At 57.9% G+C, this 56449-nt stretch carries 53 protein-coding genes and 2 tRNA genes (2 of these 55 only partly in view); 26 read left to right on the top strand and 29 right to left on the bottom strand.

The genetic code is table 11. The features are described from left to right. Positions 1-716, top strand: partial view of a carbohydrate kinase family protein gene (locus tag ACR0NW_RS05955; protein ID WP_480448395.1) — the 3' portion only. It extends 190 nt beyond the left edge of the window; the window shows 716 of its 906 coding nt (coding positions 191-906); the start codon falls outside the window, past its left edge; it ends in the stop codon at positions 714-716. A gap of 691 nt (positions 717-1407) precedes the next feature. On the opposite strand, the gene ACR0NW_RS05950 is transcribed toward ACR0NW_RS05955, so the two are convergent. Beyond that, the gene (locus ACR0NW_RS05950; RefSeq protein ID WP_480448396.1) at positions 1408-4827 is read right to left on the bottom strand and encodes a hypothetical protein; all 3420 of its coding nucleotides are present in this window, start codon (positions 4825-4827) and stop codon (positions 1408-1410) included. A gap of 63 nt (positions 4828-4890) precedes the next feature. On the opposite strand from ACR0NW_RS05950, the gene ACR0NW_RS05945 reads away from it, so the two are divergent. Together ACR0NW_RS05945 and ACR0NW_RS05940 are read left to right on the top strand one after the other, a co-directional pair. Beyond that, positions 4891-5094, top strand: coding sequence for a hypothetical protein (locus ACR0NW_RS05945; protein ID WP_480448397.1), 204 nt, complete (start codon positions 4891-4893; stop codon positions 5092-5094). Positions 5095-5366: 272 nt separating this feature from the next. Then, complete coding sequence (locus tag ACR0NW_RS05940; RefSeq protein ID WP_480448398.1) at positions 5367-7487, top strand: adenylate/guanylate cyclase domain-containing protein; 2121 nt, start codon at positions 5367-5369, stop codon at positions 7485-7487. A 446-nt stretch (positions 7488-7933) separates the two neighbouring features. Here the strand turns inward: ACR0NW_RS05940 and ACR0NW_RS05935 are convergent. The 7 genes from ACR0NW_RS05935 to ACR0NW_RS05905 form a co-directional block, all read right to left on the bottom strand. Then, positions 7934-8008: transfer RNA gene (locus tag ACR0NW_RS05935), tRNA-Phe, on the bottom strand. Between the two features lie 79 nt (positions 8009-8087). Beyond that, positions 8088-8270: a DNA gyrase inhibitor YacG gene (locus tag ACR0NW_RS05930; protein ID WP_480448399.1), complete on the bottom strand. Its 183-nt coding sequence runs from the start codon at positions 8268-8270 to the stop codon at positions 8088-8090. After that, the gene (locus tag ACR0NW_RS05925) at positions 8267-9289 is read right to left on the bottom strand and encodes a ribonuclease E/G (RefSeq protein ID WP_480448400.1); all 1023 of its coding nucleotides are present in this window, start codon (positions 9287-9289) and stop codon (positions 8267-8269) included. The genes ACR0NW_RS05930 and ACR0NW_RS05925 overlap by 4 nt, the downstream gene beginning before the upstream one ends. Next, on the bottom strand, positions 9286-9864 hold the full coding sequence (locus ACR0NW_RS05920) for a Maf family protein (protein ID WP_480448401.1): 579 nt from the start codon (positions 9862-9864) through the stop codon (positions 9286-9288). Before ACR0NW_RS05920 ends, ACR0NW_RS05925 begins: the two co-directional genes overlap by 4 nt. Positions 9865-9874: 10 nt before the next feature. Continuing rightward, positions 9875-10093, bottom strand: coding sequence for a translation initiation factor IF-1 (gene infA / locus ACR0NW_RS05915; RefSeq protein ID WP_005978431.1), 219 nt, complete (start codon positions 10091-10093; stop codon positions 9875-9877). Between the two features lie 90 nt (positions 10094-10183). Continuing rightward, positions 10184-11059, bottom strand: coding sequence for a carbon-nitrogen hydrolase family protein (locus ACR0NW_RS05910; protein ID WP_480448402.1), 876 nt, complete (start codon positions 11057-11059; stop codon positions 10184-10186). 126 nt (positions 11060-11185) lie between these two features. Continuing rightward, entirely contained in the window at positions 11186-12130 is a 945-nt protein-coding gene (locus ACR0NW_RS05905) for a LysR substrate-binding domain-containing protein (RefSeq protein ID WP_480791512.1), read from the bottom strand. Between the two features lie 127 nt (positions 12131-12257). Between ACR0NW_RS05905 and ACR0NW_RS05900 the strand changes: the two genes are divergently transcribed. The 7 genes from ACR0NW_RS05900 to ACR0NW_RS05870 all read left to right on the top strand — a co-directional run bounded on the left by ACR0NW_RS05900 (position 12258) and on the right by ACR0NW_RS05870 (position 20257). Continuing rightward, positions 12258-13073, top strand: coding sequence for an enoyl-CoA hydratase-related protein (locus ACR0NW_RS05900; RefSeq protein WP_480448404.1), 816 nt, complete (start codon positions 12258-12260; stop codon positions 13071-13073). A 4-nt stretch (positions 13074-13077) separates the two neighbouring features. Further along, positions 13078-15156 carry an acetate--CoA ligase family protein gene (locus tag ACR0NW_RS05895; RefSeq protein WP_480448405.1) on the top strand — a complete coding sequence of 693 codons (2079 nt, stop codon included), beginning with the start codon at positions 13078-13080 and terminating at the stop codon, positions 15154-15156. Then, positions 15153-16595: a carnitine 3-dehydrogenase gene (locus ACR0NW_RS05890; RefSeq protein ID WP_480448406.1), complete on the top strand. Its 1443-nt coding sequence runs from the start codon at positions 15153-15155 to the stop codon at positions 16593-16595. Before ACR0NW_RS05895 ends, ACR0NW_RS05890 begins: the two co-directional genes overlap by 4 nt. Before the next feature lie 9 nt (positions 16596-16604). Next, on the top strand, positions 16605-18581 hold the full coding sequence (locus ACR0NW_RS05885; protein ID WP_480448407.1) for an oxidoreductase: 1977 nt from the start codon (positions 16605-16607) through the stop codon (positions 18579-18581). 169 nt (positions 18582-18750) lie between these two features. Beyond that, complete coding sequence (locus ACR0NW_RS05880) at positions 18751-18969, top strand: hypothetical protein (RefSeq protein WP_480448408.1); 219 nt, start codon at positions 18751-18753, stop codon at positions 18967-18969. 281 nt (positions 18970-19250) lie between these two features. Beyond that, positions 19251-19844 carry a hypothetical protein gene (locus ACR0NW_RS05875; protein WP_480448409.1) on the top strand — a complete coding sequence of 198 codons (594 nt, stop codon included), beginning with the start codon at positions 19251-19253 and terminating at the stop codon, positions 19842-19844. Between the two features lie 59 nt (positions 19845-19903). After that, a complete protein-coding gene (locus ACR0NW_RS05870; protein ID WP_480448410.1) occupies positions 19904-20257 on the top strand; it encodes an MmcQ/YjbR family DNA-binding protein in 354 nt (117 codons plus the stop codon). On the opposite strand, the gene ACR0NW_RS05865 is transcribed toward ACR0NW_RS05870, so the two are convergent. Further along, positions 20254-20961: an ORF6N domain-containing protein gene (locus tag ACR0NW_RS05865; protein WP_480448411.1), complete on the bottom strand. Its 708-nt coding sequence runs from the start codon at positions 20959-20961 to the stop codon at positions 20254-20256. The two genes, ACR0NW_RS05870 and ACR0NW_RS05865, sit on opposite strands and share 4 nt — an antisense overlap. A gap of 475 nt (positions 20962-21436) precedes the next feature. On the opposite strand from ACR0NW_RS05865, the gene ACR0NW_RS05860 reads away from it, so the two are divergent. Continuing rightward, positions 21437-21985 (top strand): NYN domain-containing protein, encoded by a 549-nt coding sequence (locus ACR0NW_RS05860; protein ID WP_480448412.1) that lies wholly within the window; start codon positions 21437-21439, stop codon positions 21983-21985. Between the two features lie 3 nt (positions 21986-21988). On the opposite strand, the gene uvrB is transcribed toward ACR0NW_RS05860, so the two are convergent. Then, positions 21989-24175 (bottom strand): excinuclease ABC subunit UvrB, encoded by a 2187-nt coding sequence (gene uvrB / locus ACR0NW_RS05855; RefSeq protein ID WP_480448413.1) that lies wholly within the window; start codon positions 24173-24175, stop codon positions 21989-21991. Between the two features lie 331 nt (positions 24176-24506). Between uvrB and ACR0NW_RS05850 the strand changes: the two genes are divergently transcribed. The 3 genes from ACR0NW_RS05850 (at position 24507) to ACR0NW_RS05840 (ending at position 25393) form a co-directional block, all read left to right on the top strand. Then, positions 24507-24818, top strand: a complete 312-nt coding sequence (locus ACR0NW_RS05850) for an ETC complex I subunit (RefSeq protein WP_170651228.1) — start codon at positions 24507-24509, stop codon at positions 24816-24818. Next, positions 24819-25295, top strand: a complete 477-nt coding sequence (locus tag ACR0NW_RS05845) for a GNAT family N-acetyltransferase (RefSeq protein WP_480448414.1) — start codon at positions 24819-24821, stop codon at positions 25293-25295. It abuts the gene before it with no gap. Between the two features lie 21 nt (positions 25296-25316). After that, positions 25317-25393: transfer RNA gene (locus ACR0NW_RS05840), tRNA-Arg, on the top strand. 138 nt (positions 25394-25531) lie between these two features. Here the strand turns inward: ACR0NW_RS05840 and ACR0NW_RS05835 are convergent. Next, positions 25532-25954 carry a tellurite resistance TerB family protein gene (locus tag ACR0NW_RS05835; protein ID WP_170651226.1) on the bottom strand — a complete coding sequence of 141 codons (423 nt, stop codon included), beginning with the start codon at positions 25952-25954 and terminating at the stop codon, positions 25532-25534. 224 nt (positions 25955-26178) lie between these two features. Between ACR0NW_RS05835 and ACR0NW_RS05830 the strand changes: the two genes are divergently transcribed. From ACR0NW_RS05830 to ACR0NW_RS05820, 3 genes are all read left to right on the top strand, one after another. After that, positions 26179-27753, top strand: a complete 1575-nt coding sequence (locus ACR0NW_RS05830) for a lysine--tRNA ligase (RefSeq protein ID WP_480448415.1) — start codon at positions 26179-26181, stop codon at positions 27751-27753. Between the two features lie 48 nt (positions 27754-27801). Next, positions 27802-28203 (top strand): DUF4864 domain-containing protein, encoded by a 402-nt coding sequence (locus ACR0NW_RS05825; protein WP_480448416.1) that lies wholly within the window; start codon positions 27802-27804, stop codon positions 28201-28203. A 140-nt stretch (positions 28204-28343) separates the two neighbouring features. After that, positions 28344-30629, top strand: coding sequence for a glycosyl hydrolase family 28-related protein (locus ACR0NW_RS05820; protein WP_480448417.1), 2286 nt, complete (start codon positions 28344-28346; stop codon positions 30627-30629). Positions 30630-30680: 51 nt separating this feature from the next. Here ACR0NW_RS05820 and ACR0NW_RS05815 read toward each other — a convergent pair whose 3' ends face one another. Further along, entirely contained in the window at positions 30681-31340 is a 660-nt protein-coding gene (locus tag ACR0NW_RS05815; protein ID WP_480448418.1) for a hypothetical protein, read from the bottom strand. A gap of 164 nt (positions 31341-31504) precedes the next feature. Between ACR0NW_RS05815 and ACR0NW_RS05810 the strand changes: the two genes are divergently transcribed. Both ACR0NW_RS05810 and ACR0NW_RS05805 read left to right on the top strand, forming a co-directional pair. After that, the gene (locus ACR0NW_RS05810; protein ID WP_170651221.1) at positions 31505-31825 is read left to right on the top strand and encodes an antibiotic biosynthesis monooxygenase family protein; all 321 of its coding nucleotides are present in this window, start codon (positions 31505-31507) and stop codon (positions 31823-31825) included. Positions 31826-31897: 72 nt separating this feature from the next. Beyond that, complete coding sequence (locus ACR0NW_RS05805; RefSeq protein WP_170651220.1) at positions 31898-32305, top strand: universal stress protein; 408 nt, start codon at positions 31898-31900, stop codon at positions 32303-32305. Positions 32306-32349: 44 nt separating this feature from the next. Here the strand turns inward: ACR0NW_RS05805 and ACR0NW_RS05800 are convergent, their stop codons facing one another. Then, complete coding sequence (locus ACR0NW_RS05800) at positions 32350-32820, bottom strand: aminoacyl-tRNA deacylase (RefSeq protein WP_480448419.1); 471 nt, start codon at positions 32818-32820, stop codon at positions 32350-32352. A 114-nt stretch (positions 32821-32934) separates the two neighbouring features. Then, positions 32935-33417: a HugZ family pyridoxamine 5'-phosphate oxidase gene (locus tag ACR0NW_RS05795; RefSeq protein WP_480448420.1), complete on the bottom strand. Its 483-nt coding sequence runs from the start codon at positions 33415-33417 to the stop codon at positions 32935-32937. 100 nt (positions 33418-33517) lie between these two features. On the opposite strand from ACR0NW_RS05795, the gene ACR0NW_RS05790 reads away from it, so the two are divergent. Then, complete coding sequence (locus ACR0NW_RS05790; RefSeq protein ID WP_480448421.1) at positions 33518-34168, top strand: NADPH-dependent FMN reductase; 651 nt, start codon at positions 33518-33520, stop codon at positions 34166-34168. Positions 34169-34349: 181 nt separating this feature from the next. Further along, positions 34350-34676 (top strand): excalibur calcium-binding domain-containing protein, encoded by a 327-nt coding sequence (locus ACR0NW_RS05785; RefSeq protein WP_480764680.1) that lies wholly within the window; start codon positions 34350-34352, stop codon positions 34674-34676. 33 nt (positions 34677-34709) lie between these two features. On the opposite strand, the gene gph is transcribed toward ACR0NW_RS05785, so the two are convergent. Then, positions 34710-35393 (bottom strand): phosphoglycolate phosphatase, encoded by a 684-nt coding sequence (gene gph, locus ACR0NW_RS05780; RefSeq protein WP_480448422.1) that lies wholly within the window; start codon positions 35391-35393, stop codon positions 34710-34712. A 287-nt stretch (positions 35394-35680) separates the two neighbouring features. Here gph and hemP point away from each other — a divergent pair, with 287 nt between their 5' ends. Both hemP and ACR0NW_RS05770 read left to right on the top strand, forming a co-directional pair. Next, complete coding sequence (gene hemP / locus ACR0NW_RS05775) at positions 35681-35848, top strand: hemin uptake protein HemP (RefSeq protein WP_480449582.1); 168 nt, start codon at positions 35681-35683, stop codon at positions 35846-35848. Further along, a complete protein-coding gene (locus ACR0NW_RS05770) occupies positions 35845-36321 on the top strand; it encodes a hypothetical protein (protein WP_480448423.1) in 477 nt (158 codons plus the stop codon). Before hemP ends, ACR0NW_RS05770 begins: the two co-directional genes overlap by 4 nt. 63 nt (positions 36322-36384) lie before the next feature. Here ACR0NW_RS05770 and ACR0NW_RS05765 read toward each other — a convergent pair whose 3' ends face one another. The 8 genes from ACR0NW_RS05765 to ACR0NW_RS05730 all read right to left on the bottom strand — a co-directional run bounded on the left by ACR0NW_RS05765 (position 36385) and on the right by ACR0NW_RS05730 (position 47289). Beyond that, the gene (locus ACR0NW_RS05765; RefSeq protein WP_480448424.1) at positions 36385-39450 is read right to left on the bottom strand and encodes an aminotransferase class III-fold pyridoxal phosphate-dependent enzyme; all 3066 of its coding nucleotides are present in this window, start codon (positions 39448-39450) and stop codon (positions 36385-36387) included. A gap of 15 nt (positions 39451-39465) precedes the next feature. After that, entirely contained in the window at positions 39466-40338 is an 873-nt protein-coding gene (locus tag ACR0NW_RS05760; protein ID WP_480448425.1) for an NAD(P)-dependent oxidoreductase, read from the bottom strand. Positions 40339-40439: 101 nt separating this feature from the next. Next, on the bottom strand, positions 40440-40829 hold the full coding sequence (cueR, locus tag ACR0NW_RS05755) for a Cu(I)-responsive transcriptional regulator (protein WP_480448426.1): 390 nt from the start codon (positions 40827-40829) through the stop codon (positions 40440-40442). Beyond that, on the bottom strand, positions 40826-43306 hold the full coding sequence (locus ACR0NW_RS05750) for a heavy metal translocating P-type ATPase (protein WP_480448427.1): 2481 nt from the start codon (positions 43304-43306) through the stop codon (positions 40826-40828). Before ACR0NW_RS05750 ends, cueR begins: the two co-directional genes overlap by 4 nt. 68 nt (positions 43307-43374) lie before the next feature. Then, positions 43375-44148 carry an SDR family NAD(P)-dependent oxidoreductase gene (locus tag ACR0NW_RS05745; protein ID WP_480448428.1) on the bottom strand — a complete coding sequence of 258 codons (774 nt, stop codon included), beginning with the start codon at positions 44146-44148 and terminating at the stop codon, positions 43375-43377. After that, entirely contained in the window at positions 44145-45077 is a 933-nt protein-coding gene (locus ACR0NW_RS05740) for an SDR family oxidoreductase (protein ID WP_480448430.1), read from the bottom strand. The genes ACR0NW_RS05745 and ACR0NW_RS05740 overlap by 4 nt, the downstream gene beginning before the upstream one ends. Further along, positions 45074-45976 (bottom strand): bile acid:sodium symporter family protein, encoded by a 903-nt coding sequence (locus ACR0NW_RS05735; protein WP_480448431.1) that lies wholly within the window; start codon positions 45974-45976, stop codon positions 45074-45076. Before ACR0NW_RS05735 ends, ACR0NW_RS05740 begins: the two co-directional genes overlap by 4 nt. Continuing rightward, positions 45973-47289 (bottom strand): flavin-containing monooxygenase, encoded by a 1317-nt coding sequence (locus ACR0NW_RS05730; RefSeq protein ID WP_480448432.1) that lies wholly within the window; start codon positions 47287-47289, stop codon positions 45973-45975. The genes ACR0NW_RS05735 and ACR0NW_RS05730 overlap by 4 nt, the downstream gene beginning before the upstream one ends. Before the next feature lie 64 nt (positions 47290-47353). On the opposite strand from ACR0NW_RS05730, the gene ACR0NW_RS05725 reads away from it, so the two are divergent. Further along, on the top strand, positions 47354-48016 hold the full coding sequence (locus ACR0NW_RS05725; protein WP_480448433.1) for a TetR/AcrR family transcriptional regulator: 663 nt from the start codon (positions 47354-47356) through the stop codon (positions 48014-48016). A gap of 30 nt (positions 48017-48046) precedes the next feature. Here ACR0NW_RS05725 and ACR0NW_RS05720 read toward each other — a convergent pair whose 3' ends face one another. Then, positions 48047-48667: a pyridoxamine 5'-phosphate oxidase family protein gene (locus ACR0NW_RS05720; RefSeq protein ID WP_480448434.1), complete on the bottom strand. Its 621-nt coding sequence runs from the start codon at positions 48665-48667 to the stop codon at positions 48047-48049. 11 nt (positions 48668-48678) lie between these two features. Next, entirely contained in the window at positions 48679-49143 is a 465-nt protein-coding gene (locus ACR0NW_RS05715) for a nuclear transport factor 2 family protein (RefSeq protein ID WP_480448435.1), read from the bottom strand. 303 nt (positions 49144-49446) lie between these two features. Here ACR0NW_RS05715 and ACR0NW_RS05710 point away from each other — a divergent pair, with 303 nt between their 5' ends. After that, positions 49447-50013, top strand: a complete 567-nt coding sequence (locus ACR0NW_RS05710; RefSeq protein ID WP_480448436.1) for a TetR/AcrR family transcriptional regulator — start codon at positions 49447-49449, stop codon at positions 50011-50013. 29 nt (positions 50014-50042) lie between these two features. On the opposite strand, the gene ACR0NW_RS05705 is transcribed toward ACR0NW_RS05710, so the two are convergent. The 4 genes from ACR0NW_RS05705 to ACR0NW_RS05690 all read right to left on the bottom strand — a co-directional run bounded on the left by ACR0NW_RS05705 (position 50043) and on the right by ACR0NW_RS05690 (position 55861). After that, positions 50043-52187: a 3-hydroxyacyl-CoA dehydrogenase NAD-binding domain-containing protein gene (locus ACR0NW_RS05705; protein WP_480448437.1), complete on the bottom strand. Its 2145-nt coding sequence runs from the start codon at positions 52185-52187 to the stop codon at positions 50043-50045. Between the two features lie 12 nt (positions 52188-52199). Then, a complete protein-coding gene (locus ACR0NW_RS05700) occupies positions 52200-53408 on the bottom strand; it encodes an acetyl-CoA C-acetyltransferase (protein ID WP_480448439.1) in 1209 nt (402 codons plus the stop codon). A gap of 106 nt (positions 53409-53514) precedes the next feature. Continuing rightward, on the bottom strand, positions 53515-54570 hold the full coding sequence (locus ACR0NW_RS05695) for a Hint domain-containing protein (RefSeq protein WP_480448440.1): 1056 nt from the start codon (positions 54568-54570) through the stop codon (positions 53515-53517). A 133-nt stretch (positions 54571-54703) separates the two neighbouring features. Continuing rightward, positions 54704-55861, bottom strand: coding sequence for an acyl-CoA dehydrogenase family protein (locus tag ACR0NW_RS05690; protein WP_480448441.1), 1158 nt, complete (start codon positions 55859-55861; stop codon positions 54704-54706). 197 nt (positions 55862-56058) lie between these two features. Between ACR0NW_RS05690 and ACR0NW_RS05685 the strand changes: the two genes are divergently transcribed. Continuing rightward, positions 56059-56449, top strand: partial view of an NAD(P)H-dependent flavin oxidoreductase gene (locus ACR0NW_RS05685; RefSeq protein WP_480448442.1) — the start only. 737 nt of this gene lie beyond the right edge of the window; the window shows 391 of its 1128 coding nt (coding positions 1-391); it begins with the start codon at positions 56059-56061; the stop codon falls past the right edge of the window.

The raw sequence follows: 56449 nt of genomic DNA, 5'->3' as shown, positions 1-56449 counted from the left end.
CTGTGCTATCGGATCGCCCCACGCCCCTTGCTTTCGTGCAGCTTTCTGCAGGGCAAGCTTCTTACACATTCTATGATGACAACTCGACCGTGCGCATGTTGAGCCAAAGCGATCTGCCGGACCTGACAGATGACATGACTGCGCTTTATTTCGGCGGCATAAGCCTGTGCCAAAACCCGGTCGGCGATACCCTCCTGGCCATGTGCGAGAAAGCGGCCAAAGATCGCGTTGTTGTCCTCGACCCAAACGTGCGCCCCGGCTTTGCCACTGATGTGGACGCCTATCGAACCAGGTTGATGACGATGATCTCTCAGGCAGATGTAGTAAAGGTCTCGGACGAAGACCTGAACTGGATCTTTCCGGGTTCTGAATCGCTGGAGGAAAAGTTCTCTTCGCTACTGAAGGCTGGTGTGTCTGTAGCTGTTCTAACCCGAGGCCATCTTGGAGCAACAGCGCAAACGTCTACGGGTCAGATGGCATTTGCTCCTGTCCCGAAGGTGGACGTCATAGATACGGTCGGTGCGGGTGATACCTTCAACGCGGGTTTCATCGCAAAGCTGATGGAACTCGGTCAACTCAGAAAAGACCACCTGAACAGCATTTCGAGCGAAACTCTAGAGGAAGCCCTGTTCTTTGCCGCCAAAGTAGCTGCGATAAACGTCTCGCGCGCAGGCGCTAATCCGCCTTGGCTAAGAGAGCTGTGCACATCTCAATAGAACTAAACCGCCAAGCATTCGGGTGAAACGCAGTTTGAATTTGCAAGGACGCACTACGAGAGATTGGTCGTTACTGAAAAAACCTTTAAGGATTCGGCGCCGAGCGAACGACCCTCTACCCTAAGAACAACGATTGAATGAACATGGATTAGCTAATGCACTTCCAGTGCTCAGCAGGAGCGAGTACCAATGGTGGTAGCTCCGAAGAACAGCTGACGGTCAACACTAACAAGTTTCTGTAACCGGTTGTCATGAACGTTTTTGGCTTGCCGTCTGAAAGCCGACATCGGTGCAGCAGCTGCGAAAGCCCGCTTTGTCCGCAGCCTGTGAATTGCCGCTACTATCCTTGCTGCACGGTCGGCCAATGGCCGGTTTTCCCGCCGCGCCACAGCGTCTGAAAGCACGCATTTGCAGCGATTTTTATGCTGCGAGCGCGCGCAGCGAGAAAATGCGATGGCCAGGTTGGGCTCGAAGAAGACGTTCGCAGCGCAGGTTCAGACAGGTGGTTTGAGCCCCAACCGGTCATTGCTGCAAATTATCGTATTTGCAGGTGCGGCATGATGGTCGGCCCATCGCCGACATCCAACAGCCTGCCCAGATGGTGCGATTGCAGCCCGCTTACCGGACATTCGCAGCAAGATTGAAACTAGCATTTCTAGATTCTTGGATATAGTGGGGCGAACAAACCAAATTATTTCCTGTTTTTCTTGCGCTTGCCCTTTGCTTTCTCACGTCGCCGCTCAGCGCGATTTAAGCCCCTATTCGAGTTAACTGAGGGCCTTCTCGTACGTACACGCTCCATTGCTTTGATGACAGGCGGATACTGAACATCGGAAGGGATTATGGGATCATGATCAGGCTTTAGGACAACACAATCGGGATCATGCTCGCCGATTTCCCAAGCGTTTCGAACATTCAAATGACGTTTCCTGAGCCCGAGTTCAGGCATGAACTTTCCATTCGATAGGTCGTTATTTGCTACAATTGGCGCAAGAATGTAGCCACCAAATTCATCATATGCGGCGAGAAACACTGCAAGGTTCTGGGGGTTCGGATGCTCCATAAAGTTGATTCTGGAGATCATAACCGCGGACTCCAGTTCGCGCATGTTAGCATTCTTAAAGTTGCCGCCCACGGTTACTGCGTATCCATGCGGATCACGATGGGAGAGTTGACCAACAATGGAAATTCGGATGTCATTGTGTACATCTTCATTTCCAAACTTGTTTCGCCATTCTTCAAAGATGCTTAGCGCTGACTTTTCGTTTGTGAAAATCAGGCCAAAAACTGGAGGAACGCCTGGTGCAGACATAAATCCACAACCGTTCCACTTTGCGCGATCCCACTTTCTAGTATTAATTGGCGATACCACTCGCCTTTGTCGATGCGTTGTGTTCGTTGGTTCCAGAAGTTCCGTCGGAATCTCACCTTCAACGAATTCAATCTCTTTACCGTCCTTTTCGGCTGCGGGCTCTGGCGCAGCGCTTTTAGACACAAGTTTGAACTTCGCTTTGAAGCCAGCAGTCGCAGTCTTGGCGATTGGCTCGTATGACTGAATATGCGGACCGAGAGTTTCTTCGCTCTCATGCGAAAACACATTGGTCGCAGTTGTGACCATATCATTAAAGATCAATGCGCGCCGAAACCCTTCTTCGGAGCCGATGACACGATCCAGATAAGCTGCAGGATCGTGCGTTGTCATGTATGTTCCCACTAGGTGAGCAAATAGCTCGACAAAGGCATTACGCATCACCATCATATATTCGCTTGAACCTTCAAATTTCTCAGGATCGACGGCGACCTCAAAAAAGTCATTGTCGTCGCTCTCCTGAAAGGAAATCATCTGGCCGTTCGCGCTACTGCTGTCTTTGGCATCAACAAACTTCAATCTGATCGTCGAAGTGGTTGGCACGATGTCCGCGTTCAAACTCGTGGACAACGCCGATTCAATAAAACCCACAAAACTCTGTGCTACACGTACTATCGTTGTACTGTTGGTGGATTCGATCTCCCACTGAACCCCCATACATTCGGATTTCATTGTGATCGTCGCAGAATCCCGCAGTTCAAGAAAACCGGCCATATCTGATCTGACTGGCTGCTGCGCCATCTGTGAGATCATTTCCCAAACATCTTCGTCAGATACGCCTTCTGGCAAGAATCCCTCTTCACGCAAGCCCGCTTGCCCCTGATGCATGAGATAGACAATCATCGCGCAGGTCGTCAGTCCAAGCCCTTCGAAGAGCGCTGGAAGATATACCAGAGTGTCCTTTTGCTCGTCGGTAGCATCAAGCAGCAGTATGGCTAAGCATCCGTCACGGTCATCTAACCCGTCCTTGGACTTAGCATCACCGTCCGAACTGGCTTCTTTTTCGATATAGGTCTCGAATATCTTCTCAAGGTGAAAGAAGAACAAGAAGCCGGGAACATTGCCTGTCCGAAGACAGTTCAAAGTGAGTTCAGCACATACCCGGTAGATGCCAGTTTTGACATCTCGATCCTTCTCAAAACGTACCATGAGCATTGATAGCAAAGACACGTAGGCGCAGTATTCTGCCCAATAAAGGCCTGCCTTAGAATAGGCATGTGCCAAACCAGCCACGCAGGCTTCGAGTCTGAGCTGCGCTTCATGTTTGGTAAAGCGGGCCATGGCTCGGCCCAAGTACCGAATAGCATCAAATGAATGGCCAGCTTCGATCTTCTGGATACCGCGCTTAAGAAGTTGATCGCCAGCGGCCGTTTCACTAGATCGCTGTTCCACAATCGATAGAACAGTTTCAAAAGCAACGTCATAGGCCGGAAGTTCGCCGATTGCGTCACCCAATATCTCAAAGATTTCTCGGAACCTGTGAAACTGAAAACCGCCTAGCCGCCTTGCGTCTTCAAACAAAGTCGTGAACTCGTTGATGTACTGCGTCAGGAGGTCGTCGTCTTCGTGATCCAAAGATATTCGCATGAGCAGCAACATGCCCTTCGCATTTGCTGCGTTATTGGGCCGTTGGGTATCGATCGCAACGGCTTCTAAGTGTTCAAGAAGTCTCTTAGTTCTTTCGTCAAACTCAGTATCGAGTTCAGCGATTCCATGCCGGACTAGCGGAAGCATCGTTTGCCAGATGTTGACTGCGCACTCGACATCTTCGACACGGTCACTGGCGAGTGATCGTTTCTCAATCTCGTCATACAGCTTCGAAGATGTGCAAGGATCATCGTGCCAGTAGGCTGCCGTCCACGCATGCTGATATATCGCAGCGAGTGTCAGACGATTGTTTCCCGCTTTCTCGGCCATGCGTCTCGCCCTATCGAAACGCCCGTCTGTGAACTCTCGCGGCTCTTCTAATTCTCGGCTCAGAATTGCTGCATTCAGACAATCATCCATTAGCTCAAAGTCGATCTCGCCATCGCCTTGAATTGTCAGAATCCGCTTTTCCAACGCTTCAAGTTCCGCGCGCTTTTGCTGATCACCGATACCAACCTTCTTCTTCGGCTGCATGGCAATGCTTAGTTGCAGCGTTTCGATGGTAAGGTCTTCATACCCTTTGTCGAACACTGCTTCGACAAGCCAGCTTCGATCTAGAATTCGAACCGAAAACCCATGTTTCTTGGTCAACTCGTCTTCAAGTTCCGCGCGCTTGCGGTCTGGGACATACTGATTTGATACGAAGAAAACGCATTTGTAGCCTCGCTTCGTATCAGCAATCTTCTGAACGTCGGATTTGCATTTTGGCTGCCAATCTCTCTTTGCGCTGAAGGCGAAGCCCCAACGTTCAGATGCGGAGTCTTCGCCGTAAAACCAACGCTCCGAAATATCCGAGCTTACGGGAATATTCTCCGTATCGACTTTGCTATCACCACCCCCGGTAGGGCCCGTTTGCGGAATAAGGTTGGGGCAAATCAGCACTTCGGAAATCTTTCGGGCAAAGTGCTCAAATACCTTTTCTTCACCGCGACTGGTGAGCGTTTCGAGGTGGTACTCAAAGTAGCCTTTGTCCAGATATGGCTCACTCGTTGCCTCGGTGTCAGAAAACTGTTCGGGACGCCGTAGACGCATGTATTCAGACGGATTCAAAAGCTGTTTCGTTGCCAGCTGCTTTTCATTTTTGATGGATGCCATTCTGCTTTCTCGCGGCGGACATCGACAGCAAGTCGGACGTTAAGTTGAAGGACTATTGTGTGGGTGGCTGCGCTTTTTCCGCAAGGTATAGTGGAAACGGAGCGATGCAAAGTTCCTTTCCTGGAGTCGGCAAAATTAGCTGTCGGCAGATTTGAAGCATTCGATGAAACTATCGCCAATCTCTTTAATATATATATTCACGCCAGCCTGAATGCGAAGGTCAGCCTTCCAACTGCCAGCTCGCTGCTGCGCACTTGCCGCGAATGACCGCTTCCCACCCTCCCAACAGGCAACCTCGCATTCACAGCACGAATTTGGCGACCGCGGCGAAGGTCGGCTTGGTGGCCCGCTCGCCAAACAGGCGCTAAAGCCGCGAAGGTCAATGGTCGAAACCTTGCAGCAGCTTCATGTGTGTTTTCTTGTTTCGGTGTGGGCAATTAACTAAAGCCGAATACTTGCTCCGGTAATCGCTTCACAAGCAGATCTTTTTGTTGAAATTAACAGTTGCGTGAGTTTTCAGCATTGAAGCGAAGTAAGCTTTGCTCTTCGAACTGTCTCAACTCAATACTAAAGCACATGTCGCTACTTGCGGAGTTTTAGTGCGAATTAGCGTAGGCATCGCTGTTTCAATACTGGTTGCTATATCCATCGGCGTGTCGACGGTTATAGTTCACTCCCTGTGGTGGAAAACAGCGCGCGACAATAGCCGCATGCTCGCAGCCGAGATCAACAGTCAAATTGCAAACACCGTTCGTATCGAGGTGGGTGTAACGCTCAGGTCGGCCGAAGCCGCCTGGGCAGCCGTACGCACGATATTTGTCCAAAACGTTGTCGCGACGCGACAAGCCGACAAGAGAGAGTTCGTGTTCTTATCACAATTGCAGGCGCAACCGAATATTTCATGGATTTTCTTCGGTTGGCCCGATGGAAACTTTTTCGCGTCACATCGTTTAGGTGACAGCGGGCTTGAGATGATTGAAATCGACAAGGATATCCGTGAAAGGATGTTGCGAAAGGATCGCTATATCTTCATTCCAGGAGACATCCAGTTCGAAGAGCGAACCTTTACCGAAACATCTTACGATCCACGCGAACATGCGTGGTTTGAAAACTTTATGGGCCTTGAGTCCACGGGATGGATTGAAGCGCGCGACCTCCCGGAGAGTAACAAAACTGTCTACACATTTGCTGGTGCGATAGACGTCAACCGAAAGCGGCAAGGCGTTCTGGCCGTGGCGATCGAAACGGATCGACTTTCGCGCTTTCTGGCGACTCTTACGCCCGGCGAATTCGGCGCAGCGTTTGTTCTGGATGCCGATGGTAAAGTGATCGCGATACCCGATGCGGAAGCAGATGAGGTCACACCCGCACGCATGGGTGAGGGTAAGCTTTATGAGGTCGCCAAGATCGCCGGTGAAAAGCTGTTGGGTGACCCCACAGCGAACGCCTCCGGTTCGTTGTCTAAGCGTGTTGTCATCGAAGGTGTGCCCTACGCGGTTGCTCTGACGCCATTGGGGTTCTACGGCTGGCGCGTTGCCACCGTCATCCCCGAAGCTGCCTTTCTTTCGGATATCGACAAGACGCTGATAAACCTGATCTATATTCTGATCGGTGTGGTTGTTGTTGCCGCCGGATTGGCTATCTGGTTGGTTCGCACAGTCGTCGCAAATCCGTTGGCATATATCGCCGAAGACCTGAGCAAAATAGAACGCTTTGACGTCGAACGCATTTCGCGCAGGCCCTCCAAACTCTCTGAGCTTGAAAACCTCTCTGCTGCGACCGCAAGTATGGCTGCAGGTCTATCAGCATTCCGCAAGTATGTACCTACCGATTTGGTGCGCATGCTGGTTGCCGAGGGCATCAAGACTCAGCCAGGCGGAGACATAAAGCAGATTTCCGTGCTATTTTGCGATGTCACGGGTTTCACAGGTCTGTCTGAAAAACTTGGCCCCAAAATCGTCCAAATGATGGAGCCTTTCTTCAACGCGTCCTCAGCGGCCATCGCTCGTAATGGGGGAACTATCGACAAATTCATGGGCGATGCTGTGATGGCCTTCTGGGGCGCGCCGCGCAATGATACCAACCACGCCGAAAACGCCTGTCGCGCGGCACTGGACCTTATCGCCGCTGTAGAGGAGGCCGGAATTGAAGACGACTCTGGCAACCCCCTGCGCGTCAGGATCGGGATAAATAGTGGCGAAGCTCTGGTCGGCAACATTGGGTCAGAGCAGCGTTTGAATTACACTGCAATTGGCGATGTGGTGAACGTTGCCAGCCGATTAGAGGGAGCCAACAAGGATTACGACACATTGATCCTGATTGGTCCAGAAACCCGACGCCAAGCGGCTAATAAGATTTTGGTGCGCGAACTGGACACGTTAACAGTATTTGGGCGCACAAAGGAGTTGGTGGTCTACGAACTGATCGCGATGGCGGATGGGATTGACGGATCGCTTGCGTGGATTGAAACCTACGAACAAGGCCTTGCACACTATCGAGCAGGGCAGTTTGAAAAAGCTGTTGCTGCTTTTAAGGCCGCTGATCAAGAACGAAACGGAGATCCCACCTCGGTGGTCATGATGTCCCGCGCCCGAGATTTGTTGGAGTATCCGCCACCGGAAGATTGGAACGCAGTTACGAACACCAATAAGAAGCGGTAGTTTGCGGGGCCCGCAGACGCTTATTGTCTGTTGAAGATTGGAACAGAGAGAGATTTTGCAGCGACAAACAATTGCAAGGTATGCTTTGCTGCTCAATGCTGCCGTTCGATGTGCTGGATGCTGCAACCGTAGTGAACGACAGCTGTGTGGTCATCTTGCTTATGCGCCCCGCGCATAGCCACTGCCAATAACCCCGCCTCTGTCTGCCAATAGCCGCGCCGCGCCAATAACAGATCACTCGCTTGCAGCGAATGTCGGCTGCGTGGCCGAGCCCAACAAATGTTCACGTCGAGTTGTCCGGGAAATCGTGCCAAATTGTCCGAAAGCTGCTGCCGCGCTATAGACATGACCGCGAGCAGCTTAGACGAGTGGGTGGATATTTAGGTGGATATACTTCGCTATCGATCTGGATTTAGCATAGAAATCAATTGGATATAAAATGTATGTGGTGCCCGGGGGCGGAATCGAACCACCGACACGAGGATTTTCAATCCACTGCTCTACCCCTGAGCTACCCGGGCACGGGAACGGCGTTTGCCGTTGGGTGGACGCGTTCTATGACTTGCACCACGCAGTGTCCAGAGGCTTTTTGACATTTTTTTAGTGCGGTCGATCCGATCCGCCAGCCTCGGGGTTTTCCACCGTGTCAGTATCGTCTTCTCGCTGCGACGGAACCGAATACGAGCCGTTCAGCCACTTTGCCAGATCGATATCCGCGCAGCGTTTCGAGCAGAACGGGCGGTACTTATTGTTCGTCGCTTCTTCGCAGATCGGGCAGCTCATTTCAGTGCCTCGACCAGCGGAACGCGCCCGCGTTTTCGCTGCAATTCGAAATGGCCCAAAGGGGTCCAACCGGCAAGTATCGTCTCTTCGGGATCGCTCCTGAAGGCCGCGCGCAGCGTAGACTCGAACCCCCGGCGATCTTTCTTGGGCATCGGGGCCAGATCGAGCGTGATCTGGCCGCCCAGCCCGCGGATTCGCAATGCGCGGGGCAACGCCTTGGCACATGCGAAATTGGCCTTGGTACCGGCTGCCAGAGATGTATCGCCCTTGGTATTCACATCGACGGCCACCAGTGCGCGGGTTGGCTGGATGTGCAACAGCCCGCCGCCGGGCAGGGGCTCATCCTGACTTTGGGCAGTTTCAAGTGCGTCCAGAACGCCGTGCACTTCAAAGTCGCCCGCCTTGGTCGCGATTTCCGCAGGTTCAGTCCAGTCGCGCCAGGCCAGAACGTGCGGGCCGTCGCCCTCGCTCAGCACTTCGGGTTCAGTTCCCGCATCATTCAGAACCTGATCGGCCAGAGCCCGCATCGCAGAGATATCCTCGGCGACCTCGTCGGCATCCGCATTCTGACAACAGGACCGCAGGATGAGGCCATGTGCGCAGTCGCTCATGTGGTCGTGCGCGATTTCAAGCAACCTATCACGTTCTTCATCGTCGTGAATGCTGCGTGATATGTTCAAGCCCGGTGCATCCGGCGTCACGATCGCATAGCGGCTTTTGAAGAGCAGACGGGCAGTAACCGGAGTTGCCTTACCCGGCTCGGGATAGCCTGTGACCTGAACCAGCAGCGATGCACCCGGTGCCAAGCCTTTGACCTGACGCAGAAATGCCGGGCCATCCGGTGTCGAGAGGAACATTCCGCCCTGACCTTTGACCGGACGGTCGGCACGGGCGCGATAGATAGTGCCGGGAGGCGGGGCATCTCCGGCAATCAGAAAATCGTCCAGTTTACCATCAACCATCAGCGCAGCGGCCTCGCGACCCTGAATGTGATCCAGAACGATGGTTCGACCTTTCATGAAGCCTCCTGATACAGCGGATACCGTACCGCCTGCAAAAGTGACGCCGTCTCTGAAAGTGGCAAGCCGACGATGCCTGTGAAGGATCCGCTTATCCAGGGAATAAAGGCCCCGGCGGGTCCCTGTATTGCATAGGCACCTGCTTTGCCCTGCCAGTCTTCGGTCGCAAGATAGGCGTTGATCTCGGAATCCGATAACCGCTTGACCTTGACCTGGCTTACGACGTCGCGCTCATACACCTGGTCACCGCGCCGTACGGCAACGGCTGTGATCACCCTGTGGCGGCGGCCGGACAATGCATAGAGGAACTCGGCCGCTTCGGCTGCATCTGCCGGTTTGCCGAGGATGCGGCGCCCCAGTGCCACGGTCGTATCGGCGCAAAGCACGATGTCATCGCTATCTGCCTGAACAGCCTGAACTTTTTCGCGCGCAATGCGAAGACAATACGGGCGCGGCAACTCACCATTCAGCGGGGTTTCATCGATATCGGGGGGGCGAACCGCATCGGGCTGCACGCCAAGCTGAGCCAGCAGGTTCAGCCGCCGCGGGCTGCCCGATCCGAGGATAAACGCCATGTGACTGGCGTTACTTGAAGCGGTAGTTGATCCGACCCTTGGTCAGATCATAAGGGGTCATCTCGACCTGAACCTTGTCGCCGGCCAGAACACGGATGCGGTTCTTGCGCATCTTGCCTGCCGTATGTGCGATGATCTCATGGCCGTTTTCCAGCTCGACCCGAAACGTCGCATTAGGCAGGAGTTCCTTCACGACACCGGGAAATTCGAGCGTATCTTCCTTGGCCATGTTGTCTCCATCATTACGTTGCACCTGCAGAATCTGCAGTATGTGCGCTTAAATGAGCCTATTTTGGCCTTATTTCAAGGGTGGAATTGCCTAAAGGCAACACATTGTGACGGATTGGGCGCGGGGATCCTGCTCGGCCCAGTGGGTGCGGTTCAATACCCTGCCATCCGCACGGACATGTGCAATTGCCTTCAGATCGACATCGGCATAGGTCCAGCCGGGCTGGTTCAGCGTGCCTTCTGCCAGAACACCGGTTTCGGGAAACCCGGTGTCTGGAGGCCCGAAAACCCCGCCCACGCCCGTGTTCATGTCCACCGCTTCGGACCAGTCGTTGCTGCCCACGAGCGATGACATGACGGTAACACATTGATTTTCCAGCGCTCTTGACATGGCGCCAATGCGAACACGCCAATATCCCGACAGGGCCTCGGTGCACGAGGGCACAAGGATCAGATCCGCTTCGCTTAATGCGCGGCCCAGCAGGGGAAACTCGCTGTCATAACAGATCAGGATGCCGATCTTACCCAGGTCGGTATCGAACAGCTTGAGCGGACCGCCGGGGGCGATGTCCCAGTCCTCACGCTCGAACCGGGTCATGATCTGTTTGTCCTGATGGTCGTAGCCACCATTGGGGGTGTAGAGGTCGGCCCGGTTCACCGGACGGCCCTGACCTGTGTTGACGGGCGCTGATGCACCCAAAATGTGCAATTTGTACTCGGCTGCGAGGCGCTTATGTACGATTTGTACATCTTCCATCCGGTCGGAAACGGCGTGAATCGACCGCTCCAGATCCCCGGCAACGTCGGCGCCGTCCAGCGTCGACAACTCCATCGCACCGTATTCGGGAAACACCAGAAGGTCAGCGCCATTCCCGGCGGCTTCAGACACCCAGGCGTTCAGCTTGTCTTCGTACTGCGCCCAGCTGTCGAGCCAGTCGAGCGGGTAGGCGGCGGTGGCAACTTTCATGACAGCGTCTCCGATTGCGCATTCCGGGCGACATTATGCGGGGACATCGCTTGCTGTACAGACCCGATCAGCGTGCAGTGGCCGGGCCGGTGATGAGACCGGGCAGCGGACCATCTGAGCGTTGATCTAGCTGACCTGATCGGACCAAAACTCAGCTGACAGGGTTTTGAACTGTTCATTGGTATGTCTGCATATCCAATTCAGAAAAGCCGCAACATTTGCGTTCTGCTGGTCCCGGACGACCGCAAACAATCCTTGCCTTAGCGCAATGGGCGTATCGAGCAACGGAACCAGCTGGCCTTCTCTGAGGAAATCGGTGGCGGTTCCGATCCAACCCAGCGCGACACCGCGCCCGCTGAGCGCCGCCTGCATCATCAGCAGGTGGTTGTCGAAGGTCGGTCCTAATAACGGCCCCGTTGGTTTGGTGCCGAAATGTTCGAACCATTGCGGCCAGTCGTACCATGATTTGTCATTGGAATGGGCATGCAGCAACGCATGGCCGATCAGATCGGCAGGGCTGGAAACCGCATCTGAACGGTCCCGGTATCCGGGCGAGGCCACGGGCAGAATCTGTTCCCTGAACAACAGATGGGCCTGTAAATCTGGCCAGTCGCCCATGCCAAAGCGGATCGCCACATCAATGCCCGGATCAAGGGTTGCCATCCCGTGATAGGCCGTCACCATGTTGACCTGTATGTCCGGATGCGTTTCGTGGAAGTTTTTAAGCCGCGGCAGAAGCCAGTAGTTTCCATAGGCAAGATTGCAAGAAATCGTCAGGATATTGCCGGTTTGACGGCTGCGCAGCGATTCCGTCTCGGCAGAGAGTTGCGCCAGACAGCCAGAGAGAGAGGCGACATATTCGCGCCCCTCGCGGGTCAGGCTGATCGGACGGGCAGAGCGGTCGAACAGTTTCGTTTCAAGGAAACTCTCGGCCACCGTAACCGCATGGCTTACGGCGGATTGGCTTGTGTTCAGCTCTTCCCCGGCGCGTGTGAAACTGCGCAGGCGTGCCGTAGCCTCGACTGCCAGCAGCGCCTTTAGCGGTGGGATGGTCTTCCAATACTGCATCATGAATTCCCTTCATGATATAATGATCTCTTTCCCCCTATCAATCATGCCGTTTCTCTACAGAAATCAAGGAAATTAGGCGGATGGCAGGTCGGATTCTGCCGTCCCATCATGATTGCAGGAGGATGTCATGACCGGGCTGATTCAGGTAACTGAACATAAGCATGTTCTGGAGGTCGCGATGAATCGGCCGCCGGTGAACGCGATCAACCTTGATCTCAGCACGCAGATGTACGCCGAGTTCAAGCGGCTGAATGACAACGAGGATCTGCGCGTCGGGCTTTTGTCCAGCCTCGGCAATGACAAGAACATTTTTTCGGCGGGCTGGGATCTTAAGGCGTTTGCAGCCGGTGAAAGTGCTGACGATGAAAACGGCTTTGACCTTGGCCCTGGCGGGCTGGGTGGATTGCCGGAATTTTTCGATCTTTATAAACCTGTGGTCGTGGCACTGGCCGGTGGCGCAATTGGCGGCGGGTTCGAGCTGGCGCTGGGTGGCGATGTGATCATCTGTGCGGAGGATGCCTATTTCTGGCTGCCCGAGATGCAGCGCGGTTTCCTGCCCGATGGTGGTGCGATCCAGAAGCTGCATCACCGCATTCCATGGAATGTCGCGATGGATCTGATCCTGACGGGGCGAAAGATGTATGCGGACGAAGCCAAGCACTGGGGTCTTGTGCGGGATGTGGTGCCGGTGGATCAGTTGCTGCCACATGCGCGCGGGGTCGCTGAGACAATTGCGCTGGGCGCGCCATTGGTGGCCGGGGCGCTCAAGGAATACATGCGAAGATATGGGCATCGCTCAGTCGAGGAAAGCCATGCTGCCGTGCGCCGCGCCTGGGTCGGGCGCAGCGACATGCCGCTATACGAACGAATGATCCAGTCGGACGATTTCACCGAAGGCTCTGTCGCCTTTGCCGAAAAGCGTGATCCGAGTTTCAAGGGCTGAGAACATGACGCACCGGTTATCCCCATTGTTCGAGGCCCGTTCGATGGCCGTGCTGGGCGCGTCTGCCCGGTCCGGTTCATTTGGTGAGCGGCTGGCAAAGGCCACCTTGTCCGGTGGCTTTTCCGGACGGATCGACTTTATCAATCCGCGCGGCGGTGAAATTCAGGGGCGCAGGGCTGTGACCTCGATCCGTGATCTGGATCACGTACCGGATTTGGCCGTTCTTGGCATTGGCGGTCCGAACCTTGAGGCTGCGCTGGTGGACGCCATCGACCTTGGCGTGAAATCAGCGGTTTTGTTCGATGCTTGCCACGGAGAAACGCCGGATGGCACCTCGATTCTGGCCCGGCTCAGGGATATTGCCGCAGAGGCCGGTCTGCCGGTTTGCGGTGGGGCCGGCATGGGAGTTCTTAACATCCGGACGGGGCTGACGGGCAGTTTCTATCCTGCGGATCATATGAAACCCGGGGGAATTTCACTGATTGCCCACTCCGGCAGCGTGTTCACCGTGTTGGGAATGAACGACCCCCGGTTTCGTTTTGATCTTGTCGCCTCACCCGGGCAGGAGATCGGCGCGACTGTAGACGAATACATCGATTATGCCGCAGGCCGGGATACGACAAAGGCCATCGCCGTTTTCATGGAAAGTGCACGTAATCCCGAAGGTCTGGTTCAAAGCCTGAAGCGCGCGCGTGATGCGGGCAAACCGGTGGTGATCTGCAAGGTTGGCCGGACCGAGGAGAGCGCGCGGCTGGCCCGTTCCCATACCGGCGCACTGGCGGGCAGCCACACGGCTTACGAGGCCGTGTTCGAGGAATGCGATGCAATCTCGGTCTCGTCGGTGGACGCCTTGATGAACACGGCACTTTTGTGTTCGACCGGGCGCATCCCGGGCCCGGGCGGGGCTGGGCTGGTGACGGATAGCGGGGGTCTGCGGGAAATGCAGGTTGATCTGGCCGAGGAAACCGGCGCGCCTCTGGCCCGGCTCAGCGACACGACGCGCGCCCGGCTGCGCGATGCGCTGCCGCCGGAACTGGAACCCTCAAACCCGCTTGATTGCGCTGCGGACCTGACCGACGAGTTTCCCAAGGTCTTTGACCGGGGGCTGGATATCCTGGCCACTGCGCCAGAAGTGTCGATGCTGGGCTTTGAGGCCGACCTGCGCGATGACTATGTTTATGAACCTGATTTGCTGACCCACGCCAAACGGCTGGTTGATCGCACCGAAAAACCGGTCTTTTTCTATGCAAGTTTCGGTCAGACCCATAACCGAGAGATCGGAGATGAACTGGCAGAGTTGGGCGTTCCCTGTCTGAACGGGGCGGAAAACGCGATGCAGGCCGTTCGGGCGTTCCAGAACTGGGCGGATGCACGGCGTGGGGCGTTGGCCGAGGTGCCGGACGTACTAGAGACTGACTGCGATCTGCCCGGCCATCTTGATGAGGCCGCAAGCCTTGAGGTGCTGGCGCGTTTCGGCGTGCCCGGTGCCACCAGCAGGATTTGTCAGGATGCAGGTGCCGTTGCCGAAGCGGGGGCGGAACTGGGGTATCCGGTAGTGCTGAAGACTGCCGAAGCGGGAATTGACCACAAAAGCGATCTGGGTGGTGTGGTCCTGAACCTTTGGAATGCTGCTGATCTGGATGCGGCCTATGCCCGCCTCTCAACCCGTCTGGGTCCGCGCGCGGTCGTGCAGAGGCAGGCCGAAAAAGGCGTGGAGCTTGCCTTTGGCTGCGTGATGGATCCGGATTTCGGACCGCTGGTCATGGTCGCGCCCGGAGGCACACTGGTCGAGTTGTTCGACGAGCGCCAGTTTGCGCGGGCCCCGTTTGGCGCGGACAAGGCCGAGGCGATGATCCGCAAACTGCGTGTCTCGCGACTGATCGACGGGGTCAGGGGCGAAGCACCCGGCGATATGGCAGGCGCGGCCAGAGCTCTGAGTGCCTTTTCCCTCGCCTGTGCGGCCCTTGCCAGCCAGATATCTGAAATCGACGTGAACCCCGTGATGGTGACACCGACAGGGGCGATGGCAGTGGATGCCCTGATTGTTCCCGCGCAACGCACCGCGCAAGAGGCGGCGGAATGAAGGTCGCGATTGTTGGTGTCGGCGTCATCGGTGGTGGCTGGGCTGCCCGGTTTCTGTTGAATGGTCACGACGTTTCGGTTTTCGACCCCTCGCCGGATGCACCACGCAAACTTACTGAAGTGCTGGACAACGCTCGCGCCAGCCTGCCTGCGCTGTATGATCGCCCCTTGCCGCCCGAGGGCAAACTTACCTTCTCGGCCACTCTGGCCGAGGCAGTTGCAAACGCGGACTGGGTGCAGGAAAGCGCGCCCGAACGACTGGAAATCAAGCAGTCACTTTATGCCGAAATCGAACCTCATCTTGGTCCGGAAACGGTGCTGGCCTCTTCGACGTCAGGCTACCGGCCCAGTCGGTTGCAGGACCTGCTGAAGCGACCGGAACGTCTGATCGTCGCGCATCCGTTCAACCCGGTCTACCTGATGCCGCTGGTGGAGATCGTCGGGTCGGATATCACTCCGGACATACTGAAAACCCGTGCGGCCGACACCTTGCGTTCGATAGGGATGCATCCGCTGGTGATGGGCCGTGAGGTGGATGGCTTTATTGGCAATCGCCTGCAGGAAGCTGTCTGGCGCGAAACGCTGTGGATGGTGAAAGACGGAGTTGCCACCACCGGGCAGATCGACGAAGCGATCCTTTACGGGTTTGGCCTGAGATGGGCACAGATGGGGCAGTTCGACACCTATCGGCTTGCCGGAGGAGAGGCAGGGATGCGCCATTTTCTGGCGCAATTCGGACCCTCACTGAAAGAGCCGCTGACCCATTTGATGGATGTCCCCGACCTTGACGAGGCGCTTGTGGCGCGCGTGGCGGACCAGTCCGATGCGCAATCCGGGCATCTGAGCATTCGGGAAATGGAAAAGGCCCGCGATGCCAATCTGGTGGCTCTTATCCGGGCGTTGAAGCACCGAAACTGCGGCGCGGGCCGGACGATCCGCATACAGGAAACCCATCTGCCAATTCCCCAGAGCGCCGATCTGCCGGTAACCGCGCAACGTGTGATCCCGCCAAGCTGGACCGATGCCAACGGCCATATGAACGAGGCGCATTACATCGAGGTCGCTTCAAACGCGGCGGACGCGTTGACGGAAAGCTGTGGTGTGACCGCCGAATATATCGCAAACGGCAACAGCCATTTCACCGGGGAAACCCACATTCGGTATCTGTCCGAGCTGCACGAGGGCGACATGATCACGGTGCAGACGCAGGTGCTGCATGGCAGCGGCAGGAAAACGCACCTGTTTCACCGCATTCTGGGCCCCGATGGGGGGCTGTCGGCCACCGTGGAGATGATGATCCTACATGTCGATCTGCGTAACCGGCAGGTTTGCGAACCGCTTCCGCATGTTGCCGAAGCGTTGAAGAAGTTGGAGAAGGAACACGCCCATTTGCCCCGCCCGGATGGCGCGGGCCGATCGATCCGAAACCTGAAAGAATAGTACGCCAGCATGAGCCAGCCCTTTCCGCATCTGTTCAAACCGCTGAACATCAGCGCAACCCGTATTCGCAACCGGATCGTATCGACGGGCCATGACACGACCATGCCCACGGATGGCAGGGTCAACGACAGGCTGATTGCATACCATCGCGCCCGCGCGGCAGGTGGTGTCGGGCTGATCGTGACGCAGGTTGTCGGGGTTCACGAAAGTGCCCGCTATACCAGCCATGTCCTGATGGGTACGGACGATGACTGTATCGAGGGGTTCGCCCGTCTGGCCGACGCGGTGCATGCCGAGGGTGCAAAGCTGTTTGTGCAGTTGTTTCATCCCGGTCGGGAAATGACCGAAAGTCTGGACGGCACAGCCCCGGTCGCCTGGGCGCCATCGGTATCCCCCAGCGAACGGTTCCACGTGATCCCGCGCGCCATGACCGGCGAGATGATCGAAGAGGTGATCGCAGGTTACGGCGCGGCCGCCGCCCGGATGGAGCGGGCCGGGGCTGATGGTGTCGAAATCGTCGCAAGCCACGGATACCTGCCTGCGCAATTCCTGAACCCCAACGTGAACCGGCGCACGGACCGTTGGGGTGGAACCGAAGAAAACCGCCGCCGGTTCCTGACCGAAGCCATTGCAAGTGCGCGCGCTGCAACCGGCGCGGATTTTGTCGTCGGTCTGCGTATCTCTGGCGACGAGCAGTACGAAGAAGGATTCGACGCCGAAATTTCCCTCGGCGCGATCCGGGCAGCTGCGGATCAGATCGATTATGTATCGCTTGTCGACGGAACGTCGGCAACATTGGGTGGAGCGGTGCATATCGTACCGCCGATGTTCTACGAACCCGGTTATGTCGCTCCGTTTTCGGCCCGGGTGAAGGCCGCGGTCGATCTGCCGGTGATCGTGACCGGGCGCATCAACCAGCCGCAGGAGGCCGAGGGCATCCTGTCGTCCGGTGCGGCGGACATGTGTGGCATGACGCGCGCGATGATCTGCGATCCTCAGATGCCATCCAAGGCGCAGTCAGGCCATTCTGACGAAATCCGCGCCTGCATCGGTTGCAATCAGGCGTGCATCGGACACTTTCACAAGGGGCATGCGATATCCTGCATCCAGCATCCCGAAAGCGGGAGGGAACTGGAATACTCCACCGTCAGTGCCGCGCCCGACCCCAAAAAGGTAATGGTCATCGGCGGTGGCCCGGGTGGAATGAAGGCGGCGACAGCGGCGGCCCTGCGCGGTCACGATGTAACATTGTACGAGGCCGAGCGGCATCTGGGCGGGCAGGTTCGGTTGGCGCAGCTGATACCGCACCGGGCAGAATTCGGTGGTATCATTACCAATCTGGAACGAGAACTTGGAAACTCGGGCGCGCGGGTCAGAACGGGTATCCGCGTGGATGCAGAGTTTGTTCGGGCCGAAGCGCCGGATGCCGTGATCCTTGCCACCGGCGCGGAACCGTATTGGCCGGAGAACTTTCATGATGATGGTGAGGGGCAAACCTGTACCGCCTGGCAGGTTCTGACCAACGAGGTCAACCCCGGCAGCCGTGTTGTGGTCGCGGATTGGAAAGGGGACTGGATCGGTCTGGGCGTGGCCGAGATGCTGGCACAGGCCGGGTGCCACGTCAGGCTTGCCGTCAACGGGTTGCACGCGGGCGAGGGGCTGCAATCCTATGTGCGTGACGCGACGGTCGCACGTCTGCACGCGCTTGGCGTCGAAATCATACCTTATGCAAGGGTGTTCGGTCGCGACGCGGACAGCGCCTTTTTTCAGCACACCGTGAGCGGTTCTGCGATCGTTCTGGAAGATGTGGACACTCTGGTTCTTGCAATGGGGCATCGCCCAAATGTCGAGCTTGAGGAAGCCCTGTCAGAATATTCAGGTTCCGTTTTTTCAATCGGTGATTGTCAGATGGCCCGTAGTTGCGAAGAAGCGGTCCTTGAGGGGCTGCTTGCCGCGACAAAGCTGAGTAGCGAGGCAAATGCTTGAAGGCGTCAGGCTTAACCGACCCTGATTCCACGGTGTTGAGAGTTTTCCTGCCGGTTTCGCGGACGCTGATAAGCAAAATTCAGCGCAACCCGGCTTTGCCCAATGCGCGCCACATCTCCGCCCAATTTTACTGCTTCCATGATCGAACCACTTATGAGAGTGCATGAGAATGGCGCTGATAGTAATCTTTCTTGGCAGTATCATCGGAATCCTTTCCGCTATTGGGCGTATGGTTTTTCTGGGCGCATCTGTCTGGCAGGGCATCGCAACCTACTTGAGTGTCTCGTTCGGAGTGGTCCTTGTGGCTGGTGTTCTGGCCTTTGCCATTTGCAAGCTCAAGTTGCTGGCCAGTGCGCAACCCGCTACCAATCCTCACGTTCCATCCTGAACGCTGGCGGTCCTCACATAAATTTGTCGGAACTCTGTGCGGAGATTGCGCGCAGTTGTCGCGTTTGCGGTTTCGGGGGAATCTGCGACGGGGTTGAACCCCCCACTGGCAAAGGTTACCAAGACCATCACAATTCCACGAGGCCCCTTCGGTGCGAACGCCGCCTCCGGTGGGCGTAGACACGAGAAATTTGCCAGGTGATAAAACTCAGGCCCAGCATTCTGTTCAAACCGAGACCTTGCCTCGTCGTGGCCAGCAACGGCCGTTCCGGCAGTACGCTGATGTATGAAGCGCTGCGTGAGGCACGCGTTCAGGATACGTGGTGGAAAAAAAAGGCTGGAACCATATTTGAACCCCGCCTTGATCAAGCGTCACTTTCTTACGGGACGGTCGTCAAAACGCACGATTTCCCTGATGCGCTGCGTGGACGTCGCGATGTCAAAGTCGTGTTCTGTTTTGGTCCGACCAGGGATTCTGCGCTTTCGGTGTATTCGACATTGGAACGCTTCGGGGCGGATTGGGTTGAAGAACACCTTTACCATATGAACGCAAAAGGCCCGTTCGAAGACCTGTTCAAATACGACGTTTTGCGCCAGGCCGAGCAGGTAAGAGAGTGGGCAACTTTCGAAGAGGTGCCGGTGTTGTGCGTGCACTATGACGCAATCTGGCGACGGCAAAAGGATATCTCGGATTTTATCGGGTTGGAGTTTGTGCTGCCCGATCGCGTGGGACGAGAGCCCAAGCAGGTGTCCGAAGAGATTCTGGCGGCGGCGTCAAATGTTTATGATCCGATCGACGCCGTTCTGTCTGAACTGCCCGAGGTTTTCCTTGCATCCAGAAAATTCAAGCCGATCGTCGACCGCCTGCCTTGTTGAGGCGTTCATGAAAGATGAGAATTTGATCTTCGACGTGCGCACCAACCGGGAGCGGCGCAATGACCCGTGATGAGTTCAACGCCTTCTGCTCCAGCCTCAAAGCAACCAGTCACGTGGTCCAATGGGGCAATGCGGATGTGTGGAAGGTGGGCGGTAAGGTGTTTGCGATCTGCGGGTGGAACGAAGGGCGCGATGCGTTCACTTTCAAGGCGACCGATCTGGCCTTTGAAGTGCTGGGGGACGAACCCGGCATCCGCCCAGCCCCCTATCTGGCGTCGCGGGGGATGAAGTGGCTGCAGGTCTATGACGAGCGGGGTATGAGCGATACCTCACTGCGTGAGCATATCGTGACCTCTTATGATTTGGTCGTTGCCAAGCTGACCAAAAAGATGCGGGCTGAACTGGGAGTTTAACCCTTCATCGCCTGCAGCAATTCCAGCAGTTGTTTGCGATCATCATCATCCGCGTAATCGCCGGTGGCCAAACGTTCGGCGATGCGCAGGCGCAGGCGTTCCTGCTGGGTCCGGACCTCTTCGCCCGCAGTTTCGGCGAGGGTCTTCATGATCATCGCCACCGCTTGCTGGCGCTTGGTGGTGGGATTGGCGATATAATCAACTAGGCTCTGCTGCCCGGAATCGAGGATGTTTTCGGCCAGATCGCGCAGTTGCTCGCCATTGGGCAGCAGCGGGGCAGGGGTACCCTCGGGCGGCAGAATCTCGGGCAGGCTGCGTGGGGTCTCAGTCAGAGCGTTTGCGCCATCGACAAAGGCCTCGGTGATCATCCGGGTGATCTTGATGGCGCGCGGGTCCTTGAACAGGGCCGAGGCGATGGCTACACCGTAATCCGTATAAACCCACGGATTGACCCGCCGCCCGCCGCGGCCCTTTGGTTTTGAAATCACATTCTGTGATATCAAATCGGCGACCTCGGTGTCGGTGAGTTGAAAGCGATATCCTTCGAACAGGTCCTTGTTGCGCGACACGGCCTGATTGAAGGCGCTGACGGATTTTCCGTAGAACTGCGCCAGATCCTCGGCCAGCACCACGCGGGTGCCGCGCACCCTGTGAATGGCGCTTTGGACCTCATGCGGGCTGGGCAGGTTTTTCGGATTCGTCATCGTAACCACTTGGAATCACAGACTGTGATTTCAAACGTGAAGCAGGGCGCGCTGGGCTGCAACCTTGAACTACAGGTGCGAGATGGGAATTCGGGGAAATACGTTGGGTGATAATGCCCGATAAAATCAGTCAACTATATGTTTTTATTGGATTTTTTTGTTGACATGGGTTCAGGGGTTCTTATATCCAGTCCATACTGAATTCACAGGAACCCAGCTGCAGCAAGCCATCGTAAGCCACAGCACGCAAAAGCCAGCCTCGCGCCAGCAACAGTCAGCCCCAAGCAAGCAATCGCGCGCCAGAGCCAGGCACCCAGCTGAATTCGTTTGATTTTCCGGATACGTAATGTGGTAGGTATGGTTCGAGCAGTGTGGAGCCATTCTTACAGTATAGGCGGCCCGTTCGGGGTTTTCTTGAACGGGATATTGGAATCAACATATTGCAGAGTCCATTAAACTCGTTATCAGCCCTAGCATGATTAAACTGCTGCTTTTGTTGCTAACGTCCGCTGGTGTGACGCTTTGGTCAGCGATGACATTCGGCCCGATTTTGACCCTGCCGTTACTGCTGGGAGCAAGCGGAATCGTTCTGGCCGTCATTCTGCTGCTGAGATCAAGGTTTCGGAAGCCGATCAACTGGGTCGTAGTTGATGGGTCAAACGTACTTTATTGGCAGAACGATGAACCGGCTTTGCATTCGGTCAGACTGGTTATTGAGCAGTTGGTCTTGGCCGGGTTTGAGCCGAAACTGTGGTTTGATGCAAATGTTGGTTATCTGGTTGCCGGTCGCTACATGAACCCCGCCCAGCTTTCAAAGGCACTTCGATATCCAGCGCGTCGAATATCAGTTGCGCCAAAAGGAACACCTGCAGACCCGTTGTTAATCAGCGACGCTGAAAGATTGAAGGCGCGCATTGTAACAAATGATCGCTTCAGAGACTGGCAGGAGCGTTTTCCTCAGGTGGCTCAGCAAGACGTTTTTTTGCGAGGCAGGATCAAGAACAAGCGGGTTCATTTAAAGTAAGCATTACCGCTTCCGCCTCTTCACATTCCCACCCCTTTGCCCCGGCCTGCCAGCCGTCGACCGTCCGCGCGATTTCACTGCATCTTCCGAGGCTTTTTCGACCGCCCATTGGCGCGCCATGGGGTCGTCGGCGACGGCCAGATCTACCGCTTCCAGACGTTTGATCTCATCCCGGATGTTGGCGGCCTCTTCGAATTCAAGATTCTCGGCGGCCATGCGCATCTGATCACGCAACCCGTCCAGATGAGCCTCGAGGTTGGCACCGTGCATCGGTTTGTCGATGGTGGCGGTGACGCGGTTCATGTCGACGTCGCCCTCATAAAGCCCGGCGAGAACGTCCTCGACATTCTTCTTCACCGTCTCGGGGGTGATGCCGTGTTCTTCGTTATAGGCAAGCTGCCTGGCGCGGCGGCGGTTGGTCTCATTTAGGGCGCGTTCCATGCTGCCGGTGATCTTGTCGGCATACATGATCACCCGGCCATCGGCATTCCGCGCGGCGCGGCCAATGGTCTGGATCAGCGAGGTTTCCGAGCGCAGGAAGCCTTCTTTATCCGCGTCCAGAATGGCGACCAGCCCGCATTCGGGGATATCGAGGCCTTCGCGCAGCAGGTTGATGCCAACCAGCACATCAAAAGCGCCCAAGCGAAGGTCGCGCAGGATTTCAATGCGTTCCAGCGTGTCGATGTCCGAGTGCATGTAACGGACTTTGATGCCCTGTTCGTGCAGGTATTCGGTCAGATCCTCGGCCATGCGTTTGGTGAGCGTGGTGACCAGCGTGCGATAGCCGTCGGCGGCGACCTTGCGGACCTCGTCCAGCAGGTCGTCCACCTGCATGGATACCGGGCGGATTTCAACCTCGGGATCCAAGAGCCCGGTGGGGCGGATCACCTGTTCGGTGAAGACGCCGCCTGTCTGCTCGATCTCCCACTTGGCGGGGGTGGCCGAGACAAAGACGGATTGCGGGCGCATGGCGTCCCACTCCTCGAACTTCAGCGGTCGATTGTCCATGCACGACGGCAGGCGGAACCCGTGTTCGGCCAGCGTGAACTTGCGCCGATAGTCGCCCCGGTACATGCCGCCGATCTGCGGGACGCTGACGTGGGACTCATCGGCAAAGACGATGGCATTGTCGGGGATGAATTCGAACAGGGTCGGGGGTGGTTCACCCGGTGCGCGGCCCGTGAGATAGCGCGAGTAGTTCTCGATCCCGTTACAGACGCCTGTGGCCTCGAGCATTTCCAGATCGAAGTTGGTGCGCTGTTCCAGACGTTGCGCTTCAAGCAGTTTGCCCTCACCAACCAATTGATCCAGCCGGATACGCAGTTCCTTTTTGATGCCGATGATCGCTTGCTGCATCGTGGGTTTCGGCGTCACGTAGTGCGAATTCGCATAGACCCGCACATGCTCCATCGTGGCGGCGCGTTCGCCTGTCAGCGGATCGAATTCGGTGATCTGTTCCAGTTCTTCGCCAAAGAAGGACAACTTCCACGCGCGGTCCTCAAGGTGGGCGGGCCAGATCTCCAGTGAATCGCCCCGCACCCGGAAAGACCCGCGTTGAAACGCCTGATCGTTGCGGCGGTATTGCTGGGCGACCAGATCAGCCATCACCTGCCGCTGATCGTATTCGTTGCCGACCTTCAGGTCCTGCGTCATCGCACCGTAGGTTTCGACCGAGCCGATACCGTAGATGCAGGACACCGAGGCGACGATGATCACGTCATCCCGTTCGAGCAGCGCCCGGGTGGCCGAGTGGCGCATCCGGTCGATCTGTTCGTTGATCTGCGATTCTTTTTCTATGTAGGTGTCGCTGCGCGGCACATAGGCCTCGGGCTGGTAGTAATCGTAGTAGGATACGAAATACTCGACCGAGTTTTCGGGGAAGAACCCTTTGAATTCACCATAAAGCTGCGCGGCCAGCGTCTTGTTTGGGGCAAGGATGATCGCGGGACGCTGGGTTTCTTCGATCACCTTGGCCATGGTGAAGGTCTTGCCCGTGCCGGTCGCGCCCAGCAGGACCTGATCGCGTTCGCCATCCTGCACGCCGCCGGACAGTTCCTTGATCGCGGTTGGCTGGTCGCCTGCGGGGGCAAATTCGGTGTGCATGACGAATTGCTTGCCGCCCTCAAGTTTCAGGCGGGCGCGGACATCATCAGCCGTCAGCTGGGTCTTGTCGGAATGGGCGTAGGGCATAGGCAAGCTCCGGGTCAGGCCCTTACATTTGTTCTTATTTTGTCCAACTGCAAGACCTGATCCTGTGTCGCATATGCTGAACACCACTTCGTGCGGGTTGTATCGTCGAGTTCCGTTCTGATTGCCCTTTCCGGGTCATAGCTTTTGCATGTTCAACCTGGGTTGGGCCCATCATCTCTCTGACCTCTTCTTGGTATCGTAGTGAGTGATAAAAGACCCTGATGACAGTTTCTGACATCAGAAAGTACATTCAACCGCGACAATTGCGATCTTGTCCCCGCCCGAGCTCTGACGCATAAACAAGCCCAGCCAAGCGAGTACGGAGAGCCACATGCGCGCACGGATTTACCAGCCTGCAAGGAATGCAATGACCTCGGGCATGGCCAAGACCCGGAAGTGGGTTCTGGAATACGCCCCCGCCTCGGCGCGCGAAGTTGATCCGCTTATGGGTTGGACGTCGTCCAACGATACGCAGACGCAGGTGCGGTTGAAGTTCGACACCAAGGAAGAGGCGCTGGATTACGCAGCGGACCATGGCATCGAGGTACAGGTGAGTGAGCCTCATAAACGCAAGCCGAATCTGCGCGCCCGGGGATACGGCGAAAATTTCGCCACCGACCGGCGTAGCCCCTGGACCCACTGAATGATCGAAATTCGCGAGGATGACCCAACGTCCGAGGTGATGCGCCCGGTCGTACAGGCGCATTTTGCCCACAGTCAGACAGCGGGGCCGGCGGAAAGCAATCACACGATGGATCCCGAGGCCCTGCGCGGGCCGGGAATTCGGTTTTGGGCGCTTTATGATGATGGGCAGCCACTGGGATGTGGGGCGCTGAAATCTTTGCCCGACGGGACGGCAGAAGTGAAATCCGTCCATATCCTGTCTGAAGCGCGCGGGCGCGGATTGGCTAAGGTGATGATGAATCGCCTTGCCGGGATTGCGCAGTCCGAAGGGGTGACAGCCCTGGTTCTGGAAACGGGCGCCGCGCATCTGACGGAATATGATGCTGCGCGCAAACTCTATGAAGCGTTGGGATATTCCTATTGCGGGCCGATCCATGGGTATGAGGATGATCCCAATAGCGCCTTTATGAGCTTGCCTCTTGAACCCCGCCGCTAAAAGCAGCAAGAAAGGCAAAGTGGTCCCGTAGCTCAACTGGATAGAGCAGCTGACTTCTAATCAGCAGGTTGAGGGTTCGAGTCCTTCCGGGATCGCCACTAGTATGAAATGAACAGGTTCGAAATTGGCCCAGCCTGAGACGCGCGCAGAATTTCTGCGATTGGCGCGCAGGATCGTGCGGCCTTTCAGCTGAATTCTGCGCAGTGGTTTGAGTTGGGTTAGTTCGTTAAAACCCGTCAAGTCGCGTGACGTGCCCGCGCACCACGTTCGATGGCAGCGGCGTGTAGCCGGTCGATGTTCAGCTCATACCGAATCTCTTCCAGCAGGCGCAGTTCTGTTTCGGCAAGTTTGCCGTCGGCCGCTGCGACGTCGCATGCAAGCGCATAAGCAGTTTCGTTCAGCCGTTCTGGCAGGTTGTCCCGGATCAGGCCGAACATGGCATCAAGGCCTTCTTCCTGTTCGAACAGATCGAATACAATCTGCGAGACACGCTTCATCCGGTCGATGTCGTATTCGGCAAAAACAGGCAGCATGTTCACCGCAGTTTGGATTTTCACCAGTTCCGCCGTGCGAATATTTTCATCGGATGCTGAAATCGCAACCATGATCGCGACAAGGCAATCCTGCGGGGTCATTGGGTGGGGCGCTTGCTCGGTCATGATATTGTCCTGCTGAATATATTCAGCGCAAGATACGGGCCGCCATGAGGGTGTTCAACTCTTATGCCGCATAAATGCGAAAATTACATAAACAGGGCCACTGCAGCGGGATTTGCGCTGTTTGCCGGGTCTGGCGATTGACTCATGCTGCGATAGCACAATAGGAGGGTTCGGGCCGGTCGCATGGGGTGATCGGCGCTGTTCCCCGATGGAGATCGAAATCAATGTCTGAACTGCGTGAAACCGCTCTTGCGTCCAAGGCCTGGCCTTTTGAAGAGGCGCGCCGGGTGCTCAAACGCTATCAGAAATCTCCGCCCGAGAAGGGATATGTGCTGTTCCAGACAGGGTATGGCCCATCGGGGCTGCCGCATATCGGTACGTTCGGCGAAGTGGCCCGGACCTCGATGGTGCGTCATGCCTTTGAGCAGATCAGTGACATTCCGACCAGACTGTTGTGTTTCTCGGACGATATGGACGGTTTCCGCAAGGTGCCGACCAATGTTCCGATGCAGGAAGAACTGAAAGAGGATCTGCATCTGCCCCTGACCAAGGTGCGCGATCCGTTCGGCACGCATGAGGGGTTCGCGCAGCACAACAATGCGATGCTGTGTGATTTTCTGGACAGCTTCGGTTTTGAATACGAATTCGCGTCGGCCACCGATTACTATACCTCTGGCCGCTTCGACGAGATGTTGCTGACGGCGCTGGATCGGTTCGACAAGGTTCAGGAAATCATGCTGCCGACCCTTGGGCCTGAGCGGCGCGAGACCTATTCGTGCTTCTTGCCGGTCAGCCCGAAAACCGGGCACGTTTTGCAGGTGCCGACGCTGGAGCGGAATGTGGCCAAAGGCACCATCGTCTATGAAGAGCCGGACGGCGAGAAGGTCGAGATTCCGGTCACTGGCGGTAACGTCAAAATGCAGTGGAAGCCGGACTGGGCCATGCGCTGGGCAGCGCTGGGCGTGGATTATGAGATGTCGGGCAAGGACCTGATCGACTCGGTCACGCAGTCATCGAAAATCTGCAGGGCGCTGGGCAAACAGCCGCCTGAAAGCCTGAGCTATGAGTTGTTCAACGACGAGCTAGGACAGAAAATTTCTAAATCCAAGGGCAATGGCCTTTCGATGGAGGAATGGCTGACCTATGCGGCGCCCGAAAGCCTGTCCTATTTCATGTACCAGAAGCCAAAGACGGCCAAGCGGTTGTATTTCGACGTAATTCCGAAGGCGGTTGACGAATATCACCAGCAGTTGCGCGCCTATCCGGGGCAGGAGCTGAAGGCGCAGCTGAATAATCCGGTTTGGCATATCCATGGTGGTCAGGTGCCTGAATCCACCCTGATGGTGCCGTTTGCGATGCTGTTGAACCTCGCGTCCGTATCAGGTGCCGAGGACAAAGAAACGCTGTGGGGCTTTGTCCGTCGTTATGCACCTGAGGCAACCGCCGAGACGCATCCTGATCTGGATCAGGCGGCTGGCTTTGCCGTGCGGTACTTCAACGACTTTGTTAAACCGACGCGCCAACATCGTGCCCCAACCGATCAGGAACGCGAAGCACTGGAGGCGTTGAAGGCCGAATTGCAGGCCTATGACGGGCCGATCGAGGATGAGGCGCTGCAATCCGTGGTCTATTCGATCGGACGTGAACGGTTTGACCCGATGCGGGGCTGGTTCACGGCGCTTTATGAAGTTCTGCTGGGCGCAAGTCAGGGCCCGCGATTTGGTGGCTTCATCGCGCTTTATGGCGTGCCGGAAACCATTGCTCTGATCGACAAGGCGCTGGCCGGAGAGCTGGTCTGATTTGACCTGAATTCACATGGGGCTACCTGATCGACAGGAGGTGGCCCCATGCGTCGTTTCATGTTTGCAGTTGCTCTGTGGTTTGCAGTGGTCGCGCCTGCATGGGCTCAGAACGCCGAGATCGAGGCGAACATCAAGGCGCAGATGAGGGCGTTCGAGGCGGATGATTTCGCGACGGCCTTTACCTTTGCAAGCCCGAATATTCAGCAGTTCTTTCGCACGCCCGAAAACTTTGGCGCGATGGTCAGAAATGGCTACCCCATGGTCTGGCGACCGGCCGATGTTCGCTTTCTGGAATTACGCGAGATCGCAGGCGCGCTTTGGCAGAAAGTCATGGTCATCGACGGGGCAGGGCAGGTTCATCTTTTGGATTACCAGATGATCGAACTGGAAAACGGCTGGAGGATCAATGCAGTGCAGATCCTTGGCGTTTCGGACCCCGCGGCCTGACGCAACACCACCGTCACGATGATATGAGCACCGGTTAATCCCTTTCAGATACCCAAAAGCCCGCGTTCGGGAATGGCCCGGACCCGGCCAACGACGTGCGTCGGCATGCGGGTGCCGCGCAACTGTGAAAGGGATTTTTTATGAACAAGGCAATCACCGATGGCATCGTTTTCATGCCGCCTGCGTTTGTGAACGGGCTGGATGTATGGTCAAGCGGCGACGGGACCGCCGGTTCGCCCAGCTATCAGGGATCTGGCATCGGAAATTTTGCCCCTTCCGATTCTCATTTCGGCGGTTGTCTGGAGCTGATCAAGGTCAGCGCAACCCAGCAGCTGCGTTACATGGGGCAGACACCTTTGCTGCCGGGGTGTTACCTGCGCGTAACTGCGCGTGTGAAGGCGGTTAGCGGACCATTGCCGGTTGTCCGGATTGCAGGTTGGGCTGGCGGTGCGGGTGACGCTCATGTCGCCGGTCTGATCGAAAAAGGCCCGGCGATTCAGCTGACGAACTACGGTGAGGTGACAGAGGTGACCGCGATCGTCGGCACAGGGTATCGGCCCGGCGTTGATATGTCGTGGGGGACACAGGCCCTGTACGGACATTTCGGTCTGAACCTCGAAGGGCCGAATGGCTCGGTTGTGCGTGTGGACGATATCCAGATCACGGATGTTACCAAGGTGTTCCTGCGCGATATGCTCGGTGTTGTCGATGTGCGCGACTTTGGCGCGGTCGGAGATGGCGTGGCCGACGACTCGGCTGCTTTCGAGGCAGCGGATCAGGCCGCCAACGGTCGCCGGGTCTTTGTCTCGAAGGGGACATACTTTCTGGGCAACACGACAAGCATCAATTCGGAAATCGAGTTTGAAGGCACGGTTACGATGCCTGCGGACAAGATTTTTCTTTTGACCAAAAGCTTCGATCTGCCGACCTATGTCGCAGCTTTCGGCGACGAGTCACTGGCCTTTCGCAAGGCCTTTCAGGCGTTGCTGAACAATTCGGATCACGAATCGCTTGATATGGGCGGGCTCAAGATCGCGGTCAGCGAACCGATCGATATGCAGGCGGCGGTTCCGAACAAAACCAGCTATGCCACCCGTCGGGTGATCCGCAACGGCCAGCTTGATGCCCAGGACAGCAACAGTTGGAATACGGTTTTCTATAATTCGGTCGCAACCTATCAACCGAGCGATCCCTACAAGCTGAAAAATGTGGCCAATATCGCGAATATCCCGGTTGGCTCATTGCTGCGCGGCAGCGGTGTCGGGCGCGAGATTTATGTCCGCTCCAAGAACGAAGGCGCAGGTGAGATTACGCTGAGCGGACAGCTGTTTGGCGGAGGCGGCACGCAGAACTATGAATTTCGAAACCAGAAATATCTGCTGGACTTCAAGGGTTTCAGTTCGCTTCAGAAATTCGGCATGGAGGGTGTAGAGTTTCAGTGCAATGGCCGTTGCAGCGCCATCCGTCTGGCCCCCTCTGGCTCGACCTTTTCGCTGAAGGATTGCTTTATCAGCCGGCCAAAGAACCGCGGGATCACTTCGATCGGAAGCGGGTGTCAGGGAATGCTAATTGACGGGTGCCAGTTCTTGTCGTCGGAGGATGCCAAACCGGTGCCGGACCGCACCACCATTGCCCTGAACGCCAATGCCAACGATATCAAGCTGCGTCACAACCGGGCCACCCGGTTCCGCCATTTCGCCGTGCTGGGCGGGGCCAACAACATGGTTCTGGGAAATCACTTCTTTCAGGGTGATTCCGTCGCAAACGGCGTGCGCACGGCCGGTTTGGTCATGATCGGTACCTACAGCAGTTCGACCATCGCCGAGAATTACGTCGACAACTGTCATATCGAATGGACAAACGAGCGTGATCAGTTTCCGGACTTTACCACCGGATTTTCGTTCAGCGCCATGAGCGTCACCGACAACATCTTTCTGTCCGGCGATGTTGCGCCGTGGTTCAGCTATATTGTGGTCCGTCCTTATGGGACCGGTCATTTCCTTAATGGTTTTTCGGTCACCGGAAACAAGTTCCGATCGATAAATGGGAAAATAACCCGGGCCGAACGGATCGATACCACGTATGCAGGGCTGGATTTGAACCGAACCACGCATGTGCAGTTCGAAGGCAACACCTATCACAACGTGACGCACAAAAGCGCCAACCCGCTGCGCGTGATCCACAGTCAGAACACGGCTGCGTTGAGTTGGACCGTTGGTTCGGAGGGAAATTTGCCGTTCGGCGCCCGCGCCAGAGGGTGCGACAGCGTTGTAGCCCATGGTCCACTTCGTAACGGGAACAACGCGGTCCGGTATGCGACACAATATGTGGACCTGCAGCAGGGCAGCAGCGGTGATCAGGTGCGCTTGAACTGGTCTGATGCCGTGAAGGGTAAGGTCTCTGTCACGATGCGGATAGATGTCTGACGCACCTTTACTGCAGGTCGCCGGTAACGGCGGCCTGTTCTGGCGCGGGGTTCAAAATGCGCGCCACAGAGCGAACTTCAGACCGGTTCCCCTGCGGGCCGAGTTACGCTCCAGCCCCAGCACCCAGATGGTTTCAGAGGATTTCGGGCGGATCATCACCGACGGTCTGACGCTCCAATAAAACGGTTTGTCGGAAACATGGGTCGTTTCGATTTGCAGAAGGGGATCCAGCCAGCGCTCGGACGTCACGCCAACGGTGAAATCCAGTTTGCGCGCCAGTTTCTCGTGCGAGCGGTATTCCAGCGCGGCGTCAACCGCGGCCCAGCCATTGCCCCAACCGCTCTGAAAGCCTTTGCCGTAGGACAACGTGGTTTTGTAAAGCGCCCACGCCTTGTCCCGTTTGTGATAGGCACCGACGCCAAACTCGGCGGCCAGTCTGCCCGCACTGCCAAAATCCTTAACCGGAAACCGGGCAAAAATAAGCGCGTGGCCGTACAAATCCTGATGTTCCTCGGCATCCAGCCCGACCGTAAGCCATGTCAGCGCGCCGTATTCAAAATAGGCGGAGGATTTGTATTTGTACTCTCCTGCATCTGTTTTGAACCCGGTTGCCGACAGCGCCCAAAACCCTTTGCCCTTGTCGCGCAGCCACGCACCGGCTTCGACAGGTGCCGGGACCATAAGTAGTAGGATTGCAAGCAAGCGGACCATGAACTTCCCTTCCGGGCGCAGCATCCGCAACCTTGGTTAACGCTTGGTTAGTCAGTTGGTAACTTCTACGAAACATTTCGTTCCGGAAGTCGCTGGATTGCCAAGGAAAATTGAGAAAACGGAGAAAGCTGTGTTAGGCTGGAGGAAGCAGGAGGAGTAGCCAGATGCCAAAAATCTCGAAAGACGCCAGCATTCAGACTGTGATCACCACCTTCGAAATGACACCGGGGACCTGTCAGGATTTGCTTGAAGCGCTGACAGACGCCTTCGAGAGCTTCATTTCAAAGCAACCCGGTTTCATTTCCGCAGGCCTGCATGTGAACGATGCACAGACCCGGATAGCCAATTATTCGCAATGGCAGCGGCGTGAGGATTTTCTGGCGATGCTGCGCACGCCCGAAATGCGTGATCGCAACCGCAAGATCAACGAACTGTGCAAAAGTTTCGAACCGGTGATGTACGACGTGGCGGAAACCTTTGGCTGAGACTGACCTGAATCAAGGCGTTTTCAACTATGCCGGAGCAGTCTGACCCTGACTGAAGCGGAGGCGCAAGCCATGTATCACAATATTCTTGTTCCGATATCCTTTGATGCCGAAAGAGATACTTCCGGGCCGCTCAAACTGGCCGAGATGTTGGCAACACCCGGGGCGGCGATCACTTTGCTGCATGTTGTCGAACATATTCCCGACTATGCCATCTCATATATGCCTGCGGAGTATCTGACAGAGGCGCGCAAGGCGATACAGGTCGAATTGGACCGCCTTGCAGCCAATCTGCCGAACGCGGTGGGACTGGTCATCGAAGGGCATTCGGGTCGAACTATCCTCGACTGGGCGGAGGCAAACAAACCGGACCTGATCATCATGGCATCCCACCGGCCCGGGATGCAGGATTTGCTGCTTGGTTCGACCACGACGCACGTTGTTCGACACGCGCAATGTGCGGTGCACGTGGTTCGATAGCCAAAGCCTGAAACCGAAGGCTGGCCAGTCGGCCAGCCGCCGGATCAGTTCATGCAGCAGAATGAGCCGTGATCGGCGTCCTTCATCAGGCGGTCGAAATCTCCGCCCTTCATTTCAACCAGTGTTTTGTGGTCACCGGCCTCGAACCAGACCTTGTCCAGACCGGTCAGGCTGTCATCGATGATGGTTGGCACGTCATAGGCGGCACCGACCGGTGGAGCGGCGCCCAGATCGCAATCGTCAAAGACGCCTTCCACTTCGGCCTCGGGCGCCAGACCGATGCGGCGGGAAAGGATCGATTGCAGCGTTGTAAGGTCAAGCTTGTGGTTTGACGGCACTACTGCCAGCATCGGCCCTTCTTCCATGTGAATCAGGACGGATTTGGCCAGATGGTCACCCGGGACATGAGCCGCCTCGGCGCATTCGGCGGCAGTGGCGGCATAAGGGTGCCGGATCATGTCAAAGGGCAGCCCCTGAGCGTCAAGATGATGTTTGAGGCGCGCAGCTATGGTCATGGTGTCCTCCGTAACTCCATGGCGCCCGTCTGAGCAGTCGGCGCGACCCGGGCGCCGTTTGTGAACTAGAGAGTGCCAGTGTGCGCCCCTTGCCCGAGTCGGGCAAGCCCGCCGTCAGAAATCCTGTGGTGTCAGCCGGAATGCCTTGCCGAAGCCGCCGTTGAGAAGCCCGTCGGAAACGTTGAAGCGGACAAAGCAGAAGTCGGTAAAATCAACATACAGCTTTGCCTTTGGCCGCAGCGACAGGTACCGAGCACGCAAAATCCTGTGGTCTTCGGTCCCGTGGTCGATCAGCTCGGCCTGGCAATGTAGGGTCAGGCGCGGATGTGTCAGCGGGTCGCCTTTTTCACCGGGTTCCCCGATCAGCAGGGCACAGTTTGGGTTGGCCTGCAGCGCACGGGTGTGTTCGGCCAGAGACGAGATCAGTGATACCGGTTGGTTCCGGTCGTCGGTCGCAAGGGCAATCCGGGAAACCGATGGCAGCGATGACTGCGGCTGCAATACGGCGATGGCAGCGTGCGTCGCGGCAGAGATCAACTCGCGCGTAAGTATACGGGCCGCATCGTCGGCGGGCTGAACTGGATCGTTCCTGGGCATGGTGACTCCGGCATTTTGTAATCCGCGAATGGCAAAGCAAGTGATAAACACCTAGGCTCCCCTCGGCGAGGCTGAATTTCCTGTCGATATGGAGTTGGATGTGCCCCTGAAATTTCTTGTATTCCTCGGTTCTGTCCGAGAAAGCACCCCTCCGCGCCCCGCCCGTCTGGGTGAACGGGTCGCGCGCGCCTGTCAGATGCAACTGACCGCCGCAGGGCATGATGTCGAGCTTGTTGACCCGTTGCAGATTGATCTGCCGCGTCCGTTCAAACCTCATTTTTCCTATGCCAGTGGGCGCGCGTCGGATGGGCTGAACGCGCTGGCGGGCAAGATTTCCGACGCGGACGGGTATGTTATGGTCAGCCCGGAATTCAACCATTCCATGTCCCCGGCGCTTGCGGACCTTCTGAACCATCTCGGTAGCTCGCTGTATTCCTACAAACCAAGCGCGATTGTCACCTATTCGGCCGGGCAATGGGGTGGCGCGCGCGCGGCGGTCAACATGCGCACATTCCTGAGCGAGCTGGGGTGCCTGCCGGTTTCCGCAATGATCCACGTACCAAAGGCGCACGATGTTTTTGCGACCGATGGCGGGTTTGCTGAAACGGTGGATGCGACACGATGGCAGGGATATATGTCGCGGACCTTCGATCAGTTGGTCTGGTGGGCCGGTGCGGCAGCCCATCAGCGCGAGGTGGCATCTTATCCCGAAGCCTTCACGCGGGACCCCTCGCAGCGCAACGCGCCCTGAAACCCGGCCGGTTTTTTGTCATGTCGCGGCCCTTTCATTGCCACATAGGATGATCATCTAAGTTCCCATGATGCGCCGAAGAAAACCGGAACCGGAGAATAGTCCCAACCCCCGATCCGCCAGGCGGCGTGAACGGGCGGATGCGCTGCGCAAACATGCGTTGTCACCGGTTCGCATCCTGATGATGGTTCTGGTCCTGCCAATTACCACCATTGTCATTGCATTGGGTGTTTACATGCGCACGACGTCTTACGAGCCGACCGAAGCGGTGGCGCATCTTGTGGCGCTGGCGGGGTGCGATGCGGCGCGGGCCGTCGGACTTGGGCCGGTACGCATGGGCGAGCCGGGATATCACCCCAGAAACGATCTGGACGGGGATGGTGTGGCCTGCGGATCTGCCCCTGCGGTGGCGCAACCAGCCCCAGCGGCGCAACAGGCCCCAGTTGCGGACAGCAGTAATGCCCCCAGCCAGCGAAGGGTCGGCAGCGCAAAATTCATCCGGCCCTAAAAAACAGCGGATTCCGGGGCTGAAAGCAGCTGGTTACGTTCCGTTTGGCACAGTGTTTGGCATCTCGTCCAGAACCTGCGCAACCAGTTCGGGCAAGTCGGCACTGTCACTATATGAAGCTGTATGAGCCAAGTGCTCGATCGGGTTTTTCCGGTATCCTTCCGTGAACAACAGAAACGGCACTTTGGCCCTTTGTGCTGTTTCGGCGTCTACCTCGCTGTCGCCAACGAACAGGCGCGGCCCGCCCCCGAGGTGGTCGAACGCAGCGTGCAACGGTGCCGGATCGGGTTTGCGCCTGTCGAAGGTATCGCCCCCAATCACGACGTCAAAAAACTGTGCCAGTTCCAGCGCGTCCAAAACGTGGCGGGCAGGGGCTTCGGGTTTGTTGGTGCAGAGCCCCAGTGTAAATCCCGCGCCCTGCAGCGTTGCCAGCGATTCTCGCACGCCGGGATATGGAACCGTCAGATCGCTGGACCGCTTGTTGTAGTGATGCAGTGTCAGACGCGTCAGCTCGGCGTGTTGACCCATATCCATATCGCAGTGGTCGATGACCTTTCCGACAAGATTCGGCAGGCCGTTCCCGACGAATGAGCAAACTGTGCTCAGGGACAGTGCATCGCGGTTCACCTCAGCAAGCATGCTGTTTACGGCCCCGGCAATGTCGGGAAGGCTATCCACCAAAGTGCCATCAAGGTCAAAAACAATCCTGGCAGTCATCTGTGAATCCCGGTCAGAGAATACGGTTCTTGAACGGGGTAGCCGGTCGTGACGGGCTGTGCAACCGCATCTGTTTCAGAGAGGAAATATGGCCTCTTGACATACCTTACTATTTTAATCAGATTACAGATGAGAAATATCAGCCACCCCAGAGTGCTCTGGGCCAGCCAGATCTGAACCCGATGATAAAAAACGAAAAGTCAGGATCTGATATGTCTGAGCGTACCAGCCGGGACGACGATCCGAGCGACAAGGCCCCTCGTGATTCAAGCTCTGGAGATGACCCCATGAATGCCCAGAACCCCACTCCGACCCAAGGTTATGCTGTCTCGATACTTCCCGCCCACAAGGCTGAGGAACTGACCAAAGGCGGCAACCTCGCCCATATCGAACTGGGCGATCAGCTATATACGCTGCGCATCACACGCGCGGGCAAACTGATCCTCACGAAATGAGCCGTCCGACACCTCGCGGCGGGGCGGCGGTTGGCCGTCTGGCCGATCTGAACCCTGTCGAGGCCGGCGCCGTCATGTACCTTCGCCTTTGGGGTGAAGGTGCCGGTGGTCGTGCCGATGCCGCCAGTGATTTCGATATCGCGCTGGGCGCGGATCAGGGGCGCGCTGCCATGATGACGCTGGAGCGCCTTTGCGCGCTTTGTGCGCAGCACGGCCGCCGTCCGCTTATCCGTCACGGATTAGGCTGCGCCTGTCTTGGCGCGGACGAAAACTGTTTTGCCCAGATGATCGCTGCGGCGGCTGATGGCGAAAGGGAAGATGCGATGATGATGGCTTCGCTTATCGTCCGCCCGGATTTTGCACCCGCCCTGACGTCCTTGTCCGAGCAGCTGGGGCTGGCGCTGCGCCGCATGACGGCTGTCGTGCCAATGCCGACAACCGGGCATCAGACCCCTTCGTCGGTACTGCACTGATTACAGTGTTATAGCATCGGCGAGCGCAGAACCCCGGCATATCCCCGCCGGGGTTTTGCAGTTTCAGCAGCAGCCACACCCATGGTGGTGGTGTTCGTGATCACAGGCCGGGACAGGGGTATAATCCCCGACTTCGGCCAGCACGTTGCGTAAGGCCCACAGGATCATGTCCACGTCTTCGGCTTCGATGGTCAGCGGCGGGCGGATTTTCAGGATGTTGTCCTTTGGCCCTTCGCTGCCGATCAAGATACGATGATCGCGCATCCTGTTCTTGACGAAACTGCAGATTTCGGTGCCTTCCGATCCATCCGGGTTGATGAGTTCAACGCCAAGGAACAGCCCCATGCCGCGCACGTCGCCGACGCAGGCAAAATCGGTTTCGATCCGGCGCAGCCCCTCGATCAGGTGTGTGCCCATGGCGCGGGCATTGTCCTGAAGGACCTCGTCGTCGACGATATCCAGAACCTCTTTGCCGATACGGCATGACAGCGTCGAACCGCCGAAGGTGGAAAAGAACTCAACCCCGTTGTTGAAGCTGTCGGCAATGGCGCGGGTTGTTACCAGAACGCCCAGCGGATGACCGTTGCCGATAGGTTTGCCCATCACCACGATATCGGGCAACGCGCCTTGATGTTCGAAACCAAAATAGTGCTCACCCAAGCGGCCAAGGCCCGTCTGCACTTCGTCCGCGATGCAGACTCCGCCCGCCGCGCGGATCTTTTCGTAGACGGAGCGCAAGTACCCTTTGGGCGGGATGATCTGACCGCCGACCGAGGGGAAGGTCTCGGCGATAAAGCCCGCAACGCCGTGACCCTTTTCTTGCAGTGCGGCAATTGCCGGATCGACAAGATTCGCGAACTTTGTGGCGCGGTCGGGATCGTTGCGCCGGAATGATCCGCGATAATCGTCCGCCACTTCGACCAGTTCGACCCAGTCCGCCTGTCCGCCGCCACCCGGCTTGTTGAACTTGTAGGCCGAGATGTCGATCGCACCTGTTGTGTTGCCGTGATAGCCGTGATCCGGCGTCACCATGCCCCTTGCGCCGGTATGCGCCCGGGCCAGCCGCAAGGCCAGCTCGTTCGCCTCGGTGCCTGAGTTGACGAAAAAGCAGACCTCGAAATGATCGGGAAGCTTCGACAGAACCTTTTCGGCAAAGGCCGTTTGCGCCGGATGCAGATAGCGGGTGTTCGAGTTCATCCGTTTTAGCTGATCCGCTGCAACCCCCTGAATCCGGGGATGGGCATGGCCCACATGCGGGACATTGTTATAGGCATCCAGATAGGGGCGGCCCCATTCGTCGAACAGATGATGCTTCCAGCCGCGCATCAGCATGACCGGATTGTCATAGGTCAGGCTGAGATTGCCGCCGAAATGGTCGTGCCGACCATGCAGGATCGTCTGCTTGTCGGTCGGGCGATAGAACACCTTGTCATCCGGAAGGTTCAACAACGCCGCCGGGTTGGGGCAGACGGCATGCCACAGATACATCTCGTCCGGGTCGCCGACGCCCGGCCAGTCGGCCTGCATCCCGTCGGTGGTCAGCGCCAGTTGGAAATGAACGTGCGGCGCCCAGCCGCCATTCTGGCTGGCGTCGCCAAGCCGCGCAAAAGCCGCCCCCTGCGCCACCGGATCGCCGGGTTTCAGCCTGCTGCAAATCTCGGGGTCCAGGTGACCGTAGAGCGTGTAAAACGGATCACCTTCGGGTGTTTCATGATGCAGGATCACCACTCCGCCGTAATCAAGGTGACTGATGCGATTCTCGACCACCTCGACCCGTCCGCTGAGCGGGGCATAAAGCGTGGTTCCCGCCGGGGCGAAAACGTCAACGGCCAGATGAACGGTGCGTCGGTCCGAGGCTTTCCACGGCCCTTTGCGGAAACCGGGTTCGGCATAGATCAGGCGCGGTTCACTGTAATAACCCAGCCAGGGACCTTCGCCGAATTCTTCGCCCACGCGGGCGGCTTCATCCAGAGGCATGTGGAACGGGTTCTGTGGCCAGGTCGAGTTTTCGACCGACAGCGACCCCATCGGCGCATCGGTCAGGTCCTGACCGAACATTTCAGCGAACTGACCGCGATGTTCCGCAAGATAGGCGTGGATGCGCTCGGCACCGTCGGTCACTGGCAGGCCACAGGCCGCACGCAGACGGGCAGGCATCAGATCGCCGTTGATCGATGCATTCTCCAGCAGCCGCCACGCAGGCGCCTGACTGATGGTGACATACGGGTCATCCGGGTTTTCGCTCGCCATAAGGGTCGAGTTCACAACCGAGACGGCAAGCCGCATCCGCAATAGCGGCCAGATCAGATCAACCTCCTGCGGGCGCAGGCGGTTGGCGGCGTGATATCCGCGCACCAGCGCGACCAGAGCGCGCTCGGGCTTGGGATGATCCAGTACGATATAGGCTCCGGCAATTGCCAGATCGCAGATGCGTGGGCCGGCACACATGTCCCCCAGATCGATCAGGCCGGAAATGCTCTGACGTTCGTTCAGCTCTCCCTCGACCAGAATGTTGTAGTCGTTGGCGTCGTTGTGGATGGCCTGTTTGGGCAGGTCCGCCAAATGATCCGAGATGGCGTCGAATTGCGCGGCGATCTCCTCAAGCAATGCACGCCGGGCCGGGTCTGCGATTGCGCCCATCTTGTCAGAGATCCAGCCCGCCTGCGTCAGATCCCATTTGAAATCCTCGCGGTGCAGGTTTGGGTGACTGAACCGTTCCAGTGCCCTGTCGGTGGCGCCCAGAACCCGGCCCAGTTTCATGATCAGTTCGTCGGTCTTTGGCGTGGCCTTTGCGTAGCAACGACCGGGTAGCCGTTCCTGCAGCCAGACTAGGCGCTGCTGGCCCTGTTCATCGGGTATCTCGGGCAGCTGGACGCCTTTCAGGTCCGGCAGAACCTTGGGAAACGGCAGCCCCGGGGCCTCGGCCGCGATATATTCCAGAGTCTTCACCTGCAGGTCGACAAACCCGGCTTCGCAGCCCGCGCGCATGACCTTCAGCACATAGTCCTGACCATTTTTGGCCTCGACCAGAAAGTTCAGGTCATATTCGCCGTCCAGTCGCGACAGCCGGGCCTTGAGCCCCCAATGTTGCCGCAGGGCAGCGGCCCAGAAATCCGTCATGTCACTCATCTGCATTGAGGTCCTTTAGTCCAGCGCCCGCAGCCGTTTGAAAAGCGAGGACGTATCCCAGCGCCCGCCGCCCAGTTTCTGAACGTCCTTGTAAAACTGATCGACCAGCGCGGTAACGGGCAGGGAAGCGCCGCTTTCGTTGGCGGCGTCCAGACAGATACCCAGATCCTTGCGCATCCAGTCGACGGCGAAACCATAGTCGAAATGATCGTCCAGCATCGTTTCGTGCCGGTTGACCATCTGCCAGCTGCCTGCGGCACCCTGGCTGATGACCTCGACCACTGCGCGCCCGTCCAGACCTGCCTTTTCCGCAAAATGAAGGGCTTCGCTGAGGCCCTGAACCAATCCGGCGATGGCGATCTGGTTGCACATCTTGGTCATTTGCCCGGCGCCGCTTTCGCCAATCCGGCGGCATATCTTGGAATAGACCTGCATCACCGGCTCGGCCTTGTCATAGGCGTCCTGATCGCCGCCGCACATGATCGACAGGACGCCATTTTCGGCCCCTGCCTGTCCGCCCGAAATCGGCGCGTCCACGAAAGAGATGCCCATGGTTTTGGCAGCATCATAAAGCTCGTTGGTCACCTTGGCCGAAACGGTGGTGTGATCGACAAAAATGGCCCCACGTGACATGCCGTGAAACGCGCCACCATCGCCCAAGCAGACCATGCGCAGATCGTCGTCATTGCCGACACAGGCCATGACCAGTTCCGCCCCCTTCGCCGCCTCTGCCGGAGTGGCAGCCATCGCCCCGCCATGCTGGGCAACCCAGGCTTCGGCCTTGGCGGCCGTGCGGTTGTAAACGGTAACCTCATGGCCCGCGGCCTGAAGGTGACCTGCCATGGGATATCCCATGACACCAAGGCCAAGGAACGCGACTTTTGCCATCTGGTGATCCTCTCTGCTGTCCAACCCCGCTGGGAAAGTTCAGCGGGCCGGAAATATCTGGCAGAGACAAAGCAAAGCTGAACCCAAAGGGCAACCCCGCGTCACGATTTGCTGCCCAGATCCTGCAGGATCGGGCAATCGGGCCGGTCGTCACCCGCGCAGGCGTCGACCAGATGACTCAGCGTGTCGCGCATGGCATTCAGGTCGGCGATCTTGGCTTCGATCTGTGCCAGATGATCCCGCGCGACACGTTTCACGTCGGCGCTGGCGCGGGTTTCATCCTCGTATAGCGCCAGCAAGGTGCGGCAATCCTCGATCGTGAAGCCCAGAGCGCGGGCGCGTCCCAGAAAGTTCAGCTTGTGCAGATCCTGATCGCGGAACCGGCGATACCCGTTGTCGTCGCGCAGCGGCCTGATCAGGCCGATATCCTCGTAATAGCGGATGGTTTTCGCGGGCAGACCGGTTCGGGTTGCGACATCTCCGATATTCATGAGTGAACCTCCTGTGTCGATACCGGCTGCGTGTCTTCGGGCATGCTGGGCCGCACCCGGCGCAGACGCAGGGCGTTCGAGACGACAAAGACACTCGACAGTGCCATGGCACCGGCTGCCAGCGCCGGGGACAGAAGGTGCTCGCCAAATGGATACAGCACGCCAGCCGCCACGGGGATCAGAAGGACATTGTAGCCGAAGGCCCAGCCCAGATTCTGACGGATGTTGCGCATGGTTCGGCGGCTGATCTCGACCGCGTTCACCACGCCACGCAGATCGCCCGACATCAGGACCACATCCGCTGTTTCGATGGCCACATCGGTTCCGGTGCCAATGGCCACCCCGATATCAGCAGCAGCCAAGGCCGGGGCATCGTTAATTCCGTCACCCACAAAGGCAAGCGTTCCATGGGTGTCGCGCAGTGCCTCAATGGCGGCAACCTTGCCGTCCGGCAGAACTTCGGCAGTCACATGGTCGATGCCCAATTTGTCGGCCAGCGCATTTGCCGTGCGGGCATTGTCGCCGGTGACCATGGCCAGGGTCAGACCCATGTCGTGCAACTGACCGATAGCTTCACGGGTGCCCGGCTTGATCGGATCGGAAACCGCCAGTGCGGCGGCGGGGCTGCCATCGATGGCGACATAAAGCGGCGTCGCGCCTTCATCTGCCAGTTTAAGCGCTGCCGGTTCAAGCTGTGACAGATCGATACTTTCCTGAGACATGAGCCGTGCAGAACCGACCAGAATATCACGCCCATCGACGCGTGCGCGAAGCCCAAGGCCCGTGAGCGATTCAAATTCCGCAGGTTTAGGCAACTCAGATGGTCCAGCGCGGGTGATGGCGGCGGCAATCGGATGCTCCGACTGCGCCTCAGCCGCTGCGGCCAGGCGCAACACCTCGTCACGGGCAAATCCTCCTGTCGTGATGACATCGACCAGTTCGGGTCGGCCCAGCGTCAGTGTGCCGGTCTTGTCCAGCGCAACGACGCGCGCCTGCTGAAGCTGCTGCAAGGCATCGCCCTTGCGAAACAGAACCCCCAGCTCAGCCGCGCGCCCGGTCCCCACCATGATCGATGTTGGCGTGGCCAGCCCCATAGCGCAGGGGCAGGCGATTATCAGAACCGATACGCCCGCGACCAGCGCAAGCGGCAGTGATGGTGATGGGCCGACAATCAGCCAGACAACAACCGTCAGGATCGCAACGGCAATCACCACCGGAACAAAGCGGTGCGTGATCCGGTCAACCAGCCCCTGAATCGGCAGTTTGGCCCCTTGCGCCTGTTCGACCATGCGAATGACCTGCGCCAGAACGGTATCCGCGCCCACGCGGGTGGCACGGACACGCAACGCGCCTGTTCCGTTCACGGTGCCGCCGACAACTTCGGATCCGGTCGTTTTGCTGACCGGAACCGGCTCGCCCGTGATCATGCTTTCGTCGACATACGAGGTGCCGTCCAATACCTCTGCATCCACGGGAACACGCTCGCCCGGTCGGATTTGCAGGATGTTTCCGGCAACAATCGAGGCTATCGGCAAATCAACCGTTTTGCCGTCCTGTTCGACCCGCGCCGTTTTGGGCTGCAAACCGATCATTTTGCGGATCGCCGATCCGGTTCGCCCTTTGGCGCGCGCTTCCAGCAGGCGGCCCAGCAGGATGAGCACGACGATAACGGCAGCCGCTTCGAAATAGACGTTGGCAGTGCCTTGCGGCAAAACCTGCGGTGCAAAGGTCGCGACCACAGAATAGAAATAAGCGGCGGCCGTACCAAGCGCGACCAGAGCGTTCATGTCCGGCGCCCCTCTTAGCAGCGAGGGGATGCCTTTGGCGTAAAACACCCGACCTGGACCGATCAAAAGGGCCGAGGTCAGCGCGAACTGGATCAACTGGCTGGTTTGCGCGCCGATCGTGGCATGAACCCAGTGGTGAAACGCCGGAATCATGTGTCCGCCCATTTCAAGAATGAATACGGGCAAAGCCAAAGCTGCCGCCAATATCGTTGATCTGGTCAGGGATTTGATTTCCTGATCCTTTTGATCGTTATGGGTCTGAGTGTCGCTACCATCACCAATTGGCTGCGCCGGATAGCCGAGTTCTGTCGAAACCGCGGCAAGGGCGCCGGGATCGGTTGCGCCTTCGGCATAAGTGACGCTCGCCCTTTCGGTCGCAAGATTCACGCTAGCATCGATAACACCCGGAGCCGCCTTCAGCGTGCGCTCCAGCTTGGCCACGCATGAGGCGCAATTCATGCCATCGATCTTCAGAACAGTTTCCTGCGTGGCAGCCGAATATCCGACAGCATCCAGCGCATCGGTCAAGGCGGCGACCGGCCCAGCATAATCTACCTGAGCGGTCCCGGTTGCGAAATTGACCGACGCATCGGTAACGCCATCGACGTCGCGCAACGCGGTTTCAACGCGTGCAACACAGGACGCGCAGCTCATGCCGGTGATCTTGAGTTGTGTTGTTTGAGGTGTCATCCGAGTCGTCCTGATCTGGAACCTGACAATCAAATGGGGGTTCCAGTCACGGGAAGGTCAAGGGCTGATCACACTTTTTTCGTCAAGGCTCCACGAATATTCCGCTCCATCAGTCGCTGGTACAGGCGCGGAGACAGACGATTGATCAGCCAGGCAACAAAGGCCACCCTGCCGACCGGGATCGTGAACCTGCCGTGTCTGATGCCGTTCAGGATGGTGTCGGCAGCCTTTTCGGGCGTCATCGAGTCCATGCCGTCGGCAGCGGAGCCGGGGCGGGACGTACCGTCAGCCTGCCGTCCGTCATTGTCCGGATTGGTGGCGACAAAAGACGGGCAGGCGATGTGAACACGGACACCGAACGGCTTTTCCTCGGACCGAAGGGATTTGAAAAACCCCTCCAGCGCATGTTTTGACGCCGCATAAGCGGTGCGATGATAAAGCGGGGCGAAACCGGCAACCGATGATATCGCCAGATGCGCCCCTTTGGATTTCCGTATCTCGGGCAGAAAGGCACGGGCCATGGCGATGGCCGCGAAGTAGTTGATTTCGAATACCCGACGATGGCTAGCCTCGTCCGACCTGTCAAACCCGCAGATCTGGGTAATTCCCGCATTGTAGATCACCAGATCGATGCTGTCGCTTGCCGCCAATACCTTCTGTACGGCATTTTCCAGTTGCCCGAGGTCAGTCAGATCGCAGGTTACCGGCAACTGAGTTGGGGCTGGGTGCAGCCCGGTTACATCCAGATCCAGTAGGACCACGCGCCAGCCGTCGCGCTGCAATGCGGCTGAAAGGGCCTGTCCCAATCCACCCGCACCCCCGGATATGACAGCAGTCTTCACAGGCCCGCCTGCTTTTTCCAAAGATCAAAGACCTCGGCGCTGGATTTCTCGGGCGTGTATCCGAATTCTGATTTCAGGGCGTCATTCGCCAGTACCGGCCGGTATTGCAGAAACCGAACCTGTTCAGGCCCATAGCGCGACAGCCCCAGCGGGCGGGCGATGGCAAGTGCGGCTTTGAGCAGCCAGGGCGGGAGGCGCAGTACCGGTTTGCCCAATGCGCCGGCAAGATCGGACACACCCAGTGCGCCGTCTCCCGCTACGTTGTAAATCCCAGCCGGACCATCGGTTGCCGCGCGTTTCAGGATATGGGCCAGATCGCGAGTCCAGATAAAGACAAACGGGCTTTCGCTGCCCGACACTGCCAGCAGTCGCGGTTTGTGAAACAGCGCGGTGATCTGGTTTTCGGCTCCTTCGCCCAGAACGGTCCCGACACGCAGAATGACCTGCTCCAGCCCGGGCGCGACCTTACGGGCCTCGGCCAACAGCTCTTCGACCTGCCGCTTGTGGTCGGAATAGGGAAACTCGGTGTTACCGCGCAGTGGATCGCACTCACGCAGGGGCACGCGGTTGTCAGGGTGATAGCCATAGGCCGCTCCGGATGAGGTGACGACAAGCCGCCTGACCCCGTTGGCAATGGCCGCATTCACGACCTTTCGCGTACCTTCCACATCCACCGCAAACGCTGTCTGACGACCCATGTCTGGCGTCGGAGTCACAATCGAGGCCAGATGCACGATGACATCAGGTCGAACCTTAGCGATGACGCGGGCGGGCTCGCCCGTAGTGACGTCCATGCGCAAAAAACTCATCCCGTCCGGCATGGGATCGGGACGGTGCAGGTCAGTCGCAAACACCTCGGCCCCTTCCAGTTCCGCAAGCAATGCACGCCCCACCATTCCGGCGGCTCCGGTGATCAGGATGCGGGTCATCGGGCGGCCTGGGTCCGGGCCATGAGTGAAGCCAGCGCAATCCCGGAAATCGCGTGCCAGATGCCCCAGAATGCGGCGACGACGGCCATGCCCCCAAGCCCGTTGAAAAAGGCGAAGATCAGAACAAGGCCCAGCCCGGAATTCTGGATACCGGTTTCGATCGTGACCGAGCGGCGATCATAGGGGGACAGCCGGGTCAGAGTGGCCACAACCCAGCCGCCCCCCAGAGCCAGCGCGTTGTGAAGGATCACAAGCCCGGCAACGGCCCCGGCGAAGCTGAGGAAAAATCCCCAGTTTGCAGCCAGAGCGAGAATGATGAAGGCAACAAAAATACCCATCGACAGATATTGCAGCGGCTTGCGCAGACGCGCGGTCAATTCCGGGCGTCGCTGGTTCAGCGTTACGCCCAGAACCAGCGGCAGGATCAGCATCAGGCCCACGGTGATGGCGATCTGAACCGGATCGATTTCGGTGCGCTGCAGGATCGCGCGCGTTGGCGGATAAAGCCCGCCCCAAAGCGCAATGTTGGCGGGCGTCATGACAATTGCGCCTATTGTTGCAAAGGCCGTCATGGATACCGAAAGGGCGGCGTTGCCACCCGCCCTGTGCGTGATGAAGTTCGAGATGTTGCCCCCCGGACAGGCCGCCACAAGGATCAGCCCCAGCGCGATTGAGGGGCGTGGAGCCATCAGCCAGACCAGTGCAAAGGTCAAAACGGGCAGGACGATGAATTGCGATGCCAGTCCCACAATCACCGGCTTGGGGGCGCGGCGCAGGCGCTGAAAATCCTGTGGTGTCAGATCGATGGCGATGGAAAACATCACCACCGCCAGAATTGCGTTCAGCAGCATCATCGACACGGGACTGAAGTTCAGCGTGATTTCATCGATGCCGGTCATGGGGCGGCTTTCCTGAACCGGTTGATCCAGCCTGTGACCGCTTTTCGATAGGTTGCCTTGTCCACGTAATAGGCCATGCGGGCGAGGTTGAGGTAGTTCATGCCTCCGGTGGCGCGCCCATAGTTTTCCTGTTTTTTGGCTTTCAGCTCAGCCGCTACCGGGCAGCTGTTGCGAATACCTTTTATATAGCGCGCCACCATCTCGGCCTGCTCGTGCCGTCCCTGCCAGCCCAACCCGGTTGCTTCGATCATTCCGAGAATGAACAGATCATCCCTGTCTGGATGCATCGCATTAAGGTACAGATGCGGTGCGTCCCCCTGCCAGTTCAGCAGGTCGCGGTTGATGAACGGATAGTGCAGCTTGTACCCAGTGGCGGCGAGTATCATGTCGTAATCTTCGCTGCTGCCATCCCTGAAGTGGACCGTTTTTCCGTCCAGACGTTCGATGTCGGGCTGAATGCGCAGATCGCCGTGCCCCGCGTGGTAGAGGACCAGTGAGTTCACGACCGGATGGCTTTCGTACAGTTTGTAGTCCGGCTTGGGAAAACCGTACTTTTGCGGGTTCCCCACAAACCAGCCAAGGATCAGACTGTCCACCTTGCGCTTGAGCCACATGGGCAATTGAATCTTGCCGCCCATCGTATCGGCGGGTTTGCCGAACACGTATTTGGGCACGAAATAATACCCGCGCCGCATGGACAGATCGCACCGTTTTGCGTGGTGAATGGCATCAACCGCGATGTCGCAGCCAGAATTACCCGCGCCTAGGATCAGAACCCGCTTGCCGTCGAACTGACCGGGATAGCGGTATTGCGAGGCATGTATCAGGTCGCCGTCGAATGTGCCGTCAAATTCGGGCATGTTGGGTTCTGACAGCGTGCCGTTGGCAATCAACACACCCGCAAATTCGGCCTCGTGCGAACCATCGGCGTCGCGCCATTTCACACGCCAGCCCTCACCCGGTGCGCCCAAAGGGGCAGTTTCGATGACTTCCGCGCCAAACCTGTAGTGCTCGCGCAACCCGAAGCGCGTGGCGAAATCGCGAAAATAATCCCTCATCGCCCGGTGTGACGGGTATTCAGCCACCGTGTCGCACATCGGAAAATCGGCGAACTCGGTCATCCGCTTGGATGAAATCAGGTGGGCCGTTTCGTACATCGTCGATTTGGGGGCGTCGATATCCCACAATCCGCCCACATCGGAATGCAACTCGAACCCCTGAAACGGGATGCCCTGTTCCTTGAGCACCTTTGCCGCAGCCAGCCCCATAGGACCGGCCCCGATCAAGGCGAATGCCTCGCGCGTTTCCGTCATGAACTCTCCCCTGTTCGCGATGCTTAACTTGAACGAACGTTCAAAATAAGGCAAGATGAATCTCATGACGGCGAAAATCACGCAAAAACAAAGGCAAAGGGCACCCTCGCAGCGGTCCCTGCAAACCAAAGCCCGGATTCTGGATGCGGCTGAGGCCGTATTTGCAGAAAGAGGATTCGAAGGTGCATCTATCCGCGATATAGCGGCGTTGGCCGGGGTGCAGGTGGGGCTGGTACATCATCACGGTGGTGGAAAAGAAGAGCTGTTTCATCAGGCTGTTGCCCGCCGTGCGGACGAACTGGCCCGAATCCGGATCGAGGCGCTTGAGGCGCTTAAATCGCAGGGGCAGGCAACCTTGCGGGGCATTCTGGATTGCTTCATCCGCCCCTACGTGACACTGGCGCAGACCGGCGGGCCGGGGTGGATGGCCTACGGGCGTCTGGTCGCGCATGTCTCGGTCGACCCGCGCTGGCACGACATTGCGGCAGAGTGTTTTGACCCAACAGCCCGGCGGTTCATTGCGGAAATCACGGCGCTGTATCACGGCGTTGATCCGGCGGTGCTGGCAACCGGTCAGGTTTATTCCGTGTCGGCCATGCTGGCCCATCTCAACAGCGCGTGGCGGGTCGAGGCGTTGTCGCAAGGCGGGGACTTGTCCGGTCTGGATCGCCTGATCGAATTCTGCGCAGCGGGAATCGAGGCAATGGTTTCGACCGGCAGGGACTGAACGCTGACGTCTTTCTACATGAACGGCATGTCAGGGCCGTGCGGCGAGTTCCGCCTTCAACCGTTCGTTTTCCTGCTGCAACTGGGCCAGTTGCTGCCCCAAAGTATTCAGATGCGGTTTAAGCTCTGCCTCGGTAAAGCGGGGCGTGATGTGGCGCGGGCAATTCCAGTCCAGCGCCTCGACCCGGATGATGGCGGCCCGTTCGGCGGGGGCCTCTGCCCCGTCCGGGTAAAGGGCCACGGCGGCGGCGTCGCCTTCGGTAAATTCCATGCGTCCAAGTATCTTGAGCCGGCGCTGGTTCGCGTAATCCATCAGGATCATCGCAATCCGATCGTTACCATCCAAATTTCCGCGCGATATATACTGCCTGTTGCCCGAGAAATCCGCATAGCCGATCGTTGTTGGGCCCAACACCTTCAGGAACCCGACGGGTCCGCCGCGGAATTGCACATAGGGCCAGCCCGTCTCGGACACAGTGGCCTGATAGAACCCGTCGCGCGCCTCGATAAACGCCTTTTCGGCATCGCCGATCTGATGGCCCTGCTGCGGGCCGCCATTGATGAATTTCGCATATGAGGCCGCTGATCCCATCCTTTCCTGATGGGCGCGGACGGCGGGGGTGAAAGTCAGTTCTGCAAAGGCGCGGGGCATGGCGGTTCCTTTCAGAGGCCAAGTTCGGACAGGCCAGGATGATCGTCGGGTCGGGGGCCGGCTGGCCAATGAAACAGGCGCTGGTCCCCGGTAATCGGCAGATCGTTCAGCGACGCGTGGCGGCGCGCCATACGGCCATCTTCGGCGAATTCCCAATTTTCATTGCCATAAGAGCGAAACCACTGCCCGCTGTCATCATGCCATTCATAAGCATATCGAACCGCAATGCGATTGCCGGAATAGGACCACAGTTCCTTGATCAGGCGATAGTCCAGTTCCCGGTTCCACTTGCGGGTCAGAAAGGCGTGGATCTGGTCGTGCCCGGACAGGAACTCGGCCCGGTTCCGCCACTGGCTGTCTTCGGTGTAGGCCGGTGTGACGACATCGGGATCGCGGCTGTTCCATCCGTTTTCGGCCAGGCGCACCTTTTGCTTAGCGGTTTCTGCAGTGAAAGGAGGCAGAGGAGGGCGGGTCATATCATTCGGTTCTTTCAGGCGAGAGTGGCGGCGAGTAGCGCCAGAGTCAGAAGAAGAGGAACGTGCCGGGTGTGAAACAAACTGGCATGGCGGCGCATCGGTCAGATCCTTGGTGTACAGATCGGTAAATGATGCAGTTAAAGTGTACAGATCGGTAAACTATTTCAAGTCATGCGCGGTAACATTTTTTCGAGGTAGAGTTTCGTGTTTGTAAAAGTGATCAATAACAATGCGTTACCATGGATATTTGCGTCTGGGTAGATTCACTACTATGTACTGATCTGTACACCAAGGAGCCGAATCATGCGCCCAAACAAACGGGATGAGCTTGTCCGAAAGGCGCTGGAGGTCTTTTACCGCGACGGCTTCCATGCCACCGGAATGGACAAGCTGGTTGTTGAAACCGGTGTGTCGAAAACGTCGATGTACAAACACTTCCGCACCAAGGAAGAGCTGATCTTGGCCGCGCTGCGCCTGCGGGATGAGAGTTTTCGCAACTGGTTTCTGCGCCGTGTCGAAGAACTGGCGGACACGCCCGCGGGTCAGCTTATCGCGGGATTTGATGTGCTGCAGGAGTGGTTTGAAAAAGACACCTATCGCGGCTGCATGTTCATCAAGGCGGGGGCCGAGTTTCAGGAAAAGGATCACCCGATCCACGTTCAGGCGGCAGAGCACAAGCGCCTGCTGCTGGAGCATTTCACGCGGCTGGCGCGCGACGCCGGCGTGTCTGACCCCGAAAAACTGGGGTGTCAGATCCTGCTTTTGAAGGAAGGGGCGATTGTCACGTCGGTTCTGCTGAACAACTGCGAACCGGCACGGGACGCAAAAGAGGCAGCACAAACACTGCTGGACGCAGCACTAAAAAAATGACGGCGCGGGGGTAAGCCGCGCCGTTCAGATCAGGCAAAGGTCTTTTGCTCTGCCACATGTTGTTTCAGGATTTCGGGCGGCTCAAAACGTGGGCCATAGGCTTTGGCCAGTTCCTCGCACCGTGTCAGAAACCGTTCAGGCCCATAGGTGTTCACGTATTGAATGTACCCGCCCGTATGAACCGGTGCGCCGATGCCAAGAATTGAACCGACATTGCCGTCGGCCACCGTGCGCAAAACGCCTTCTTCCAGACACCGCAGGCTTTCCAGAACCGCGCGGAATAGGATGCGATCCTGTATGTCCTGATCGCTGATCTGCACGTCATCCTTGCGCCAGGCCTCGAGACCCGGCCAGATTGTCTTGCCCTCATCGGTATAGTCATAAAAACCCTTGCCGGTTGCACGGCCGTGGCGTCCGTGCTGGCTGATCATTTCGGCCAGCATGGCGCGCGCGCCGGGGTTCTGTTCCTGCGCGGGGTCCAGCAGGCCCATCTCAACCTGTGTGTTGTAGATGTCGGTGACCAGCTTGATCTGCACCTCATCCAGCAGCGACAGCATCCCCGTCGGCATTCCGGTAAGGCGCGACAGGTTGTCGACGCGCACCGGATCATGCCCTTCGGCCACAAGTTCAGCAGCTTCGATGATCTTGGTGCCGATGGTGCGCGAGGTGTAGAACCCGGTGCTGTCCCCGACGATGATCGGGGTTTTCCGGATCTGGCGGGCAAAGTCGAAGGCACGCGCCAGCGTTTCGTCCGACGTCTTTTCACCAGCGATGATTTCCAGCAACGGCATCTTGTCGACGGGAGAGAAGAAGTGCAGGCCGACGAAATTCTCGGGCTTCGCGGCTCCGGTGGCCAGCCGTGTGATCGGCAGGGTCGAGGTGTTCGATCCCCAGACGCCATTTTCGGCCAGCAGCGCCTCATGCTCGGCCAGAACGGCGTCCTTGATGTCGATTTTCTCGAACACCGCCTCGATGATCAGATCGCAGCCTTTCAGGTCGTCCGACTGATCCGTCGGCGTGATCAGGGCCAGCACTGCATCCCGCTGCTCGGGCGACATGCGGCCGCGTTTGACCCGTTTGTCCAGCAACCCGGCGGTGTAGGCCTTGCCGTTTTCTGCGGCCTCCATCGACATGTCTTTCAACACCACCGGCAAACCGGCCATCGCTGCGGAATAGGCGATGCCCTGACCCATCATGCCCGCGCCAAGAATGCCCAGCCGCTCGACCTTTGATGGTGGTACACCCTTGGGACGGCTTGCGCCGCCATTGACCTTGTTCATGCCAAAGAACAGCGTTTCAATCATGTTCTTGGTTGTGGCCATCGGTGTCAGCGAGACAAAACGGCGGCTCTCATATCGTTGGGCGGTTTCGAAATCGACCTTGCCTGCTGCTTCGGTCATGATGTCGAGGATTTTGACCGGCGCTGGCATCAGCCCCCGCGTCTTTTTGAACAGCATCGCGGCGGCCCCGGCGATGCGGGTCATGTTCTTGGGTGATGTCGAAGGGCCTCCGGGTATCTTGTAGCCCTTGGTATCCCACGGCTGCGTTATCGCCGCCTCGTCACCTTGTACCGACAATATCCATTCCTTGGCCCGGCTCAGCAGTTGTTCGGGCGGAACCACCTCGTGAATCAACCCGGCCTTCATCGCCTTGTCAGGTGAAACCTGACGGCCCTCCAGCAGGAATGGCATCGCACCTTCCATGCCCAGCAGGTAGGTCAGGCGAACCACGCCACCCCCGCCGGGCAACAGGCCCAGCGTCACCTCGGGCAGGCCGATCTTGGTTTTCGGGTTCTCGGCGGCGATGCGATAGTTGCAGGCAAGGCAGATCTCATAGCCTCCACCCAGCGCAGCCCCATTGATGGCGGCAACCACCGGAACCGGCAATTTCTCCTGCCGCCGCATCACGGCTTTGGTAGCCTCGACGGATTGGAACAGCTCATCAACACCATCTGCCTCGATGCTTTTCAGCATGTTCAGATCACCGCCGGCAAAGAACGTGTCCTTGGCCGAGGTCCAGATCACACCCTTCAGGCCCTCTTCGGCCTCGATCCGGTCCATGGTGTCGGAAAACAGCGGCCAGAACTGCGCGTTCATCGCGTTTACCGGGCCGTCCATATCCATGGTGACCGTGACAATACCGTCGACGTCTTTTTCGTAGCGAAATTCACCCATATCCGTTCTCCTTCAAAGACGCTCGATCAGGGTCGAGATACCCATGCCGCCGCCCACACACAGCGAGATCATGGCCCGCTTGGCATTACGGCGCTCCAGCTCGTCGAGAACGGTCGAAACCAGCATCCCGCCGGTTGCACCCAGCGGATGACCCATGGCAATCGCGCCGCCATTTACGTTGGTGATTTCGTGGTCGATTTCGAGGTCTTTCATGTAGCGCATGGCAACCGATGCGAAGGCTTCGTTAATCTCCCAGATGTCGATGTCCGAGACCTTGAGCCCTGCCTTGTCGAGGCACTTCTTTGCCGCCGGTCCGGGACCTGCCAGCATGATCACCGGATCGGTCGAGATCACCGTGGCCGAAACGATCCGCGCACGCGGCTCAAGCCCCAGTTCCTTGCCCGACTTTTCCGAACCGATCATCACCGCCGACGACCCATCCACGATGCCCGAGGAATTGCCCGGCGTGTGCACATGGTTGATCCGCGAAACCTGCGGATATTTGGCCAGCGCCATGTCGTCATATCCAAATCCACCCATCTGCGCGAAGGACGGATTCAGCGCGCCCAGTTTCTGCATATCGGTGTTTGGTTTGATGTAGTCATCGCGCTGCAGCACCGTGATGCCGTTTTCATCCTTCACCGGCACCACCGACCGGTCGAACCAGCCGTTGTCGCGCGCATGTGCCGCGCGTTTCTGGCTTTCGACGGCAAATGCATCCACATCCTCGCGGCTGTAACCGTCAATGGTGGCGATCAGATCTGCGCCAATCCCCTGCGGGGCCGAGTTCTGATCAATAACGAAATCCGGGTCGGTGAACATCGCCCCGCCCTGAGACAGCATCGGAATTCGGCTCATGGATTCCACACCGCCTGCTACGACCAGATCTTCCTGATCCGATCCGACCTTGGCGGCCGCCATGTTCACTGCCTCCAGACCCGAAGCGCAGAACCGGTCAAGCTGAACGCCGGGTACTGCCTCGTCCCAATGCGCGGCCTGCACGGCGGCCTTGGCCACACAGGCCCCCTGATCGCCGACGGGCGCGGTGCATCCCAAAATCACGTCACCTACCTGCGAGGTGTCCAGATCATGCCGCGACTGCAACTCGCGCAGCAGCCCGGCGGCCAGTTGAATGGGCTTTACCTCGTGCAGGGTGCCGTCTTTCTTGCCGCGCGAGCGCGGTGTCCGCACCGCATCGTAGATATAGGCTGGGGTGGCCATGGTTTCTCCTCCTGATCCGTTGCCGGAAAGCTAGAAGGCTGAAATCCGAATCTGCAACTGAACAGTTACGGAACTTGTTTTGTGACGTCACGTAGCGCGGTCTGAATCAGGTTGCACAGCTGTCACGCAGCAGGGGCTTGTTGTTTTTCAAGTGACGCCAGACCAGTTGTTTTTGCTGCTTTCCCGATGGGATGAACCTTGCAGGATCAGTCAGGCATTTCAGGTTCATGATGTCGGGGAAAATAACCAGAATCTCTTCAAGCGCATCCGCGCTGAGGGACCCGAGCGCCTGAGGGCCAGCAAGCAGGCTTTCGGTCGCGGCGCCTTCGGCAAAGATGATTTCATGCCGATCAAACAACAGGTGATAATACTCGACCGACTTGGCGCTTTCTTCAATCGTCACACCGGGCAGCGCAGTCAGTTTGATGGCAGGCACAAGGATTTCGGATTGCCCAAACATGCGCTCGGCGATCTTTGAAGCAACGAACATGCGATGCTGGCGGGACACCAGCAAGTCCCTTGTCGGTTGCCCTAAACCCAGCGATCCCGCCGGGATTCGCACCGGTTGCAGCTTGGGGTTCGTGGCCAGGTCATCAGGCCCGAACAATCGCCTGCCGATCCAACGCAGGGGCTGCAGGCCATTGTCATGCGTCAAAATCAGGTCGCCTTCGGACAGGCTTTCGACCGGGCGGTCGCCGTGCTCAGTGCGGATCAAAGCGCCACGTGTCAGACAGGGAGTATCAGGAATATCCGCGGGGTTCAGATCGTCCGCACCCTGATCCTTGTTGGATGTGGTGAAGGTGACGCCCACCTCGGGGATTTCAGATACCGCGAAAAAGCGCAGCCCATTGTCCAGTTCGAAGCGCCAGACCTCGATCACCTGACCGTTGGTACCGGTATAGGTGGCCGTCCATTCCACGTAGATACCGTCGGTTGAAACCGGATTTCCGGCAGCGTCCGTTACGATGCCGATCTGATTGGGGTCGTCTGGCGTTTCATTGATGATCGTGTCGCCGTCAATCAATGTATCGTCATCGTCGATGGTGACGTTCAGAAACTGGTTCGGATCATTGTTGGCAAGAACAAACGGATCGTTGCTGCCGCCGGGGCGGTCGCTGAAGGCATCCAGCGGGATCGCTTTGAATGTCGCAATGACGGCCATCTGTTGGTCTTTCCCGCCGTGGGACTTTCATGGGTTGGCTATATCGGCAACTTACACCGCAGGGCCTACCTGTGGAATCGGAATCTGTTCCAATCCCCAATCAGTCCGACGCGTTAGTGTGGACCGTCGATGGTCATTGCCCGGCGAGCCCCATCTGCCGCACGGCCAGATCACGCATGATCTCTTCTGAACCACCGCCGATGGCCATCACTTTGACCTCGCGCCAGACCCGTTCCACCGGGTTGCCAGTCAGATAACCAGCACCACCAAATATCTGCATACCCTCGGAGGCCACGAATTCCAGCGCCTTGGTGGACTGGACCTTGGCCTTGGCGATTTCGGCAGCGGGCATGAGGCCCTGATTGATCGCCCAGCAGATACGTTCCAGATAGGCTTCGATCATGTCGATGCGGGCCGATATTTCGGCAAACTTGTGGGCGATGACCTGATGGTCGATCAGCCTTTGGCCGAAGGTCCGGCGCTCGCGTGCCCAGTCCAGCGCGGCATCATAGCAAACGCGCATCATGCCAAGGCCTCCGGCAACCATCGCGAGACGTTCAAAGTTGAAGTTGTTCATGATGGCGATGAACCCTTTGTTCTCTGGGCCGATCAGTGCCTCAGATGAGACTTTGCAGTCATCGAAATGCAGCATCGCCTGTTCCGAACAATGCCAGCCCATCTTGCCGCCAAGCGGCGTGCGGGTGAAACCCGGGGTGTCCGCTTCGATCAGAAAGAGGGATATCCCTGTCAGCCCCGGCCCGCCGGTTCTGGCCCCCACGACGAACCATTGTGAATCCATGCCCCCGGTGATGTAGGCCTTGGCGCCGTTCAGAACCCAGCCATCTTCGGTGCGTTCAGCTTTGGTGGTCAGGTTCGCCACATCCGATCCGCCGCCCGGCTCGGTAATTGCAAGCGAGGAATTCATGCGTCCGCCGACAATTTCAGGCAGAACCGTTTTTCTGAAGTCTTCGGGTGCAAACTTGACGATCGGGCCCAGCGATATCATGCGCCCGCCAACGGCTGCTGCAACGCCCGAGGCGCCACAGCCAAAGGCCATCTCGGCATAATCCGCCCGCATGAAAGCGTCGTCAAAGCCAAGACCGCCATACTCTTCGGGAATGCCAAAGCCGAATACACCCATGTCGCCCAGCTTTTCATGCAGGTCCCATGGGACTGACCGCTTGGCCTCCCAATCCTCGATGTTGGGCTTCACTTCCGTGTCGAAGAACCGTTTCAGATTGCTGCGATAGGCCTCACGCTCGGGTGTCATGAAAGGGGAAGGGCAGGTCATGTGGCCTCCTTATAGGTCAGCTTGTTCCGTGACGTCGCGCGGGTCCGCGCTGCGTTGACCGGTACGCCTGTTGCGGGCAACGTAGAAACAGAACGGATGGTCTGTAAAGCGCCGAGGAGGGCGTCGCAGAAAGAACGTCGCGTTCCGCGCCATTCGCACCGGGTGGCGCAGCGATAGAGATCAAAGGGGATGATCAGATGAATTCCGACCTGTGCCGAAAACTTGGAATCGAGTTTCCGCTGTTTGCGTTCAGCCATTGCCGCGACGTGGTGGCCGCGGTCAGCCGCGCGGGTGGCATGGGTGTTTTTGGCGCGGTGATGTACACGCCCGAGCAGCTGCGCACCGAACTGGAATGGATCGACGCCAATTGTGACGGCAAACCCTATGGCGTCGACCTGATCGTCCCGACCTCGATTCAACGGCAGGGGGATGAGCCATCGGACGACCAGTTGCTTGGCGGTCTGCCCGGCGAGCACATGGAATTTGTCGAATCTGTTCTGGCCCAAAATGGCGTTCAGGCCGACGATCTGGCCGAGCGGCGCAAGGCGATGCTGCATTTCTCGCACAATCTCAACAGCGGTGGTGCGC

The organism is Ruegeria sp. CF5 (genome assembly GCF_056537325.1).
Note: the sequence above shows the minus strand (reverse complement) of the source record. Positions and strands in the feature narration are given on the sequence as shown.

Bases quoted from the DNA above. Each gene is read 5' to 3' on its own strand.
- ACR0NW_RS05950 (WP_480448396.1), bottom strand. From the start codon at position 4,827: ATGGCATCCATCAAAAATGAAAAGCAGCTGGCAACGAAACAGCTTTTG.
- ACR0NW_RS05930 (WP_480448399.1), bottom strand. From the start codon at position 8,270: ATGAGCTGCCCGATCTGCGAAGAAGCGACGAACAATAAGTACCGCCCG.
- ACR0NW_RS05925 (WP_480448400.1), bottom strand. From the start codon at position 9,289: ATGAAAGGTCGAACCATCGTTCTGGATCACATTCAGGGTCGCGAGGCC.
- ACR0NW_RS05920 (WP_480448401.1), bottom strand. From the start codon at position 9,864: ATGGCGTTTATCCTCGGATCGGGCAGCCCGCGGCGGCTGAACCTGCTG.
- infA (WP_005978431.1), bottom strand. From the start codon at position 10,093: ATGGCCAAGGAAGATACGCTCGAATTTCCCGGTGTCGTGAAGGAACTC.
- ACR0NW_RS05910 (WP_480448402.1), bottom strand. From the start codon at position 11,059: ATGAAAGTTGCCACCGCCGCCTACCCGCTCGACTGGCTCGACAGCTGG.
- ACR0NW_RS05905 (WP_480791512.1), bottom strand. From the start codon at position 12,130: ATGATGCAGTATTGGAAGACCATCCCACCGCTAAAGGCGCTGCTGGCA.
- ACR0NW_RS05900 (WP_480448404.1), top strand. From the start codon at position 12,258: ATGACCGGGCTGATTCAGGTAACTGAACATAAGCATGTTCTGGAGGTC.
- ACR0NW_RS05895 (WP_480448405.1), top strand. From the start codon at position 13,078: ATGACGCACCGGTTATCCCCATTGTTCGAGGCCCGTTCGATGGCCGTG.
- ACR0NW_RS05890 (WP_480448406.1), top strand. From the start codon at position 15,153: ATGAAGGTCGCGATTGTTGGTGTCGGCGTCATCGGTGGTGGCTGGGCT.
- ACR0NW_RS05885 (WP_480448407.1), top strand. From the start codon at position 16,605: ATGAGCCAGCCCTTTCCGCATCTGTTCAAACCGCTGAACATCAGCGCA.
- ACR0NW_RS05880 (WP_480448408.1), top strand. From the start codon at position 18,751: ATGGCGCTGATAGTAATCTTTCTTGGCAGTATCATCGGAATCCTTTCC.
- ACR0NW_RS05875 (WP_480448409.1), top strand. From the start codon at position 19,251: ATGTATGAAGCGCTGCGTGAGGCACGCGTTCAGGATACGTGGTGGAAA.
- ACR0NW_RS05870 (WP_480448410.1), top strand. From the start codon at position 19,904: ATGACCCGTGATGAGTTCAACGCCTTCTGCTCCAGCCTCAAAGCAACC.
- ACR0NW_RS05865 (WP_480448411.1), bottom strand. From the start codon at position 20,961: ATGACGAATCCGAAAAACCTGCCCAGCCCGCATGAGGTCCAAAGCGCC.
- ACR0NW_RS05860 (WP_480448412.1), top strand. From the start codon at position 21,437: ATGATTAAACTGCTGCTTTTGTTGCTAACGTCCGCTGGTGTGACGCTT.
- uvrB (WP_480448413.1), bottom strand. From the start codon at position 24,175: ATGCCCTACGCCCATTCCGACAAGACCCAGCTGACGGCTGATGATGTC.
- ACR0NW_RS05850 (WP_170651228.1), top strand. From the start codon at position 24,507: ATGCGCGCACGGATTTACCAGCCTGCAAGGAATGCAATGACCTCGGGC.
- ACR0NW_RS05845 (WP_480448414.1), top strand. From the start codon at position 24,819: ATGATCGAAATTCGCGAGGATGACCCAACGTCCGAGGTGATGCGCCCG.
- ACR0NW_RS05835 (WP_170651226.1), bottom strand. From the start codon at position 25,954: ATGACCGAGCAAGCGCCCCACCCAATGACCCCGCAGGATTGCCTTGTC.
- ACR0NW_RS05830 (WP_480448415.1), top strand. From the start codon at position 26,179: ATGTCTGAACTGCGTGAAACCGCTCTTGCGTCCAAGGCCTGGCCTTTT.
- ACR0NW_RS05825 (WP_480448416.1), top strand. From the start codon at position 27,802: ATGCGTCGTTTCATGTTTGCAGTTGCTCTGTGGTTTGCAGTGGTCGCG.
- ACR0NW_RS05820 (WP_480448417.1), top strand. From the start codon at position 28,344: ATGAACAAGGCAATCACCGATGGCATCGTTTTCATGCCGCCTGCGTTT.
- ACR0NW_RS05815 (WP_480448418.1), bottom strand. From the start codon at position 31,340: ATGGTCCGCTTGCTTGCAATCCTACTACTTATGGTCCCGGCACCTGTC.
- ACR0NW_RS05810 (WP_170651221.1), top strand. From the start codon at position 31,505: ATGCCAAAAATCTCGAAAGACGCCAGCATTCAGACTGTGATCACCACC.
- ACR0NW_RS05805 (WP_170651220.1), top strand. From the start codon at position 31,898: ATGTATCACAATATTCTTGTTCCGATATCCTTTGATGCCGAAAGAGAT.
- ACR0NW_RS05800 (WP_480448419.1), bottom strand. From the start codon at position 32,820: ATGACCATAGCTGCGCGCCTCAAACATCATCTTGACGCTCAGGGGCTG.
- ACR0NW_RS05795 (WP_480448420.1), bottom strand. From the start codon at position 33,417: ATGCCCAGGAACGATCCAGTTCAGCCCGCCGACGATGCGGCCCGTATA.
- ACR0NW_RS05785 (WP_480764680.1), top strand. From the start codon at position 34,350: ATGATGGTTCTGGTCCTGCCAATTACCACCATTGTCATTGCATTGGGT.
- gph (WP_480448422.1), bottom strand. From the start codon at position 35,393: ATGACTGCCAGGATTGTTTTTGACCTTGATGGCACTTTGGTGGATAGC.
- hemP (WP_480449582.1), top strand. From the start codon at position 35,681: ATGAATGCCCAGAACCCCACTCCGACCCAAGGTTATGCTGTCTCGATA.
- ACR0NW_RS05770 (WP_480448423.1), top strand. From the start codon at position 35,845: ATGAGCCGTCCGACACCTCGCGGCGGGGCGGCGGTTGGCCGTCTGGCC.
- ACR0NW_RS05765 (WP_480448424.1), bottom strand. From the start codon at position 39,450: ATGAGTGACATGACGGATTTCTGGGCCGCTGCCCTGCGGCAACATTGG.
- ACR0NW_RS05760 (WP_480448425.1), bottom strand. From the start codon at position 40,338: ATGGCAAAAGTCGCGTTCCTTGGCCTTGGTGTCATGGGATATCCCATG.
- cueR (WP_480448426.1), bottom strand. From the start codon at position 40,829: ATGAATATCGGAGATGTCGCAACCCGAACCGGTCTGCCCGCGAAAACC.
- ACR0NW_RS05750 (WP_480448427.1), bottom strand. From the start codon at position 43,306: ATGACACCTCAAACAACACAACTCAAGATCACCGGCATGAGCTGCGCG.
- ACR0NW_RS05740 (WP_480448430.1), bottom strand. From the start codon at position 45,077: ATGACCCGCATCCTGATCACCGGAGCCGCCGGAATGGTGGGGCGTGCA.
- ACR0NW_RS05735 (WP_480448431.1), bottom strand. From the start codon at position 45,976: ATGACCGGCATCGATGAAATCACGCTGAACTTCAGTCCCGTGTCGATG.
- ACR0NW_RS05730 (WP_480448432.1), bottom strand. From the start codon at position 47,289: ATGACGGAAACGCGCGAGGCATTCGCCTTGATCGGGGCCGGTCCTATG.
- ACR0NW_RS05725 (WP_480448433.1), top strand. From the start codon at position 47,354: ATGACGGCGAAAATCACGCAAAAACAAAGGCAAAGGGCACCCTCGCAG.
- ACR0NW_RS05720 (WP_480448434.1), bottom strand. From the start codon at position 48,667: ATGCCCCGCGCCTTTGCAGAACTGACTTTCACCCCCGCCGTCCGCGCC.
- ACR0NW_RS05715 (WP_480448435.1), bottom strand. From the start codon at position 49,143: ATGACCCGCCCTCCTCTGCCTCCTTTCACTGCAGAAACCGCTAAGCAA.
- ACR0NW_RS05710 (WP_480448436.1), top strand. From the start codon at position 49,447: ATGCGCCCAAACAAACGGGATGAGCTTGTCCGAAAGGCGCTGGAGGTC.
- ACR0NW_RS05705 (WP_480448437.1), bottom strand. From the start codon at position 52,187: ATGGGTGAATTTCGCTACGAAAAAGACGTCGACGGTATTGTCACGGTC.
- ACR0NW_RS05700 (WP_480448439.1), bottom strand. From the start codon at position 53,408: ATGGCCACCCCAGCCTATATCTACGATGCGGTGCGGACACCGCGCTCG.
- ACR0NW_RS05695 (WP_480448440.1), bottom strand. From the start codon at position 54,570: ATGGCCGTCATTGCGACATTCAAAGCGATCCCGCTGGATGCCTTCAGC.
- ACR0NW_RS05690 (WP_480448441.1), bottom strand. From the start codon at position 55,861: ATGACCTGCCCTTCCCCTTTCATGACACCCGAGCGTGAGGCCTATCGC.